The organism is uncultured Draconibacterium sp., assembly GCF_913060805.1.
Classification (GTDB): Bacteria; Bacteroidota; Bacteroidia; order Bacteroidales; family Prolixibacteraceae; genus Draconibacterium.
Genome location: NZ_CAJXTC010000012.1, coordinates 1 through 57671, shown reverse-complemented (window position 1 = coordinate 57671; position 57671 = coordinate 1). Strand labels below are relative to the sequence as shown.

59 protein-coding genes and 1 tRNA gene (1 of these 60 running past the window's edge) are annotated in these 57671 nt (G+C 38.9%); 33 read left to right on the top strand and 27 right to left on the bottom strand.

Annotation, left to right across the window (positions count from 1 at the left end):
• The 19 genes from QZ576_RS09325 to QZ576_RS09235 all read left to right on the top strand — a co-directional run.
• Positions 1-794, top strand: partial view of a DUF2586 family protein gene (locus QZ576_RS09325; RefSeq protein WP_297096381.1) — the 3' portion only. It extends 397 nt beyond the left edge of the window; 794 of the gene's 1191 nt are visible here — the last part of the coding sequence; its start codon lies off the left edge, out of view; the stop codon is at positions 792-794.
• 10 nt (positions 795-804) lie between these two features.
• Positions 805-1218, top strand: coding sequence for a hypothetical protein (locus QZ576_RS09320; protein WP_297096380.1), 414 nt, complete (start codon positions 805-807; stop codon positions 1216-1218).
• A gap of 151 nt (positions 1219-1369) precedes the next feature.
• Positions 1370-1783 (top strand): hypothetical protein, encoded by a 414-nt coding sequence (locus QZ576_RS09315; protein ID WP_297096378.1) that lies wholly within the window; start codon positions 1370-1372, stop codon positions 1781-1783.
• Between the two features lie 188 nt (positions 1784-1971).
• The gene (locus tag QZ576_RS09310; protein WP_297096376.1) at positions 1972-4725 is read left to right on the top strand and encodes a phage tail tape measure protein; all 2754 of its coding nucleotides are present in this window, start codon (positions 1972-1974) and stop codon (positions 4723-4725) included.
• Positions 4725-5309: a DUF6046 domain-containing protein gene (locus tag QZ576_RS09305; protein WP_297096374.1), complete on the top strand. Its 585-nt coding sequence runs from the start codon at positions 4725-4727 to the stop codon at positions 5307-5309. The genes QZ576_RS09310 and QZ576_RS09305 overlap by 1 nt, the downstream gene beginning before the upstream one ends.
• On the top strand, positions 5309-6280 hold the full coding sequence (locus QZ576_RS09300; RefSeq protein WP_297096372.1) for a hypothetical protein: 972 nt from the start codon (positions 5309-5311) through the stop codon (positions 6278-6280). The genes QZ576_RS09305 and QZ576_RS09300 overlap by 1 nt, the downstream gene beginning before the upstream one ends.
• A complete protein-coding gene (locus QZ576_RS09295) occupies positions 6277-6873 on the top strand; it encodes a hypothetical protein (RefSeq protein ID WP_297096370.1) in 597 nt (198 codons plus the stop codon). The genes QZ576_RS09300 and QZ576_RS09295 overlap by 4 nt, the downstream gene beginning before the upstream one ends.
• Position 6874: 1 nt before the next feature.
• Entirely contained in the window at positions 6875-7105 is a 231-nt protein-coding gene (locus tag QZ576_RS09290) for a hypothetical protein (RefSeq protein WP_297096368.1), read from the top strand.
• 1 nt (position 7106) lies between these two features.
• Complete coding sequence (locus QZ576_RS09285) at positions 7107-7427, top strand: hypothetical protein (protein WP_297096366.1); 321 nt, start codon at positions 7107-7109, stop codon at positions 7425-7427.
• Between the two features lie 3 nt (positions 7428-7430).
• Complete coding sequence (locus QZ576_RS09280; RefSeq protein ID WP_297096365.1) at positions 7431-7664, top strand: hypothetical protein; 234 nt, start codon at positions 7431-7433, stop codon at positions 7662-7664.
• Positions 7664-8458, top strand: a complete 795-nt coding sequence (locus QZ576_RS09275) for a hypothetical protein (RefSeq protein ID WP_297096363.1) — start codon at positions 7664-7666, stop codon at positions 8456-8458. The genes QZ576_RS09280 and QZ576_RS09275 overlap by 1 nt, the downstream gene beginning before the upstream one ends.
• Positions 8455-8949: a hypothetical protein gene (locus tag QZ576_RS09270; protein WP_297096361.1), complete on the top strand. Its 495-nt coding sequence runs from the start codon at positions 8455-8457 to the stop codon at positions 8947-8949. Before QZ576_RS09275 ends, QZ576_RS09270 begins: the two co-directional genes overlap by 4 nt.
• Positions 8946-10070, top strand: a complete 1125-nt coding sequence (locus QZ576_RS09265; protein ID WP_297096359.1) for a hypothetical protein — start codon at positions 8946-8948, stop codon at positions 10068-10070. Before QZ576_RS09270 ends, QZ576_RS09265 begins: the two co-directional genes overlap by 4 nt.
• The gene (locus tag QZ576_RS09260; RefSeq protein WP_297096357.1) at positions 10070-10891 is read left to right on the top strand and encodes a hypothetical protein; all 822 of its coding nucleotides are present in this window, start codon (positions 10070-10072) and stop codon (positions 10889-10891) included. The genes QZ576_RS09265 and QZ576_RS09260 overlap by 1 nt, the downstream gene beginning before the upstream one ends.
• Before the next feature lies 1 nt (position 10892).
• On the top strand, positions 10893-11411 hold the full coding sequence (locus tag QZ576_RS09255; RefSeq protein WP_297096354.1) for a hypothetical protein: 519 nt from the start codon (positions 10893-10895) through the stop codon (positions 11409-11411).
• Between the two features lie 5 nt (positions 11412-11416).
• Positions 11417-11773, top strand: coding sequence for a hypothetical protein (locus tag QZ576_RS09250; protein WP_297096352.1), 357 nt, complete (start codon positions 11417-11419; stop codon positions 11771-11773).
• A gap of 40 nt (positions 11774-11813) precedes the next feature.
• Positions 11814-12605 (top strand): DNA adenine methylase, encoded by a 792-nt coding sequence (locus tag QZ576_RS09245; protein WP_297096351.1) that lies wholly within the window; start codon positions 11814-11816, stop codon positions 12603-12605.
• A 571-nt stretch (positions 12606-13176) separates the two neighbouring features.
• Positions 13177-13518, top strand: coding sequence for a helix-turn-helix domain-containing protein (locus tag QZ576_RS09240; protein WP_297096349.1), 342 nt, complete (start codon positions 13177-13179; stop codon positions 13516-13518).
• Between the two features lie 19 nt (positions 13519-13537).
• Positions 13538-13825 carry a helix-turn-helix domain-containing protein gene (locus QZ576_RS09235; protein WP_297096347.1) on the top strand — a complete coding sequence of 96 codons (288 nt, stop codon included), beginning with the start codon at positions 13538-13540 and terminating at the stop codon, positions 13823-13825.
• Positions 13826-13848: 23 nt separating this feature from the next.
• Here the strand turns inward: QZ576_RS09235 and QZ576_RS09230 are convergent, their stop codons facing one another.
• The 8 genes from QZ576_RS09230 to QZ576_RS09195 form a co-directional block, all read right to left on the bottom strand.
• On the bottom strand, positions 13849-14703 hold the full coding sequence (locus tag QZ576_RS09230; RefSeq protein WP_297096345.1) for an RteC domain-containing protein: 855 nt from the start codon (positions 14701-14703) through the stop codon (positions 13849-13851).
• Positions 14704-14845: 142 nt separating this feature from the next.
• Entirely contained in the window at positions 14846-19993 is a 5148-nt protein-coding gene (locus QZ576_RS09225) for an N-6 DNA methylase (protein WP_297096343.1), read from the bottom strand.
• Positions 19983-20417: a DUF1896 family protein gene (locus QZ576_RS09220; RefSeq protein ID WP_045029378.1), complete on the bottom strand. Its 435-nt coding sequence runs from the start codon at positions 20415-20417 to the stop codon at positions 19983-19985. The genes QZ576_RS09225 and QZ576_RS09220 overlap by 11 nt, the downstream gene beginning before the upstream one ends.
• A 107-nt stretch (positions 20418-20524) precedes the next feature.
• Entirely contained in the window at positions 20525-21901 is a 1377-nt protein-coding gene (locus QZ576_RS09215; protein WP_297096338.1) for a DUF3945 domain-containing protein, read from the bottom strand.
• A 300-nt stretch (positions 21902-22201) separates the two neighbouring features.
• Positions 22202-22549 carry a hypothetical protein gene (locus QZ576_RS09210; protein ID WP_297096336.1) on the bottom strand — a complete coding sequence of 116 codons (348 nt, stop codon included), beginning with the start codon at positions 22547-22549 and terminating at the stop codon, positions 22202-22204.
• A gap of 173 nt (positions 22550-22722) precedes the next feature.
• Positions 22723-23814, bottom strand: a complete 1092-nt coding sequence (locus QZ576_RS09205) for a type I restriction enzyme HsdR N-terminal domain-containing protein (protein WP_297096335.1) — start codon at positions 23812-23814, stop codon at positions 22723-22725.
• Between the two features lie 157 nt (positions 23815-23971).
• On the bottom strand, positions 23972-25024 hold the full coding sequence (locus QZ576_RS09200; RefSeq protein ID WP_297096333.1) for a helix-turn-helix domain-containing protein: 1053 nt from the start codon (positions 25022-25024) through the stop codon (positions 23972-23974).
• A gap of 108 nt (positions 25025-25132) precedes the next feature.
• A complete protein-coding gene (locus tag QZ576_RS09195; protein WP_297096331.1) occupies positions 25133-26425 on the bottom strand; it encodes a hypothetical protein in 1293 nt (430 codons plus the stop codon).
• A gap of 1422 nt (positions 26426-27847) precedes the next feature.
• On the opposite strand from QZ576_RS09195, the gene QZ576_RS09190 reads away from it, so the two are divergent.
• From QZ576_RS09190 to QZ576_RS09160, 7 genes are all read left to right on the top strand, one after another.
• Positions 27848-28072 carry a hypothetical protein gene (locus QZ576_RS09190; RefSeq protein ID WP_297096329.1) on the top strand — a complete coding sequence of 75 codons (225 nt, stop codon included), beginning with the start codon at positions 27848-27850 and terminating at the stop codon, positions 28070-28072.
• A gap of 199 nt (positions 28073-28271) precedes the next feature.
• Positions 28272-28466, top strand: a complete 195-nt coding sequence (locus tag QZ576_RS09185) for a helix-turn-helix transcriptional regulator (RefSeq protein WP_297096328.1) — start codon at positions 28272-28274, stop codon at positions 28464-28466.
• Between the two features lie 2 nt (positions 28467-28468).
• Positions 28469-31261: a DEAD/DEAH box helicase family protein gene (locus QZ576_RS09180; protein WP_297096326.1), complete on the top strand. Its 2793-nt coding sequence runs from the start codon at positions 28469-28471 to the stop codon at positions 31259-31261.
• Positions 31261-32781 (top strand): Fic family protein, encoded by a 1521-nt coding sequence (locus QZ576_RS09175; RefSeq protein WP_297096324.1) that lies wholly within the window; start codon positions 31261-31263, stop codon positions 32779-32781. The genes QZ576_RS09180 and QZ576_RS09175 overlap by 1 nt, the downstream gene beginning before the upstream one ends.
• A 2-nt stretch (positions 32782-32783) precedes the next feature.
• Positions 32784-34355 carry a type I restriction-modification system subunit M gene (locus tag QZ576_RS09170; protein WP_297096322.1) on the top strand — a complete coding sequence of 524 codons (1572 nt, stop codon included), beginning with the start codon at positions 32784-32786 and terminating at the stop codon, positions 34353-34355.
• Positions 34355-36193 carry a restriction endonuclease subunit S gene (locus tag QZ576_RS09165; protein WP_297096320.1) on the top strand — a complete coding sequence of 613 codons (1839 nt, stop codon included), beginning with the start codon at positions 34355-34357 and terminating at the stop codon, positions 36191-36193. Before QZ576_RS09170 ends, QZ576_RS09165 begins: the two co-directional genes overlap by 1 nt.
• Before the next feature lie 324 nt (positions 36194-36517).
• Complete coding sequence (locus QZ576_RS09160) at positions 36518-36970, top strand: RadC family protein (RefSeq protein WP_297096318.1); 453 nt, start codon at positions 36518-36520, stop codon at positions 36968-36970.
• A 71-nt stretch (positions 36971-37041) separates the two neighbouring features.
• On the opposite strand, the gene traN is transcribed toward QZ576_RS09160, so the two are convergent.
• The 12 genes from traN to QZ576_RS09100 form a co-directional block, all read right to left on the bottom strand.
• A complete protein-coding gene (gene traN, locus QZ576_RS09155; RefSeq protein WP_297096317.1) occupies positions 37042-37923 on the bottom strand; it encodes a conjugative transposon protein TraN in 882 nt (293 codons plus the stop codon).
• Between the two features lie 31 nt (positions 37924-37954).
• A complete protein-coding gene (traM, locus tag QZ576_RS09150; protein ID WP_297096315.1) occupies positions 37955-39238 on the bottom strand; it encodes a conjugative transposon protein TraM in 1284 nt (427 codons plus the stop codon).
• Entirely contained in the window at positions 39222-39488 is a 267-nt protein-coding gene (locus tag QZ576_RS09145; protein ID WP_297096314.1) for a TraL conjugative transposon family protein, read from the bottom strand. The genes traM and QZ576_RS09145 overlap by 17 nt, the downstream gene beginning before the upstream one ends.
• A 4-nt stretch (positions 39489-39492) precedes the next feature.
• Entirely contained in the window at positions 39493-40116 is a 624-nt protein-coding gene (gene traK / locus QZ576_RS09140) for a conjugative transposon protein TraK (RefSeq protein ID WP_297096312.1), read from the bottom strand.
• Positions 40117-40129: 13 nt separating this feature from the next.
• Positions 40130-41128, bottom strand: a complete 999-nt coding sequence (traJ, locus tag QZ576_RS09135) for a conjugative transposon protein TraJ (RefSeq protein WP_297096310.1) — start codon at positions 41126-41128, stop codon at positions 40130-40132.
• Positions 41128-41757 (bottom strand): DUF4141 domain-containing protein, encoded by a 630-nt coding sequence (locus tag QZ576_RS09130; protein WP_297096308.1) that lies wholly within the window; start codon positions 41755-41757, stop codon positions 41128-41130. The genes traJ and QZ576_RS09130 overlap by 1 nt, the downstream gene beginning before the upstream one ends.
• 20 nt (positions 41758-41777) lie before the next feature.
• On the bottom strand, positions 41778-44276 hold the full coding sequence (locus QZ576_RS09125) for a TraG family conjugative transposon ATPase (RefSeq protein WP_297096306.1): 2499 nt from the start codon (positions 44274-44276) through the stop codon (positions 41778-41780).
• Positions 44273-44602 carry a DUF4133 domain-containing protein gene (locus QZ576_RS09120; protein WP_297096304.1) on the bottom strand — a complete coding sequence of 110 codons (330 nt, stop codon included), beginning with the start codon at positions 44600-44602 and terminating at the stop codon, positions 44273-44275. The genes QZ576_RS09125 and QZ576_RS09120 overlap by 4 nt, the downstream gene beginning before the upstream one ends.
• Positions 44603-44605: 3 nt before the next feature.
• Positions 44606-44914: a DUF4134 domain-containing protein gene (locus QZ576_RS09115; RefSeq protein WP_297096302.1), complete on the bottom strand. Its 309-nt coding sequence runs from the start codon at positions 44912-44914 to the stop codon at positions 44606-44608.
• A 287-nt stretch (positions 44915-45201) separates the two neighbouring features.
• Positions 45202-45996, bottom strand: a complete 795-nt coding sequence (locus QZ576_RS09110; RefSeq protein WP_297096300.1) for an ImmA/IrrE family metallo-endopeptidase — start codon at positions 45994-45996, stop codon at positions 45202-45204.
• Positions 45983-46318, bottom strand: a complete 336-nt coding sequence (locus tag QZ576_RS09105; RefSeq protein ID WP_297096297.1) for a hypothetical protein — start codon at positions 46316-46318, stop codon at positions 45983-45985. The genes QZ576_RS09110 and QZ576_RS09105 overlap by 14 nt, the downstream gene beginning before the upstream one ends.
• The gene (locus tag QZ576_RS09100) at positions 46308-46973 is read right to left on the bottom strand and encodes a hypothetical protein (protein ID WP_297096295.1); all 666 of its coding nucleotides are present in this window, start codon (positions 46971-46973) and stop codon (positions 46308-46310) included. The genes QZ576_RS09105 and QZ576_RS09100 overlap by 11 nt, the downstream gene beginning before the upstream one ends.
• A gap of 88 nt (positions 46974-47061) precedes the next feature.
• Here QZ576_RS09100 and QZ576_RS09095 point away from each other — a divergent pair, with 88 nt between their 5' ends.
• From QZ576_RS09095 to QZ576_RS09080, 4 genes are all read left to right on the top strand, one after another.
• Positions 47062-47235 carry a hypothetical protein gene (locus QZ576_RS09095; protein ID WP_297096294.1) on the top strand — a complete coding sequence of 58 codons (174 nt, stop codon included), beginning with the start codon at positions 47062-47064 and terminating at the stop codon, positions 47233-47235.
• The gene (locus QZ576_RS09090; RefSeq protein WP_297096292.1) at positions 47236-47739 is read left to right on the top strand and encodes a Pycsar system effector family protein; all 504 of its coding nucleotides are present in this window, start codon (positions 47236-47238) and stop codon (positions 47737-47739) included.
• 3 nt (positions 47740-47742) lie between these two features.
• Entirely contained in the window at positions 47743-48813 is a 1071-nt protein-coding gene (locus QZ576_RS09085) for an adenylate/guanylate cyclase domain-containing protein (RefSeq protein WP_297096290.1), read from the top strand.
• Positions 48814-49274: 461 nt separating this feature from the next.
• Positions 49275-49466, top strand: a complete 192-nt coding sequence (locus QZ576_RS09080) for a hypothetical protein (protein ID WP_297096288.1) — start codon at positions 49275-49277, stop codon at positions 49464-49466.
• 78 nt (positions 49467-49544) lie between these two features.
• Here the strand turns inward: QZ576_RS09080 and QZ576_RS09075 are convergent, their stop codons facing one another.
• The 4 genes from QZ576_RS09075 to QZ576_RS09060 form a co-directional block, all read right to left on the bottom strand.
• Positions 49545-50090, bottom strand: coding sequence for a hypothetical protein (locus QZ576_RS09075; RefSeq protein ID WP_297096286.1), 546 nt, complete (start codon positions 50088-50090; stop codon positions 49545-49547).
• Between the two features lie 15 nt (positions 50091-50105).
• Complete coding sequence (locus QZ576_RS09070; protein WP_163325526.1) at positions 50106-50471, bottom strand: DUF3408 domain-containing protein; 366 nt, start codon at positions 50469-50471, stop codon at positions 50106-50108.
• 5 nt (positions 50472-50476) lie between these two features.
• The gene (locus QZ576_RS09065) at positions 50477-51238 is read right to left on the bottom strand and encodes a ParA family protein (protein ID WP_297096281.1); all 762 of its coding nucleotides are present in this window, start codon (positions 51236-51238) and stop codon (positions 50477-50479) included.
• Positions 51239-51475: 237 nt separating this feature from the next.
• A complete protein-coding gene (locus QZ576_RS09060; protein ID WP_297096279.1) occupies positions 51476-51631 on the bottom strand; it encodes a hypothetical protein in 156 nt (51 codons plus the stop codon).
• 280 nt (positions 51632-51911) lie between these two features.
• Between QZ576_RS09060 and mobA the strand changes: the two genes are divergently transcribed.
• From mobA to mobC, 3 genes are read left to right on the top strand one after another with little or no spacing between them, the layout of a single operon-like run.
• The gene (gene mobA, locus QZ576_RS09055) at positions 51912-52343 is read left to right on the top strand and encodes a conjugal transfer protein MobA (RefSeq protein ID WP_297096277.1); all 432 of its coding nucleotides are present in this window, start codon (positions 51912-51914) and stop codon (positions 52341-52343) included.
• Positions 52328-53551 carry a conjugal transfer protein MobB gene (gene mobB / locus QZ576_RS09050; protein ID WP_297096275.1) on the top strand — a complete coding sequence of 408 codons (1224 nt, stop codon included), beginning with the start codon at positions 52328-52330 and terminating at the stop codon, positions 53549-53551. Before mobA ends, mobB begins: the two co-directional genes overlap by 16 nt.
• A 3-nt stretch (positions 53552-53554) precedes the next feature.
• A complete protein-coding gene (gene mobC, locus QZ576_RS09045; RefSeq protein ID WP_297096273.1) occupies positions 53555-55561 on the top strand; it encodes a conjugal transfer protein MobC in 2007 nt (668 codons plus the stop codon).
• A gap of 35 nt (positions 55562-55596) precedes the next feature.
• On the opposite strand, the gene QZ576_RS09040 is transcribed toward mobC, so the two are convergent.
• The 3 genes from QZ576_RS09040 to QZ576_RS09030 form a co-directional block, all read right to left on the bottom strand.
• Positions 55597-56103, bottom strand: coding sequence for an ORF6N domain-containing protein (locus tag QZ576_RS09040; RefSeq protein ID WP_297096271.1), 507 nt, complete (start codon positions 56101-56103; stop codon positions 55597-55599).
• Between the two features lie 11 nt (positions 56104-56114).
• Complete coding sequence (locus tag QZ576_RS09035) at positions 56115-57341, bottom strand: site-specific integrase (RefSeq protein ID WP_297096269.1); 1227 nt, start codon at positions 57339-57341, stop codon at positions 56115-56117.
• Positions 57342-57598: 257 nt separating this feature from the next.
• A tRNA-Asp gene (locus QZ576_RS09030) sits at positions 57599-57671 on the bottom strand.

Genomic DNA, 57671 nt, shown 5'->3' with positions numbered 1-57671 from the left:
CTGATGCTGCTTATGTTCCTTCATATGCGGCAGGCATCGATGATGATGTTGTTGCTGCTCTGGGTAAACTTAATGCTCTTGCAGTTGCTAAAGCAGGTGACATGGAGCCTTTTATTGGTATTGTTGACGGGCGCGATTATCAGGGAGACTCGGGAACGCTTGAAGACCTTACAGGATTAGGATTCAACCGTGTGGTTGGAGTAATTGCCGGGGATGTTGAAACCGGCTCTGCTGGTGTAGGTTTGTTGCTTGGCCGTTTGGCTGCTGATCCTGTTCAGCGTAAACCCGGACGTGTAAAAACCGGAGCTATCCCAATTGCAAACGCGTACTTTACAGACGGGACTAAAGTAACCCGTGCTCTGGCTGAAGTACTGGATGCTAAGGGTTGGGTGGTTATGACTCCTTACCCGCAACGCTCAGGCGTTTATTGGGGAGTTGATCACACTTGTTCATCGGCTGATGATGATTTTAGCACAATAGTTAACCGCCGGGTTATTGATAAAGCTGTACTTATTGCTTACAGCACTTACGTTACCGAAATAATGGACGAAGTGGAAGTTGATGATGACGGCAAACTTCAGCCGGGTGTTGTGAAATACTTTGAAGGCAAAATTCTGAATGCCATAAATAACGGAATGACTGCTAATAGCGAGATTAGTTCTGTTACAGCTTTTGTTGATCCGAAACAAAACATTTTAAGCACTGAAAAATTGGTTGTTGCCCTTGAAATTGTACCTGTTGGTTATACAAAAACCATTCAGGTGAACCTTGGATTTTCTAACCCTGCATTATAAATAAAGAAGCATGAACGTAATTAACAGCGAAGAATTTGCATGGAGTGATGCCCAGGTAGTATTACTGGGAAAGGTTATTGAAGGCATAACCGCCTTTAGTTATAAAAAGAGCCAAAGTAAAGAGTTACGTTATGGCCGTGGAAACGAGCCTATTGGTTACAAACGTGGCAACAAAAGTTACGAAGGCTCGATTACGATTCTAAAAAGCGAACTGGAAGCACTTAAAAATGCTTCTCCGGACGGTGATATTTTATCGTTAAAAGGTTTTGATATTGTTTTTAGCTATGTAGCTGAAGATGGAAGCCTTGTAACAGATGTTGCCAAGTTTGCCGAATTTAAAGAAAGCGAAGAGGCTTTGAAACAAGGCGATGGTAATGGAGAGTACGAGCTTCCATTTTTGGCCTTGCGAATTACACCGGCCTAGTTAATAATCTATTTGTCATAAATTTTTGAAGTTTTATTGGTTTGTTTGAACCCCCTGTTATCCATCGTTTGACGGATGGCAGGGGCGACAAACCGACCCGTTTAATCCCCGATAAACAAGTGTTGAATAACAATCAAATCAATAAAAAGAGATGAATAAAAAAGAAAATATTACAAACCCAACTCCAGAAGACATTAAAAAATGGGAAGGCTTGTACGGAAAGGTAAACAAGCTTGAAATTGACACGAAATTTAAAACGGCTGATGGCGAGGAGTTCGACAATGAGGAGGATGCCCGCGATCATGCAGAGGATCTGGTTGCAGACAAGCGCGGTATTACAACCGAAAGTGTTGTTGCTTATCTTAGAAATCCGAGTCGTAAAATTATATCGATGGCTACGTCGGTTGGTGGAAAAGACCCGATCAAATTCGGTGAACTGATTTTGCAAAACTGCTGGTTGGGTGGTGACGAACGCATTAAGACAGATGATGACCTGTTTTTAGCAGCCAACGCGGTTCTTGGTGATTTAATCAAGATCAGAAGTGCGCGCATAAAAAACTGCTAGAGGCTACCGACAGGCCTGATAAAGATTTTATTCGTCAGAATAATATGTTGATCCGGCATTATTGCCATGTAGAGCCGGATGATTTGTCGGATGAAGAGTGGTGTATGATGGCAAAAGATGTTGAATGGTTTTTTAAGAAAACAAATCCTGAAAAGTAGATGCCCGGTATTTACGAATATACTTTACTAATGAAGGACAGAGCTTCCGGTACGCTGAATAAGCTTACCGGAAGTTCGTTTGAAACCATGCAAAAGTTAACAGGTTTGCAGGAGAAGGTTAGCCAATTAAACCGAAATACAAAGGATTTTGGAGGCTCTATCTATACCCTGAAACAAAAGGTTGACATACTTCAGGAAGAAAGGGATTTGATTGACCCGAGCAACCTGACCAAAATACGCCAATACAACAAAGAGATTAAGGGCTTAACCACCACAATCAATAATCTTGAAAATACCACCGGAGGGAAATTTGGCAAATGGGCAAAAGATGCTGTTAACCAAATACCCGGAGCCGGATTACTAACGAACCCTATTGTAATGGCCGGTGCAGGCGTGGCGGCTGTTGGAAAATTAGGTGTTAGCTGGGAAGAAGGCATGGCAAAAATAAATGCTACGGCTCAGCTTCCACAACAGCAACTTGACACATTAAGCAAAAAAATTAAACGCCTGGCTCTTGATGCGGGTAAGGATTTACGCGGTGTGCCAGATGCTTATGAAAAGATATTGTCACAAACCGGTGATGTTGCCTTGAGTACCGATATTTTATCAAAAGCGTTGAAAGGAGCAAAAGCCGGATTTACTGAAGTTAATCTTGTTTCAGGGGCTACTGCTCAATCGCTTTCTGCAATTGGAAAGGAAAAAACCAACGCTCAGGAAGTACTTGATGTTTTATTTGGGGCAAAAAGAGTTGGAGCCGGTGAGTTTGCAGATTTTGCCCGTTATCTGCCAACGTTATTTGCAGCCGGTAACAATATTGGTGCTGTGTGGAAAGAAACAGCCGGGTTGTTTGCCTACATGACTGGTAAAGGTCAAGATGCGGCAACCAGTGCAATGTTAATCCAAAACGCTTACAATGCACTTGGTAAAAGTGATATTACCGATGGATTGAAAAAGGCCGGTGTAATGGTTTACGATGAAAACGGAAAACTCAGGAGCATGGTAGAAATATTCACTGACCTGAGCCGGATCACCAGCGCAATGACCGATCAGCAACGATCAGACTTTTTGGAAAGTATTGGATTGAGAGACCAACAGGCTAAAGCTGCATTCTCTATTTTAACAAACGAGACCAACAAATTAAAGGCTGCTGTTGATGCAACCTCAAATGCAAGTGGTGAGCTACAGGCGGCTTTAGACAATACCGACAACACCGGGAATAAACTACGGGAAGGCTGGGCGAAGATTCAGGGAATTGGATTATCGCTCGGGAACGTAGTTCTTACGGTTTTAAACCCGGTGCTTGATGTTCTTGGTAGCTTACTGGAAGGCATATCTTCTGTTATTGATGGAGTTGGTGCAGGTTGGAGTTGGTGGATGAATATGCTTCAACAGGGGAATCCTTGGATTGTTGGATTAACCGTTTTGATTGGAGGTTTGACAACCGCTTTGATCGTTCATAATATATGGCTAAAGCGCAATGCAATTTGGATGGGTATTGTTACTGCCGCTAAAGGTGTATGGGCAGCTGTAACAGGAGTTGCAACAGGGGCAATGTGGGGGCTAAATGCCGCATTATTGGCTAATCCGGTTACATGGATTGTAATTGGTATTATGGCTTTGGTAGCTGCTTTTATTGCAGCGTGGAAACACTCGGAGAAATTCAGAGGTGCTATAACTGGTATCTGGGAGGTAATAAGAGACTTTGGCTCGATGCTAAAAGAATTTGTTATTGATCGGATTAAAGGGATTCTGAGCGGGTTGACCGGCATTGCATCTGCTGTTAAGAAACTATTTAACAAAGACTGGAAAGGAGCAATGAGTGACGGCAAAAAAGCACTTGCAGACTTAGTTGGTGTTGATGCTTATAAAAATGCAATGTCGAATGGGAAACAGCTTGGAGAAAAATTCCGGTCGGGTTATCAAAAAGGCGTTGAAAGTTTCGCTAACGATAAATTAGATGCCGGTTACGTGAAAGACGAAAAAACAGGAAAGTGGGTAAAAGGAAATAAAACAAGTTCGTTGATCGACAAGGTTACTCCAACCAATCAATCTGAAAATAACGTCGATATTGAGGAGTTAATGAAGAAACTCAACAAAAACAAAGGATTTGGCAAAAATTCAGATGATAAGCTTAGTCTTGGTATTCCTCAGAACTACGGCAAAACAAACACCTATGCCGCAATTACTGCTAAGCTTGGTGTAGATGCCCCGGAAGCTGCAAAACAACAAAATACAACAGATAAGCCGGTAAAAACAATTGCAATGCGGGTTGATGATATTAGCAGTAGCTTGAAAAAGATGGCGGCGGTTGCTGCGGTGCCACTTGCGATGTCGATTGGAGCAGCCAATGCAAATGTTCAGAAATTGGTTCCAATAGATAACAAAAAGGTTATAACTACTGAAACAACTATTGCGCCAGTAGCTAATTCGTTAACCGAAGGAAATGTTTACAATGCCTTTGATAATCGATTGCTTGACAATAGCCAGCAATTCAATAATGTAAATTCAACTGTAAGTACTGAAGAAAACAAACTTTTTAAGACCATTTTTTCAACCGCTGATTTGTACAATGAAAGTACAAATATTGAAAATTCCGGAAATAATATTCAACAACGAAATTCAGAGGTAAATAAAACAGACAATCAACATAATCAAACTATACATATTGACCGGTTTACTGATAAGATTGAAATACATGTAACCGGCGGTGATGCGCCCCAAGAGGCAGCTGAACAGGTAAGAATTGAAGTTGAAAAAGCACTTGCAGAAATATTTAATGTTTAATGGCAAATCTCTTTAAAATAGCGACAACTGCATATGCAACCGCAACAGGTTACGTAGCTCCGCCATTTATCCCGGTTGAAATGATTAACCGCCCGAAGGCTAAGTCTTTTGATAAAGGTGAATTTGCCGAAAAAGAAACACAATCGGTTAACGGTGCCCCACTTCGTAAGTATCAAGGTGGTATTTACTATTTCATGCCGGTTGTTATTAATCATGATGGAACCAAATGGGAATTTAACAATGCGGTTGTATCGGTTGCAGGTAAAAAATCGATTGTTGAAACGCCACTGGTAGGCCGTCAGGGAACTGTTAAGGAGCTAATTAATATTCAGGACTATGAGATAAAGCTTGTTGCACTGCTATCGGGCGATGATTACCCTGAGCAGGAAGTTATGGATGCTGTGAAGTTATGGGAAATAAACGAAAACGTAAAAATGGAGTGTGCCATAACCGACTACTTCTTAAAAGATGAAGATCGGGTGGTGATTAAACATATTGATTTCCCGGCAATGGAAGGTGAGGAAGATTCTCAGGCTATTGTAATGACTTTAGTTAGTGATCAAAATTTTGAATTGGAACTATAATGTTTGTATTAACCTGTCATATCACCATAGGATCAGCCACATTTAAATCGGTTACAGATGTTGTTATCAAACGCAGTACCCATGCCAGTAATGCAACTGCTGTTATTAAGGTGCCGGTTACAGCTGTGCTAAGGCAGGAGGGTAAGGAGCCAACAAAAGTTGAAACTGCCCAGCAAATAAATGTAGGTGATGCTGTAAGCATTAAGTTGGGTTATGATGGAAAACTTAAAGAGGAGTTTAAAGGTTTTGTTAAACGGTTGAATTATACCGTGCCACTTGAAATAGAATGCGAAGACTGGTATTGGAAGCTTCGTTACACAACTATCAAGAAAAGCTACCCGGAAGCAACAGTTAAACAGTTATTAAACGATGTTTTATCCGGTTCGGGAGCGAGTGTTCACCCTGCAACAATTGACCTCGGATTAAAGAATACAGTTATAAATAACAAAACCGGTGCCTGGGTTTTGGAGAAATTGAAAAGTGACTATGGATTAACAGTTTTCTTCAGCATAGATGGGCAGTGTTTTGCCGGTAAGGCATACGAGGTACAAGGTGCAGCAGCAAAATATAAACTTCGGTGGAATGTGTTAAAGGATGATGATTTGAAGTATTACCGTGCTGAGGATTATAAACTAAAAGTTGAGGCAAAAACTTACGACCGTGACGGGGCAAAACTGGAAGCCACGGTAGGATCGGAAGGTGGAGAGGTTAAAACGCTATGGTTTTACAATGTAACTGACAAAGCCCAATTGAAAACACTTGCTGAACAGGAACTGCAACGATATAGCTTTGACGGCTACCGTGGAAAGATTGAAACCTTTCTTATTCCATTTGCTGAACCGGGAATGATTGCAGAGGTAGAAGATCCTCTCTACAAAGTGTATGGGGGTAGTTATTACATAGAGAGTACTGAAGTGCATTTTGGAACCGGAGGCGGAAGGCGCAAAGTTGAGTTAGGGATAAAATTATGAGTGAACGCACAGAGTCCATAAGAAAGAAGTTACAGGAAATGTTTACCGGCGAAGATCAGGTTTTTCAGGCAACTGTAAAAGAGGTGAATGAAGAGGAATTTACCTGTACTGTAATTTTTGATGATGAGTTGGAATATACCGATGTTCGTTTGCGCTCTGTTATCGATTCTGAAAAACAAGGCTTTTGTTTTATTCCGAAACAAGAAAGCTTGGTTCAGGTAGGAAGGATAGCAAATAGTGAACAGCTTTTTGTAGCATTATTTTCGGAAGTTGACAAAATTATTTTGACAACTGGCAACCTTGAACTGACCGTTGATGCCGATATGATTGAGCTAAAAAAAGGAGAAAAGCTAAGTGTTTTGGTAACCGAAGAGGAATTAACTATAAACGCAGACCAGAGCATGTTAAAACAAACAGCCGGGGGATTTACGATGGTTAGAAGTGGCGAGGGCTTAAAAAAAATTCTTCAGGACTTAATTACTGCCATTACGCAGTTAACGGTTCCTACCGGAGTCGGTCCTTCAGGTGTACCAATAAACACGGCTGCTTTTCAGGCAATTAATAACCGATTAAATAATTTTTTGGAGGGCTAAGATGGCACTAGTTAAGGCAGTAATAAAAGGTGATATAAAAACGGCGTTTACACAGGTAATGGATCAGGCAGATGATAAGCGTGATGATGCTTTGGATAATGTAGCAGACAAGCTAGCAGATGCGGTAATAAACGCTATTAAAAGTCAGACAATAACCGTTGCCGGTGTTGTTACAGTTGGAAGTGCAACTACACAAACCCAAACAGCACCGGTAACAGCAACGATAAGCTAATATGATTGATTTTAGACAAAATACTGAGGGAGACATTGACTTATCAAAAGGAGATATCGGATACGTTGAGAGCACCGTAGCACACCAGCGCGATTTGATTATTACCGGAATTGGTGAATTAAAGTTTGCTCCACTGGCCGGAGTTGGTATTCATGATTTTTTGAATGATGAAAACCCGGCTGACATGCTGAGAATGGTTCGTAAAAAGTTCATTCAGGACGGGCAAACAGTTAATAGTGTAAAACTGGATGCTTCTGGAGGTTTAGAGGTTGATGCTTATTACGACGTGTACCCTGTGGTACCCAATTTTGCAAAGGTTTAAACAATGACTTATACGGTTAAAGACAATCAAACAATAACAGACCTTGCTATACAGCTGTATGGCACGGTTGAGGCAGTTGAACGCTTGCTTACACTGAATCCGCAATTAACCGGACGTGATCCGGCTTGGAACATTACCGATTCGCTAACTCCGGGAAGTGTGATTTATTATGATGAGGAAGAGAGCAACAAGAATGTATTGAAAGAATTAGACGGTAAAACAATAATTAGCGAATAATGGCACGAACTACACAGGAAATATACGACGGGCTTGTAGCGAAGAAAAATGAACAGATACCGGAATTATCCGACAGTCAATCGGCTGAATGGCGTTTGTGGTTGTGGGTGTTTGCCTATGGTGTTTATTTGTTTGAGTTGGTTTTAGACCTCCTAAAATCTGACGTTGAGAATTTGCTATCAAATAAACAGGCTGGTTCTCTGATATGGTACATCGACAAGGCAAAAGAATTTCAGTTAAATGACTCGCTGGTGGTGAACAGCAAAGGTATTTTAAGCTACGCTGTTATTGATGAAGAAAAGCAGATTGTTAAGCATGCATCGGCCACAGAACAGGACGGGGAGCTTTTATTGAAAGTTGCGAAGTATGATGACAATGGTGATCTGGTTCCGTTAAGCTTAACCAACGGTGAGTTTCTCCACTTTCAGCGATACATTGAGAATGTAAAATTTGCGGGGACAAGTATCTCAATAACTACCCTTGATGCGGATATCATTAACTACGATATCACTGTATATTATGATCCGGCATACTTGCCTGAAGCAGTTGAACAGGCTGTAATTGCTAATCTTGATGCTTTCAGGTTGGAGTTGGATTATGAAGGTTATTTCTATCCGAGTGATTTTGTAAAAGCAATAACCAGTGTGCCGGGAGTGAAAACGGTTAAGGTAAATGCACTGACAGGAACTCAGGGAGTAGATACAGAGGCAATTGATGTTAGTTACCTTGTGAAAGCCGGGTACTATAATTTTGATGAAGCCGCAGTTATAACAATGCAAAATGCCCGGTTATGATTGATATAGATTTCAGTAAACATCTAACCCGGACATTGCCCTATCACAAAAGGCAAGTTAACCGGTTAAAGCTCTTTTACTGGCCGTTTATAGCATTGCAGGAGTTGTTTGATTCTTTTATTGAGTGGAGGCGCGATGTTTACTACCGGGCAAATATAACGGGTCAGGTTTTATCGCTTCAATCGTTGTTGAACTCGAAAGTTGCTGATGCTGATAATAGCATATTGGTAAAAAGTTACAACGATCAAGGTATATGGGTACAGTTAAGTAATGAGGCCGGTGAGGGAGATGCTTATAAGGTATCGGTTTCATTGATTGTTGAAGATAACTCTTATGCAGCAGCAGTAGCGTTGGAAGGCGAAGTGGTTGAAAACACGAACATAGACTTTTATGTGTACATCCCACAGCAGGTGAATATTTACGAGGTTGAGATGTGGGTAAACAGTTATAAAATAGCAGGTAAACGTTATCAAATATTACAAACAGCATGAAAAGACAAGTACAGAGTCCAGGTGTAAGGAAATGGTTTGGCGATGACTGGATTAATATACAGGATGAAATATTAGCGGTTCTTGAAGGTTTCTTCGGGGATTATGAACAACAATTTATATTAACCGGATGCGAGGTTAACGGCAGTGATATTGGAGCCGGAATTGTAGGCCTGATTGATGGCAATGGTTTTCACCTTTGTCGGTTTGCAGGTGCTCAGGGAGTAGCATGGCCTGTTTATTTTCATCCCGAAAAGGTGATTGAAAACAGGGAGTACTTAGACCTCGAAGCGAAACCGGTAACCGAAACTTGGCAAGTGGCAACAAACAATGCTGATGGTGGTGGTTATTTTCAGCTGAAACAGGATGGAACATCGGCACGGTTTGCTGATGCTATTCAAACCTCTACAAGGCAATTTGTTACCGATGCCGAGAAAGCAAGTTATGCGGGGCAGGCTTCAGCGGCTATTGCTACTTTGCGTGATGGAGTAGCAGAGCAATATAATACTTTGGCAAAGATAGCTGCTGCAATGTTGTTAGCTGATAGCCCTACGTTTACCGGAGTACCGACAGCCCCAACAGCAGCACAGGGGACTAATACAACTCAATTGGCAACAACAGCATTTGTTGCAGCAGCATTAGCTGCTTTGGTTGATAGTAGTCCGGCTACTTTAGACACACTAAATGAACTGGCAGCAGCTTTGGGTGATGATCCGAACTTTGCAACCACAATGACCAACGCTTTGGCCGGAAAGTGTGCTGCCGATGACCCCCGTTTGAGTAATGCCCGTACACCAATAGACAACTCGGTTAGCACTGATAAGTTGGCGAACAGGTATAAGTCAAGAATCGCTCCGGCAGGAAGTGATATTGATTTCAGTGTGGCGCAAGTTTTCCCAATTACACTTTTAACAAATACAACCTTAAGTTTTTCCAATATTTACATTGGAGCCGTAAAAGACATTGAGGTGACCGGTGACTATACTCTAGGACTACCAACTTGGTTGAAGATTATCTCCGGAGAGTATGATGGTACTGTCCCGAACTTATTGCAAGTAAAAATAACCAATGATCAAGCCGGTTCAGAATCTGGTTGGTGTACAATAAGTCAGGAGGTGGTGTAATGAATAATCGGTTATTAGGAGTAGGAGGTAAAAAAATATTCTCAGGATGGAATGAAGATTCTTCGCTAATAGATGGGCTTCCGTATTTGGGCACTTACAAGAAGCCGCACCCTACTGTGTTTTACTTGGGTGCAGAATTATACATGATTGCCGGGCGAAACTTAGGAACTTTTGACGGCTACAAATGGGATGGTTCCGCATGGCAATCCCATAGTGGTATAGTATCAGGACTTCCCGACCTTGGCAATAACTCAAAACCTGACGTGTTCGAACTGAATGGTAATACTTATCTGATTTCGGGTGAGGGTTCTGCTCAAATAAATGGTTTTAGATGGTCAGAAACAAACTGGGTTACTGATAGCTCTATAATTAGCGGTATTTCGGTCACTGCTGGTTACTTAGATGTTACTTGCTTTGAAATGGATTCAAGGAGGTTCTTGTTGCTTGGTTCTTCAGATATTGGATTCCAAGGGTATGAGTGGGATGGTTCTGTATGGGTATCATACTCGACTATTGTTAACGGATTATTAGGCGATTATGACATTTCTTATAGAATCGCTTCGTGCGTATTCTTCGCTAATAATAATGCTTACATGATAACAATTCACGACAACGATCATCTTAGTGGCTTTGTTTGGGATGAACAACGCTCGAAGTGGATTGCCGACAACTTACCAATCACAGGAATTTCCCTTATGGAGTGGGATTCAATTCCAGAAGTTTTCACAGTAGACGGCAACCTAAAATTAATGATTGGTTACGACGGTGACTATACATTGAGTATCTCTTACATTGGTTATAATGACGAATATACAGCATAATATGAAAGCAAAAGAAGAAAACGGACAAGTAAAATTTTATAAAAAATTACCAAGCAGGTACAGAAGTGAAACCCTAAATATTGCAGGAGGCTTTAATAAGTTACCCAAAGAAATACATGAAGCTGAGGGTTTTTTTGACGTTGTTAAGCCAGAGATCGTAGACCCGGCAGTAGAAACACTAGGTAAACCTTATATCGATCATGAGAAAAAGATTTGCACTTACTCGGTTGAAGCTATTGTGTTGAATATTGATGAGGTAAGAGCAAACAAGCGCAAATATTTCATCGACAAGTTCAACCGTGTTGCAACAGTAATTACTCAGGCAGGCTTAGCCATTGATCCCAACGATCCGGAAAGCGTAACCTTATATGATCAAAAAGTAGCCATAGCCAGACAATTTAAGATTGAAGCAATGAACTACATTGCAACAGAGAATGACCCTTCCAGACTTGTAAAATTCAGGGTACAAGAGGAGGATGTTAATTATGTTCTGAATTTGTTCGAACCATTTTTAATATAAAAAACATGAATTTCATCTTATTTATAGTTGCAGTTTTTTTGTTTGCCATTTTTGGCACATTTGGTTTTGTTATTGCCCTGCTTTCCCTTTGGACTGGCGGCTTTAAACGTTACGGGCGGTATTTCAGGAATATTGCATTGAGTATTGACCAGATGGGAAACGTGGTTTGTGCCCCCCTGTTTAATGTGATAATGATAAGACGGTGGGGTTATAAGTTTGGTAATATCGATGAAACCATTTCTTCGGTATTAGGAAAAAATAAAAAGCTTGGAACATTGTTTTTATTCGGTAGGTTGCTCGATAAGCTACTTAATGCACTGGATGAAAACCACAGTATAAATTCAATAGAAGTTGATCCATAACGATCAACTTTTTTCTTTTAAATTATTTAATTTCTTTTTTATGAGTGTGGCAACTTTAAAAACGCCCATCAGTTATTATGGTGGGAAGCAAACCCTTTTGCGGCATATTAGGCCGTTAGTACCAGAACACGTTACTTATACTGAAGCTTATGTTGGTGGTGGAGCTTTGTACTTTGCCAAAGAGCCCTCCGAAGTAGAGGTTATAAATGATGTAAACGGCGCGTTGGTGAACTTTTATCGGGTGTTGAAGTCGAATTACCCGGAGTTAAAACAGAAGATTGATGAAACCCTGCATTCGAGGAGAACACATGAGTTTGCTCAGCTTGTTTATGAGTTTGGCGAGTTCTTTGATCCGGTAAATCGTGCATGGGCTTTGTGGGTGCTCAGTAAAATGAGCTTCGCAGCAAAACTGGACGGCACGTTTGGTTATGATAAAAGCCGAAATACAACTTCAAAGAAAATTACAAACGCTAAAGATCAATTTACAGAAGCTTTGTCGAAACGTCTTGAACGAACGCAAATTGAGCAAACCGATGCGCTCAGGATCATTCGTTCGCGTGACAATGAAAAAGCATTTCATTTTATTGATCCACCGTATATAGGGACTGATTGTGGGCATTATTCAGGCATTTATAATCTTATGGACTTTCAGAACCTGTTAGAGCTATTAACGACCTTAAAAGGTAAATTCATGTTAACTATGTTCCCGCACCCAATGCTTGATGAGTATATGCAAAAGTATGGCTGGGTAAAGCACGAGGTTGAGAGAACGATATCTGCATCGAAAACCAACAGACGTAAGCAGGTTGAGTTAATGGTATGTAATTACTGATTAATTGGTATTTGAAGACAGTTTAAAAAAGGACGGGGTTTTAGGCGCCACACCTTATCTTGATGACAATGCCAAGAAGAAAACTCCCAACGGGAGACCCCGTCCAGTGTCTTGCACTTCTTGGCATTTGTTTGATAAATAGTGTGGCGCGACAAAATTAATTAAATTTGCACAATTCGTTTCCAAAATTTGTACAATTTGATTTTGGCCGATTAATACATTTTTAGACATACTAGTTTGGATAACTTTCATTCTATTCCTTTTGCTGATTTCGACCGCAATCAAGTTCTTCTAGTTTATATAGAATTTGTATTCGTACAATTTTACTTCATGATTTCTTTTCGTATATGCCAACATGTCAATCTATCAACTAATTATACTTTTATGTCATTATTTTACCGGGTTCGAGAAACTTTACCAACAACAAAAAACAAACTCATTCATGAAGCTGATTTAGAGCCCTTATACTTCATTTTAACAGCTGCTATTAAATAATTTTCTACCAACTTGGGAAAAGGTTGGGAAAGAGAATGCTTGAAACTTTTAACCTTTGTTTCAAACATTAATGCTCATGGAAGTAATAACGATTGAAAGCAAGGCATATCAGGAACTGATTAAAAGAATTGATAGTATCGCCCAGTATGTTACCAGCAAGAGTTCTACTTCAGAATCTATCCCTGAAGTTTGGCTTAACAGTAATGAGGTAGCTGATTTATTAAAAATAAGCACCCGGACGCTTCAGCGCCTCCGTAAAGAGAATTTGATTAGCTACACCATATTAAGAGGCAAATGTTTGTATAAACTTTCCGATATCGAAAATTCACTTCAGGAAAGGATAATCCCAACCGATCAGAAAACACTGGACGACCTGCGAAAAAGATATATTACGCAAGGCATTTCATTTGGTCAATAATCCCCTAAAACCTTAAGGCATGTATATCGACCAAAAATATTTTGATTCCTGGATGAATAAGTTAACAAGTCAAATTGAAAAACTTAACCGCAAAATTGACCGTCAGGATAACTCGATAACTCCTAAAATCGATGATGAAATTTTACTGGACAACCAAGACCTCTGCCTTTTATTAAAAGTAAGTACACGAACTTTGCAACGTTTTCGTACTTCCGGGAAATTACCCTATCGATTAATCGGAAGAAAAGTCTATTATCTCGAATCCGACGTGACGAATTTTATTCACAAAGGCTATAAAAATCTTTAGTATGAAAATCCAGTAACAAAAACTCAATTCAACTTATCCAGATCGTCAAGTCTTTTTCTTAATGCTTTTTGTAACTCTAGTAGGAATTTCGTTTTTTCATTTTGTCGTTCCTTAATATCGATAAAAGTCCGGTATGATTTATTCAGTTCGATGTCTAAAATCTGCTCAAAGAATCTTATTATTTCTATCACATCAATGTTCCCGTTATTGAAGCAATTGTGGCTATGTAATGCATAAATGAGTTCGATAAGTGCAACTTTGGGAGCAGTCCATTTAATGACGGACTTTCCTTTCAAATCTTTCGCCAATACCGGTTGTTTATTCTTTCTTAGCTTTATTATTTCACAGTCAAGATACCTTTCCAATCCCTCATGGGCAATGATGTAAGCAACAACTTCATCATGCGATGTACTAAATTCAGGATTAACAAAATGACTGTAATTACCGTTAGCAGAAGGTGCCCCATGCCCGTTTCTTTTAAAATACTTTTCATCGAGATGTGTTTGCCCACCCTTATAATATTGGCAAAACTCATAGTTCGATTTCATGTATTCCTGACTTTTGCTGAACTCGCCTTTAAGGTACTTAATCTGAAATTTCCGGTTCGAATGTGGACGATGTGTTTCAATACGCAAAATCTCGGTATAGTAAATCAGCTTACTAAAAAACTCCGGCTTAATCTTTTTGAAAAAGTACAGTTCCTCCAGCTCATTTTCAAAACTGTTACTGATAACCAACTCTTTTACGACAGAAAGGGTATCCCGGCAAACTCCGATTGCCATTGAGGCTTGTTTGATGGTGTCCAGTTCACGAATTTTCAGTAATGTTAACTCGTTATTCAATTCGAGAAGTAATCGTGTGCTCTTATTTTTTATCATGTTTAAAGATTTGTGTTTGACATGGTTAGAAAAACAAATTCCATACCATTCTACTAATCAATCAATTGACATCCATGTGCATATTCACAAAAATAATGACACAACCTCCTACTCAACATATTAATAATTAAGACGTTATAATCTAAATGGATACTTTTACATTTTGAGTCTCATTATCAACAAGATTATGATGTATTTTTCTTTCCAACTTTACTAACTCTATCCTTAATTCTTTTAATTCACCTTCTTTTCTCCAGGCACTATTCACAACTTCTTCCAAAACCGGAATATCTTTTCCCGCATTCTCCATATACTTTTTATGGTTATCAATTAAATACGGAATCCGTTCTATGGCCCTCATAAAACTACTGCTTGCCAACTTTGGATCTTTGGCAATATGACCGTTGTTGTGTGTATATCTTAATCCGCTCTTTCCCTCAACGAAAAACCGGTTTTCTTTGAAATCAAATCCATCTTTCATACTCGCTTCGGTTTTTACCAGGATCAAAAAGCCATACAAACTTCCTATTTTTCGGAACTCATTATCTGTTCTGATCGACTCGCTAATCTCATTAAGTCTGGCTCCTACAAGTTTAGGATTTGAACCATTCAATCCGTCAATTCTTATCGCATTAATAATATTTCCCGACTCATCCTTTTGAAGAGCACCATTAAATACCGTCCAATCAGTCTGCATTTTTGTAATTATTCCCTGATGCGATTCAATACTCTGATGAATATCTTCCAGTCGAAAACGCGCTGTTGACTTACTTCTATTAAAAGCTTGTCGTTCACTTTCCAATGCTGCGATACGTTTCTCCAATTTTGCCTTTTCCAATAAATCGGTATTTCCTGAAAGAATGGCCACATACTCTGAAAAGTTCATGCCTGACTTTTCATCAAGGCTTCCTTCATCAATGGTGCGTTTACCAAGGTTATTGGTTTTCAGCTGCTGAATAAAAAGTTGTTTATTATGGAGCAAATTAAACTTGTAAGAATCCAAACTCTTTTCAACGGCATAAATAATGACATCCACCTTATTATCGGCGACTAGCTTGGCAATTTCGTTTCCTTTGCGGATTGCCCTACCCTCCCGCTGTTCCAAATCCGATGGTCGCCATGGAGAATCCAGATGATGCAGTGCCACTGCCCTTTTCTGTGCATTTACACCTGTTCCCAACATATCGGTCGATCCAAATAGTACACGAATCCGCCCCTCGTTCATCGCTGCAATGAGCGTCTTCCTGGCTTTTTCTGTTTTTGCTTCCTGAATAAATCGTATTTCATGTGCCGGAATATGATAATCTTCAACCAGTTTTCTTTTTATTTCGCTGTAAGGAGTCCATTCTCCTGGTTTGTACGTTCCCAGATCGGAGAACACAAACTGCGTACCTTTATATTCATCGAACTTCTTGTAATAGGAATGTATCTGCGCTGCACAGTGAGATGCCTTATTGTCAATATGGTCATCGTAATGCGGGCTGATCATCCGCATATCCAGAGACATTTTCCGGGCATAGTTGGTCGCAATCAACATTTTTGCCTTTTCTTCTCTTTCCGATAAAGGTGGTCTGCCTAATAAAGTCGCATCTCCATTTTTTGCAAAAGCTACCAGTTTTTTAATAAAATCTTCCTGTTGCGGAGTTGGTGGTATATTGTATAGTATTTCATTCTTTACCGGCCGGTCAATGCCAATATCCTTAGCTGTTCGGTAATCGGTAATTTCATTATAAAACGCTGCCAGTTCTGGTACTTTTATAAAATACCTGAATCGTTCTTTCTGGACAATTTCATTGGTTACTGAAAATTCATAGTCAGTGGTTTTTTTTGCATAAACGGCAGCCCAGGCATCAAAGGTTTTTATCTGCTGGCGTTCCAATTCTTTTGGACGGAGGTATTTAAACAGCAAAAACAATTCTGTCAACGAATTTGAAATAGTTGTTCCCGACAAAAAAGTTGCACCCAGATCTTTCCCGGTTCGTTCCTGTATAGTTCGAATGGCAAACAACATGTTTAAAGCACGCTGACTTCCCTGAGGGTTTCCCATTCCTGCCACCCGGTCATGACGGGTATTAAACATCAGATTTTTAAAACGGTGGCTTTCATCAATAAAAAGATGATCAATGCCCATCATCTTAAAATCGATCACATTGTCTTTTCTGTTTTCAATGTCATGGGCAATTGTTTTCAGTTTGACCTCAAGGTTTTGTTGACGCTTCAATAATCCCTTTAACATTCCCCGAGAGACTTCGCCTCCTTGTCTTTTTACTACCTCAAGGTTTTCTTCAACACTATCCAACTCTGCCTGTAGGATTTGCTTTTGCACTTCAGGAGATTGAGGTATCATTCCAAATTGGTCGTGCGTAAGAATAATAGCATCCCATGAATTGTTTTTAATGTCGTTAAAAATCTTGACTCGTTTTGACGGCGTAAAATCCTGTTTGCCCGGATAAAGCAATTTTGCATAGGGATATGCCGTCCGAAAAGTTTGTGCGATTTCGTGGATATTGGCTTTTAATCCAACAATCATAGGTTTATTGGCTAGTTTCAGTCGTTTCATTTCATAAGCACCGCAACACATTATTAATGTTTTCCCGGCTCCAACTTCGTGATCACAAATACCGCCTCCGTTTTGTTTTAACATCCATACGGCATCTTTCTGACTGTTGTACAAACCTTCTATACCCAGTGCCTTTAAATCGAGATTCGGGAAAATTTGATGCGAACCATCGTAATTTGGTCGCACATAACAATTGAAAGTATTGTTATACAAATGGCTTAAATCCTGTTTAAATTCCGATTTCTGTTCGTTTAGCCAATCTGTAAATCCATTTCTTATCTCGTCAATCTTACTGTTGGCTAATTGGATGGCTTCGCTGTCTTTAACTTTTACTTCTTTGTCGCCAACCATTATTCGTTTGGTAATGTTGGGAGTAGTATTCACTAAAGCATGCTTTAACAGGGCTATTCCATCGTAGGTGCGACTCTGCGACCTTACGGCATACTTTTCGTAAATATTTGCATTTGTAAACTGGTTTTTCACTGAGAATTCATCTACCGATGGCGAATAATGAATATCAACCACTGTTTTAAACAAGTGACTGGCGTACTGTCCATAGATGTGTGCCGGTATCCAACGCTCACCAAAATTAAAATCAAGTTCATCAAAGGCAATAGGTTTTGGAATTGCATTTTGCAATGCTTTAAGCGACTCCTGTGAGGCTTCATCATTGGGATGAGTTTTCAGATAGGCTTCTATCTTTTGTGCTTTCTCAACAACATTCCCGGCAACAAAACGGTCTGCAACTTCATAGTTTTTTATAAGCGGGTTGTAATAAATCCGCCCGTGTAGCTCGTCAACCATTTCCTCTCTGCTCTTTCCATCCAGGAGGGATAACATGTAATCGGTTTGTACTTCTCCGAATTTATTTAATGATGCGGCCAGCGCTTCTTCCGGTGTGTCCACCTGATCCAGTTCATTGGCATTAAAAGCAACAGGCTGTGTAAAAATATCTGCTTTGACCAGTTCTCCATTCACCCCTCGTTCCAATGCCAAAACCTCGTTGGCGAACGGATCCATTTTTATTAACCCAAGATTTTTAGGATCGTTTAACTGACCGTAATTTCGTACAAACTCATCGTAATGTTTGTTAAGCAGTTGACGGCTGCCTTTATCTTCCTGTTGCGTATCGGCTTCAATTTGATAAAGCTTTTGATAGACATCTCGGAGATGTATAAATAAAAATGCTTTGGTTTCCTGCTGAGAACTTAAATGCAGACGTTTAAAAGTCCCCCCATTTTCATTCCATTCCTTTAGGTAACCTAACTGATTATTGTCTTTTACCAACGAACCTTTTTTATAATGTGCCGGTAACTCTCCGGAATAATTTCTTTCATTTGGCAGTGTGGGGATTTTGCTATTTTTTATCGTTCCATTTACTTTTCCGGGGGTAGCAAACAGGTTTAATTGTTTGCTTTTTGTTTTTTGCTGTTTGCGCCGTTTGATACTATTTGTCTGTATTCGTTCTTCCTGACTGAAACCAAAAAGATCGTATAGGTTTAAGGGAGTTTGTTCTTTCGATAATTCTCTGGATGGACTTTTCTTTGAAAAACCAACCGCCGTTTTGTTATTATTCACTTTCTGAAATAATTCAAGATTAAGTCTTGTCCTTAAGTCGGAATCCAACATCTTTTTCAGATCGGATGCAATTCCGGGAATTCCGCCTTCATGAATAAATATCTGCGCCGGTTTTCCATAGGGATCTGTATCGATATATCCTTTGGTATGAACTACTCGCTGGAGGTCGTTGAAATAAGTATTATTATAAACTCCACTGGAAAATTTTTCACTTTGTACAAAAGCCTGTTCCTGTTGAGTTTGTTTTCCTTTTTGATTGTCTTTTTGCAGGATTACAAGATCGCTTCCAACTTCTGTTCCTGCATAATCCTTAAAAAGGTTGTTGGGTAAACGGATAGCCGAAATCAGATGAGTATTCTCCATTAAGCGCCTGCGAATTGGTTCGTTTTTGGGTGAGTTCATTACTCCCTGTGAGGTAATAAAAGCCAGGACTCCTCCATCTTTTAATGCATCAACGCCTTTCAGAAAAAAGTAGTTATGAATACTTCTGCTCGCCTGTTGTTTAACCCTGTCAGGGCTTTTCAAATAGGAAATATCAAATGCGGCCACGTCGCCAAAGGGGATATTGGAGGAAACCACATTCAAATAATTATTGTAACTGCTTTCAATTTCCTCAAAACCATTGATTTGTATTTTATCGCCAGGATAGAGTTGGCTCAGAATTTTTCCTGTTAGCAAATCCTTTTCAAAGCCTATTGTTGTTTGAAACTCGTTTTGTTTTTTGAATGCGGAGATAAATTCGCCTAAACCGGCAGAAGGATCAAGGAATCGGGATACTTCAAGTTGGTTGTTTTTAAATGCTTCTGATATTGTATTGACAATTTCAGGAGGAGTATAAAAAGCGCTTAGGATGGAATTTTTCAGACTATTTGTGTATAGCTTGTATTGTTGCGCTGTTTTTGAATTTCTCTTTAAAACATCATGTAATTCCACAACGGCAGGAAACAATCCCACTTCGGAATCAGGCCACCGGTCAATATCCGACAGATTTTCAATCGGATTAAGAATACATTTTAAAGCCCCGAAACCGGAATATTGTTTCAGGGCTTTTGTTTCTTCTGCTGTCGGTTTCCGATTTTCTTTCTCCAATCGAAAGCAAACCTTAATGGCTTCAATATTTGCTCGCAGGTGCTGTTCTTTATTAAAGCTCATGTTCTTCCAGCCAGATTTCGATAGCTCCTGTCAGCTCGGTGTACAAATCGTTGAACTCAGAGCTAAAAGCAAACTCATCATTTAGCCTGTATTTTTCAAAAACCGGAACTACTTCCGGCAAAAACCGAACGGCAAACTCTTTGGCTTCTTCCAATGGGATTATTCCCGGAAACTCATTCCAGATAATGGTTACAAGCGTATCGTGTTTTGAAAAGTGAAGCCCTTTGTACAATTCTTTATGTGCCAGTTCTTCAGCTTCCTGGTGGTTGTGCCCGTTTTTAACGGCCTGCGAATAGCATTCTGCCGCAAGATCACTACGGGTATTAAGAAGATCGTTATCGTCTGTTAACTCAGGATGACTTTCGTATAAAAAGTGAAGTAATGACAATTTAAACCATGAGAGTTCTTTAGGTGTTGTTTTCATGACTTTGAAATTTGAATTTTAAAATGTTTTGAATTGAAGAGGGAAAAATAAGCGCCCGTAGTTTATCCGAACGCTTTGATAAAAAGGAAATTCTATTGATTTGAGTTTTACATGGAGTGCGATTTGGCCCGGCTTCGTTTTGTGGTTTGCTGACGTTCTGACGGATTCACCTGATCCTTTTTCAGCGGTTCTTTTACGTCTTTGGTCGCCTCATTGGTTTTTCCTTCAGAATTAACCGCTACCTGGGTTTTGCTCTTGTTATCCGGAATTACTTCTGCTCCTTTGGTTTGGGCTTTATCAGGATTCCATTTGTAAAAATCCAGCTTACCTTTTTCGTCGTTGACCTTTATGTAAGCATTAAACTCCTCGCCTTTTTTGTCTTTCATTCCGGCAACATAAATGGTTTCCCGCTTTTCCAGTTTCTGTTGCTGGTCCTCAGTTAGTTCCTTTCCCAGAAGAGAATTGGGAATACGCACTTGTTTTTGTTCGTTTTTGTTTTGCCCTTGCTGCTGCTGATTATCAAATCGGAAACCTATACCTCGTTTATCGGCATCGATTTGCAGGTGAGCATTAAACTCTTTTCCACTACGGGCAGTCATGCCTTCCACGTAAATTGAGCGTCCTTCGGCCAGCTCTTTCCTTTGGTTTTCATCGAGCTTCGCGCCTTTAATTTCATCGGGAATTTTTATTTTATCAGCTCGCGCGGCAACAAGTTCGTTGGTGAGTTTATCAATGGATAAAAATACCGGTGTGCTCTCTCCCTCTTTATACTGTGGATGCACAATTCTTCCGGCATTTCCGGTTTTCAGCAGGTTTTGTTTGTCCTCGTCAGTTAAGGTGACACCAAAATACGGACGGTCGAGTTCGGGATTGTTGCGAACGGCATGAACGGCCAGTTTAAAATCTCCATTTTCGTCCTGACGCAAGGCCAACCGTGCATCGGTTCGGATGTTCAGGTTATCGGTTTTAATGGTGATCGGAATCAAACCTGGCGACTTCTGGTAGTTTAACATGGGCTCAAGATTTTTTGTGTTTTTTAGAAAATCTTTTGAGACACCCAACATTTCCAATTGCGACCAGTCAACTTTGTTCTCATCAATCAGATTGGGCCGTTTCTCCTGAGATTGTTCTTTCGAAAAGTCACCGGGTTTTACCTCATGCTTCTCCAGCATCTCTTTGTTGGACGGGGTTTCCGGTTTCTTTAACATCTTTTCCAGAACGGTTGCTGTCTTCTCCACCAGGTTGGCCTGTACCTTGTAAAACTGAAAATCGGTAGGATTTTTATACTGTCGGTTAAAATTGGTAAAGAAATTCTCCAGCGGATTGCTGTGCCTGTCGATTTTTAAGAAACCACCTGCATTGGCTTGTTTGGGAGCCTCTGTTTTTAGTTGGCCTTTTGCATCAAAACCACTTACGGCTTTTAGTTTTGCTTCGTTTTTTTCTTTAACCAGTAATACTTCCTGGTCATTGTTTTTTTGTTCCATGATACATTTCTTTTAATGATTTAAAAGCGAATGTATCGTTGATTGGGCTGTTTATTATAAGGCTGGCAGCATTTGGCTTTGGTTGGGTGGAGGTGGCGTAATTCGTCAAATCTATTTTATCGAGAGAAGTGCAAATTATTTTGTTTGAACTAAATTGATACAAACCGGAAGCTTACAATTCCACATTACCGGATTATCAATATTAATTTGATTAAGTGGTAGTCGATTTTAGAATGGAAGCAAGTGGGAGTGTCGGGGAAACGTCGGGGAAAACGTCGGGGAAAATTCTGTATTAAGTGTTTAGAAACTATCCTCCAATCCATTGTCAGGAACAAAATAAGCGTAAATATCCTTTCGTTTTAGCAGCGACAACAACATATTTTTATCGCCTCCTATTACAAGTTTGCCAATTTTAACCCCGCAATAATACACATCTTCGCCATCGTGTTTAAAACTCTGTACACGTTCTACATTATCGTAATCCCTGGCAGTTGACTCACGATCTAACAGCTTTTCCAGTAAATCGAATACCAACATATTTTGGGCTTCTGCAAAACGGCTGGCTATATGCGCCATGGTAAAAGGTTTGATGTTTTTTAAAACTACTTCACGGCGTAGTTGTGGAATTTTGTTTTTGGGTTGATACATGTTGCTATTTTTTGTATTCCTGTATTAGCTTACATTTTTCTAATTCTTGTAAATCATATTTATAATGTTCGCAACAATATGTTGTTATTAGATAAGTATAACGATGTAATAATCCGTAGTCGGCGTACCTCCAAACCCCGCCCTGCAATTTGCACTGTGTTAACAACAGGCTTTTATTCGATTTCTTCAATCTTAAATCCTAATTTTCTTCCTAAATCCACGATGCTATCGATATTACCTTTTCCCCATTGTGTAGAAACAACGAATTTTACATTATCTGAACTTTTTAAAATTTCGTCTTTACCTGTGAAATGTCTTTTGTCGGATTTATTTGCATATTTTGTCTCAACGTAGTCAAGTCTGTTAATTACGCCAATTGAACCTTGAAAATCATCCCTAAAAATGTTTTTTAAGCTCATAAAATCCGTTGGTTTATTTCTTAAATACGCTCGAACCAATTCCAAAACAAACCTATTTTTCCCAAGTTTTTGTCCTGTTCCGTTAATTATGTATTTTGTTTTGTCCCTTGAACTATTAGTTACAGGTTTTTCAAAAATTCTGGATTGCAATTCTGGTCGTCCAATTATTTCCTGATTTTGATTTGAAATATTTATTGAAATTTCATTTAAAACAGTGTCAATTAGCTCGCTGTCGTATTGATTTAAAAAGTCTTGCTTAATCAATTTTTTCACTTCATTTTCGTAGTTCGTTGACAAGATTTTTTGCGCCAATATTTTTTTGTCAGCTCGGCGATTTATTTTTTTGAGCGAGTTTGTCGTGAATAACTTCAATGATTCAGTACTGAAACTTTCCTTGCTAAATAACTCAACGAATTTAACTCCTTTGGGATTATCTTTTTCAAATAAAATCGTTTCGAGTAAAACAGGGTCGTCGTGGTTTGCCAAATCACCGTCATAAAACATTTGAATTACTTGACCAATTAAAATTCCATACTCAAGTTTTAGTTGACGCATATATGAAAATAATTGTTGTTGAAAATTAGTATTTAAAGGAAGACTTGGTTGTTTAATCTCAATTACAAACACGTTTCTTTTTTCCGATGAATTAATTACAAAATCTGGTGTAATTCTGTTTGATGCTCCGATTTGAAATGACGGTCGGATTTGAATATCCCCCAAATATTCTTTCCAATCTAAAACTCTCAATGCTTGAATTACATTTTTCTCAAAATCACTTTCACTCATGTCAGACCGAATATTATCGGATAACAAAAAGCAGATTTCATTCCATTTCTCATTATTCATCTTTGTCGTCCTTTATTAAGTTTGTTGTTAACGTCCATTCTATATTCGAGAGGATTTTCGTGTGCGTCTCTGTCCGGGTACGGACGAGAGATGGAGCGGAAATCCGCTGCTGGCATACCAATGCCTACGAAATACCATATGCAATTTTTAAAGCCCGTTATTTTATGTCAAGCAAATTACGAATTAATTTTTGTCTTATTCGCTGATATATAGTCTTTAAGTTTTGCTTGGACACATAAAATTTAATTGTTCTACCTGCCAGCTTCGGATTGTCAAATAAAACATCTGCTGATTGTGTTAAGATAATTAAAGAATTGTCTTTGTCTGTAGGAAATCCATCGATGTATTCTTCAAGCTGTGTTATTGAATGAGGCAGAAATAACGGTTGTTCTGAAGCAGCTTTATCTATCTCCTTTATTTCATCAAGCAACTGTTGTGAAGTCAAAGAATGAAAAGAGTAAGGATTCACTTTAATTTCATTCGGTGTCATTACTACATCATTAATCCTATAGGATAAAACTCCTTCCACATCAATTTTCTCGGTGTCTGACCATCCAGATAGTTCTCCTAAGCAAAACCATTCAAGCTCTTTTAAATTATACTTTCTTGCTAATTTTAAAGATTCAGCTATCTGTTCGGATAGTGGAAGCAATTTTGTAGTCGTTCTTGCTATTATCTCAGCGATTTCGTCATTAATGTTTACATGAGATATCTGAGAAGGAATGCTGTCAAGCCATCTACTTATCTGTATTATTTCTCTACCTGTCGCCTCTGAATTTGACGAGTTTCTTCTGCAATAAACTTTGCCTGTTTCCAATCCTTTCATTTTTACTGTCGGAAAAATTGGTTCTTCATATTTTCGAATCGGTATCTCAATTATGCCGAACGTTTTATCATTAACTTTTTTAGTATAGTAACAAAAATGAGGAATTGGCGTAACCTTGTTTTTAATTTTTTCTTGCAATATAGCATCATCTACATGCATATTGATTCCAATTAAATCCTTTTCTCCGTTTTGATTTTCTCCAACACCCAAAATGATGTAAGCAGATTCTGTTCTAATCGTATTACAAAAGCTGATAATGTCTTTTATGAATTTTGAATGGTTAGCCTCATTTGATTTTCTCAAAATATCGTACTGTTCTCTCTTGAAATCCAAAATGTCTGATTCTGGTTTTAATAATATTTCATCAAATTCTTGGTCTGTCATTTTAGTAGTATGCTTGAAATTTCAGTTGGCTATAACGGTCACCGAAATCCGCGGTTCGAACACCACCAATAACGCCATGAAATTTCGACGTGGTTATGTCCTAGTTTTTTATTTATTTATTATCGAGTCAATATCATAAACTATTGGATTCTTTATTTTTGAAGGACTTTCATCGCCTAGATAGACAGTATAAAAATTAAAAATCAGTCCATCGTAATTTATTGATGTTTTTCCATTTTTGAATATGAAATACTTCGTCGTAAAAATGATTAAGTAAACAGTTTTTTGAAGATTTGGATAAGCATTAAGTCTTTTAGAATAAATGTTACTTTGAATAAATGCAGATTTCATTTTTTCTAATTCTAATTTCAAATCAATATTTGATTTTGTCCATCCAATCTGCTTGTATTCAATCAAAAATGCACTCGACTCATTTGTTATCAAAGTATCAATACGTGCGTTTTTCAATTGAACTTCTGAAAGAGGAAAATATCCCTTGTCAAATAAATACATTTCAAACTCTTTCTGTAACTGCTTTTCACCATTAGGATAATCGGAAGCTTTTCGGTAACTCTCCATAAATGCAATGAAATTTCGAATCGTTCTTTCGATTGAAAATCCCTCATCTAGTTTTTGCATTATGTGACTTTGAATTTTTTTACAATCACTTAAATACAATTCGTCTTTTTCTAAATCTGTACCGGAAACAATTAAGTTTTCAAAGATTCCTTCATTGGCGCTAGAGGGTTGATGTAAAGGATTGACTGCATTGAATAAGTGATTTAGTCTAATTGCACTATTTGCTCCGATATACTCTTTTTGAAATCCATTTAAGTGTTCCAAAACAAATAATTCTTGTCTGCAATTATTAAATTGAGTTGCAATTGTCATTAAATCGGATTCTGGAAAATGATTCTCCCAACGTTTAAAGATTGTGACAATAATCTCATAAGTTTCATTTACAAATGATAATTTCTTTGAGGAAATAAATTCAGGTATTTTTTCAATTCTTTCCAAAAGCTTAGTTGCATCAATAGTCATTGAATCGTTGAATGGATTTTTCCAACCATCATTACATTCAATTACAAATTTTTCAAAGTCTTGGTGATCACGAGTTAACTGGGAAATTTGTTTTAGAAGCTGGATGGTTTTTTTAATTGAATTGATATAGTCATTTGATAAATCTAGCGTATCGTTGTAATTAAGTAATTCTTCAAATAAAGTCCGAGACAAGTAATTGTTTTTTATAAAATGAATAAAAAAAGCAATTTCAGTTCTAAAATTTATGTTAGCCTTTTCTTTCCTTTTTTCGTCTTTTGCTCTAAGAACAATCTGATATGAATCAGATATATTTTCAATCCTAGAGTTTAAGTTCTGTATGAGAATTTTATGTGCTGTCATCTTTTATTCAAAATTTGGCATAACTAGGAAGCTTCGTCACCAGGTAATGTTATTTTCATTATCTCAAAGCTAAAGGTAATGTTATTCCTCCAAATCGGGGGGATAACATTACTTATTATGTTACTGTTTATTTTTATTGTTAGTTCCGGGCTTTAGCCCCAAGACCTTACCTTATACGTTTTTCCGAAAATCAAACATTGGTCACACCTCTATAACTCACTGATTATAGGCTCCCTGCAACCGTGCAACTGGCCAGTAAACTTTGTGAATGGCTTGCCGCAGCGCTGCAAATAACAAAAATTTTTTCTTAGCCCCCTCCTGCAACCGTGCAACAGGCCTCCAATTTATGTTAGACCCTCCATGCAGCTGTGTAAGTACGAATAATTTTTGTGGCACCTCTCTCGCAGTATTGCAACAGGCAAAAAATTATTCTGAAAACCCCTATGCAGTTTTGCAGCAGGGTAAAATTCTTGTGGGACCAGAGTAGGACAACTACAGTGAACAAACAAACCATGTGGCACATTGTCCGTATTTTTGTGGTGGGTTAAACTCGAAATAGAATTCGTAAGTGCTGGAATACTTTTGATAACAATATCCCATGCCCCGGCATTTCTCAAATCGCATTTTCAATTACACCGCTGCTCATGATTCGCATTTTCCCGGTGGATTGAAATTGCTCAATCGAAAAGCCTCTGGCATCGCACGGCAAAAGAATCCTTTGCATTTTATTCCAGAGATCCATTTGCCTTTTGCCCGCCTCGATAAAATTCAGATTAATGTTCCTGTGCCTACGGGAACTACATTCCGGGAGGTTTATCCGGCCTACCCGGAATACTCCCTGCATTCAGTAACCTCCGGCACCGCACACAAGAGAAAGGCTTTCATTTCCTTTCATTCACCCTGTTCTCACAGACCTCATTTCAGTACATTCAATCCTTACACTTGTCTTTACCTTCCCCTAATTTAGAGTTTTAGCTTACTGACTTTTGAAAAAGTACTTTTATCATTTTACTCAATTTATCGATTCTTCTTTACCGCATTCCAATTTAAGAATGTGCTTTCCGTCCGGCGTTGTTGTTCTGTTGGCAAAATAAAGACCGTGTTTTTGGAGCCTGCAAGTTCAGGCCTGCTGTTTTGCAGAAAATCTCCAACCTCCACTGTCGAATAGTATTTCCTGCAAAAAACTTGCAGGTCCAACACTCCTTTTTTAACCGGGCCACAAAACAACAACGACCGACCCGATGGAAAGACGCATAATCTTAAACGAATGAAATATGGAAAAGAAGAATAGAATTAGATATTTTGAAAACGTAAGTAACGAAAAACAAAACTCCCTCTCCTCCGGAATCCGCATAGGTGAGTTTGGAATTGTTTTTGTGTGGCTCATAACATCACAATTATCAACCTTTTAAAACTACTCAAATGAGAGAGAAAGTTAACAAATTACCGCTCCGATGGATTTTCAGATTCATTGTTATCGTATTGGCTTCCTATATTACCGGATTAAGTTTCTGGTATTGTTTACTGGCCTATATTGCAATTCTGTTCTTGATTGAATTTGCCAAAAATATGATAGTTGTTATTCTTGGCATTGCCATAGTTGTTGCCGTAACTCTTGCCATGTTTTTTGGGTTGATAGCGCTTTAATTGTTCAGAAGAATAGTTTTTACACCTCATAATGCAGGGCCTTATCGCCCTGCTTCTTTTTTCATGAGCCTGTGCGGTTAAAAAGAAGCAAAAAACCGTGAAGAGGTAAAAGTGGAGATAAGGAAACAGCATTAAGATTGATTTTATATCTTATTTTTTGAGATATAATTGTATTTTAGACAACAAAAATTTTATTGTTGTGAATCGCATTAAGGTAGTGCTTGAAGAGAAAGGTATTAAACAAACCTGGCTGGCTGGGAAACTTGGAAAGAGCTACAATATGGTTAACTCCTATGTACAAAACAGACAACAACCACGACTCGAAGTGTTAATGCAAATTGCAGAAATATTAGATGTTGATGTTAAAGACCTGATTGTCTCAAACAAAAGTTAAATATGAATGAGGCAAAAACACGAAAAGAAATTATTGACAACCGTTTAAAACAGGCGGGCTGGATTGTTAGTGACCGGTCTCAGGTGATAGAAGAATTTGACATCATCGTTGATAAGGACCTGGCAAAGGAATCTTCGACTCCTTATAACGGGCATCAATTCAGCGATTATGTTTTACTTGGTAGAGACGGCCAACCATTGGCGGTTGTAGAAGCTAAAAAAACATCGGTTGATGCAGCAACCGGCCGGGAACAGGCTAAACAATATTGCTACAATATAGTAAATGCACAGGGAGGTGAACTTCCTTTTTGTTTTTATACCAACGGACTTGATATTTTCTTTTGGGATTTGGAAAACTATCCGCCAAAGAAGGTATATGGATTTCCTTCCCGCGATGATTTGGAGCGATTCTTATATGTTCGCAAATCAAGAAAGGCATTGGCAGGAGAGCTAATCAATACAAAAATTGCCGGACGTGATTACCAGATCCGATCTATCCGCGCCGTGATGGAAGCCATTGAAAAACGGAGACGAAAGTTTTTGTTGGTTATGGCAACAGGTACCGGAAAAACAAGAACATGTATTGCTTTAACCGATACTTTAATGCGCGCCGGATGGGCAGAAAGGGTTTTATTCCTGGTTGACAGGATTGCACTTCGCGACCAGGCTTTGGAAGCTTTCAAAGAACATTTACCCAACGAGCCCCGTTGGCCAAAACAGGGAGAAAAGGAAATTGCAACCGACAGGCGGATTTATGTTTCAACTTATCCGACCATGCTGAACATTATAAGGGATGAGAAAAAAACACTTTCGCCGCATTTTTTCGACTTGGTTGTAATTGACGAAAGCCACCGAAGCATTTACAATACCTATCAGGAAATATTGGATTATTTCAATACAATAACGCTTGGATTAACAGCCACTCCAACCGATGTTATCGATCACAATACGTTTGAAATATTTGAGTGTGAGGATGGCGTTCCAACATTCGCCTATTCTTATGAAGAGGCAGTAAATCATATACCGCCATATTTGTGCAATTTTCAGGTAATGAAAATTAAAACCAAATTTCAGGACGAAGGAATAAACAAACGTACGATCTCATTAGAAGACCAGCAAAAACTAATTATAGAGGGCAAGGAAATTGAAGAAATAAATTATGAAGGTACCGACCTTGAAAAAAAGGTAATCAACAGGGGAACAAATGCCCTGATTGTTCGTGAATTTATGGAAGAATGTATCAAAGATGCCAATGGAGTTTTGCCCGGAAAAACGATATTCTTTTGTATCAGTAAAGCGCATGCCCGGCGGATTGAAGAGATATTTGATTCACTTTATCCGGAATACAAGGGGGAGTTGGCTAAGGTTCTGGTCAGTGAAGACCCGAGAGTTTACGGCAAGGGCGGATTGCTGGACCAATTTAAACACAATGATATGCCTCGTGTAGCCATTAGTGTGGATATGCTGGACACTGGAATTGATGTTCAGGAACTGGTCAATCTTGTATTTACGAAACCCGTCTATAGTTATACAAAATTCTGGCAAATGATAGGCCGGGGAACGCGCTTGCTTGAGCCCGGTAAACTGAAACAATGGTGTGTGGAAAAGGATGATTTTCTTATTCTTGACTGTTGGGATAATTTCGAATATTTTAAATTAAATCCGAAAGGGAAAGAACCCAAACAGCAAATTCCGTTACCAGTTCGGTTGTTTGGTACCAGGTTGAGTAAAATAGAGGAAGCTCAAAACCAAAACGAAAAAGAAATTGCGGGAAAAGAGATTGTAAAGCTAAGAATGCAGGTTGAAACACTTCCTAAAAACTCGGTTGTTATAATTGACGCACAGAACGATTTGCAACGTTTGACAGATGAAAATTTCTGGAATAACCTTACTGTTGATAAAGTTGAATTTCTGGATTCAGTTGTAAAACCATTGTTCCGTACTGTTTCCGATTCCGATTTTAAAGCCATGCGGTTCGAAAAAGACATTGTTGAAGTTTCCCTTGCTCGTTTGCAAAAGGATGAAGAAAAATACGAAACCATCAGGGAAAGTATCGTTGAAGAAATTGGCGAATTGCCTTTGAGTGTGAACATTGTAGCCAAACAACAGGAATTGATTCAAAAAGCACAATCCAATCATTTTTGGGCAACGATTAACGAGGATAAGTTTGATGAGTTGATTGAAAAAATTGCTCCTTTAATGAAATATCGCGAATCGGTTATTACATTGCCGCCGGCCAAATTTAACCTGAAGGACATTGTTTCAGAAAAGGAGAAAGTTGAGTTTGGCCCTCAACATGAAGCTTTAAGCGTAGCAAAATACCGCGAACTGGTAGAGCAAAAAATAAATGAGTTGGTTTCGTTCAACCCGCTATTGCAAAAACTGAAACAGGGGGTGGAAATTACCCCCGAAGAAGCCGAACAATTGGCCGAAGATTTACACAACGAGCATCCGCACATTACAATTGAATTGCTACGGAAAGTGTATGACCACCGTAAAGCCCAGCTGGTACAGTTTGTCAAACATATTTTAGGAATCGAACTGCTTGAAACATTTTCGGAGACGGTCACAAAGGCTTTCGATGATTTTATAAACCACCACACGTATTTAACCAGCCGTCAATTACAGTTTTTGGATTTATTAAAGAACTTTGTCCTGGAGAAAGGGGAAATTACCAAACGAAACCTTATCGAATCACCGTTTACAATGATCCATCCCGAAGGAGTACGGGGTATTTTTACCGCAAAAGAAATTGACGAAATAATTGAATTAACGAATAAAGTACTGGCTGCATAATGGCAAAGAAAAAAATATTCATAAGTAGTGTTCAACGGGAATTTGAAGCTGAGCGAAAAGTTCTGTACGATTATATTTATGCCGATCCTTTATTAGGTAGATTTTTCGAACCATTTATATTTGAAGCTCTTCCCGCTATTGACCAAAGGGTGGATAATGTGTATTTACGTGAAGTGGAAAACAGTACCATTTACCTGGGATTATTCGGGAAAGAATACGGCTTTGAAAATCATGATGGCATATCTCCAACAGAACTGGAATTTAATCATGCAACCCGGCATCATCTCACCCGCCTGATATTTATATCATCCCACCCGAACAACGAACGGCATCCTAAAGAATTGGCTTTAATCGAAAAAGCCCAGGGAGTTGTTGTGCGAAAGAAAATTGCGGGAACAGACGACCTTAAAGCATCGGTTTATGCGGCGTTGGTACGTTATCTTGTTGAAAAGGAAATTATTCGCTCCGGTCCCTTTGATGCATCAGTAAATGAAAAGGCCGATTTGAATGATATCGATACTGAAAAAATCAAATGGTTCGTCAGGCTTGCCCGTGAAAAAAGAGGCTTTGCCTTGCAGGAAACTGATTCAGTTGAAAAAATACTGACCCATTTAAATCTTTTCGAAAATAACAAACCTGTAAATGCGGCTTTATTGTTGTTTGGAAAACAACCTCAGCGTTTTTTTATCAGTTCCGAAGTAAGATGTGTTGTTTTTCGCGGGACAACAATGGAAAAGCCAATTCCATCGTATAAAGTGTATAAAGGAACTGCTTTTGAACTCGTTGATCAAACGGTAGAATTTATTCTGTCGAAACTGGATTATAGTGTGGGAACCCGCCAAACAGATGTTCAGGCTCCCGGCGCCTATGAAATTCCCAAGGATGTAATTGCCGAGGCTGTTGTAAATGCCATTGCACACCGCGATTATACAAATAACGGTAGTGTTCAGGTTATGCTGTTTCGCGACAGGCTCGAAATCTGGAATCCCGGTTCTTTACCCATGGGATGGACGGTGGAAAAACTTAAACAGTTGCATAGTTCGGTACCTGCAAATCCGTTAATGGCTGAACCGTTGTATTTAACCGCTTATATCGAACGATTGGGGACCGGTACTTCCGATATGGTCAGCCAATCAAAAACGGCAGGATTAAAGGAACCGCAATTCATACAAGCTGAAGAATTCAGGACTGTATTATACCGCCCTTCGTATTTGCAGACTACCGAACAAGTACCGGATAAGCACCGGACAAGTAACGAGGAACTACCGCAGGAGTACCGCAGGACCTCCGTAGAAGTTCGGAATTTAATTGCGGTACTGGAAAATGAAATGAACCGCCAGGAGTTACAGGACAAGTTGGAACTTAAACACGAAGGGAATTTCAGGAATATTTATCTGGTACCTGCTTTACATGAAGGTTGGGTAGAAATGAAGTACCCGCAAAAAAACCATCCAAAACAAAAATACCGCCTTACCGAAAAAGGTTTGGCGTTGCAAAAATTACTTCGAAACGAAAAATAATCATGCTTCAGAATAACAGCACATTAAAATCATTAATCGACCGTCTTTGGCAAAACTTCTGGGAAGGTGGTATTGCCAATCCGCTTACTGCAATCGAGCAGATTACCTATTTGCTTTTTATGAAACGCCTCGACGATTTGGAGGCCAAACGCGAGCGCGATGCCGATTTTACCGGCGAAGCATACAACTCCCGCTTTAAAGGCGAATTTACCATTCCCGGAACAACCGAAACCATTGATAAAAACGAATTACGCTGGAGCGTGTTTAAACACAAACCGGCCGATGAAATGCTGTTGCATGTACAAACCAAAGTCTTTCCTTTTATGAAAGGCTTGAACGGCGAAACATCCGCTTTTACAAAGCACATGGAAAACGCCGTTTTTATTATGCCCAAAGCCAGTTTGTTGGTTTCGGCCATTCATGTTATTGAAGATATTTTCAAAGAGATTGAACGCGATGCCACCGAAGGCGGACAAGCGTTTCAGGATATACAGGGCGATGTTTATGAAATGCTCTTAAACGAAATTGCCACTGCCGGAAAGAACGGGCAATTTCGCACTCCCCGGCACATTATTAAATTAATGGCCGAACTGCTTGCGCCACAATTAGGGCAGCGCATTGCCGACCCGGCATGTGGTACCGGAGGTTTCCTTTTAGGCGCTTACCAGTACATATTGAGCGACCTGGTTCGTAAAAAAGAACCATCAAAACTGGTAACAGACGAAGATGGTTTTGAACGTGCCGCCATTAGCGCCGTTTTAACCCGTGAAGTGAAGGAAATTCTCGACCAGAGTTTTTCGGGTTACGACATTGATACCACCATGGTTCGCCTGGGAATGATGAACCTGATGATGCACGGCATTGACGAACCCTTGATTGATTACAAAGACACGCTAAGCAAAAGCTACAACGAAACCGGCATGTACGACATAATCATGGCCAATCCGCCATTTACAGGTAATATCGATAAGGGCGACATTAATGAAAGCCTGCAACTACCCACCACCAAAACCGAGCTGCTTTTTGTGGAGCGTATTTTTCACATGCTGAAAATGGGAGGAACAGCCGCCGTAATTGTTCCACAGGGCGTTTTGTTTGGTAGCGGAAAAGCTTTTAAAGCTTTGCGCCAATCGTTAATTGAAAAAGCGGAACTAAAAGCTGTTATCGCCATGCCAAGCGGAGTATTTAAACCTTACGCCGGAGTAGCAACTGCCATTTTGTTGTTTACCAAAGGAGGTGAAACAGATAAAGTATGGTTTTATGGAATGGGAAACGATGGTTACAGCCTCGACGACAAACGCAACAAAATTACCGACAGCGATTTGCAGGATATTGTAGACCAATTTAAAAAACGTGTCAGCCTGAGCGAAGTCGAAGGCGACAGGAAAGGGAAGCACTTTTTTGTTCCCAAAGCCGAAATTGAAGACAATGGCTACGACCTGAGTTTTAGCAAGTACAAAGAAGAAGTGTACGAAGAAGTAGTTTACGAAAAACCCGATGTAATTATTGGGAAACTCGAAAACATAGAGAGTGAGATTGGAAAAGGATTAGCGGAATTGAAAGGTTTGATGTAATGAAGTTTGAACAATTAGGAAATATTGCTGAAGTAATTGCGGGTCAGTCTCCACCCTCTTCAACATACAATAAAGATGGTAACGGAATTCCGTTTTTTCAAGGCAAAGCAGATTATGGCAAGATTCATCCGGTCGTAAGAACTTGGTGCTCAAATCCAACAAAAATTTCGTTGCCAAATGATATTTTAATTTCAGTGAGGGCTCCCGTTGGTCCTGTAAACATAAACAATACAGAAGCATGTATTGGTCGCGGCCTAAGTGCAATTAGGGTGAAAGAAAACTTTTGTATGCAATATGTTTTTAGCTTTTTAAAAGCTAATGAAATTAAAATTGCAAATCTTGGTGTGGGATCAACTTTTAAAGCCATTACACAAAAAGATTTAAGAAATTTGATTATTCCAACACCAGATTATCAAACCCAACTCAACATCGCCAATATCCTTTCCAAAGCCGAAAGCCTCATCGCCAAACGCAAAGAAAGCATCCGCCTGTTGGATGAATATTTAAAATCGGTGTTTTTGGAGATGTTTGGAGACCCAGGGATTAATAATAGGAAATGGGAAACAAGAAAAGTAAAGGAACTTTCGTTGAGGTTTTCTGATGGTCCATTTGGATCAAACCTTAAAACAGAGCATTATTCGGATAAAGGAATTCAAGTAATTCGTTTACAAAATATTGGGATTAACAACTTTATTGAAGATGATGTAAAGTATGTCGATGAATTTCACTACGAAAATGTATTGTTTAAATATTCATGTTATCCGAATGATGTGGTTATAGCAACAATGGGAGCACCGAATATTAGGGCTTGTATTATTCCAAAACATATTAAAATATCAGTGAATAAAGCTGATTGTGTAGTTTTTAGACCCAATCATAAATTTGTAAATCAGTTTTATATATCGTATTTATTTAACCAAGAAGGCTTTTTACATTTAGCATCGTCATTTATACATGGACAAACAAGAGCAAGGATTTCATCCGGTCAAATTGCGAAAATTGAGGTTCCTGTACCTCCTCTCAAACTCCAAACCAAATTTGCCCAAATCGTAGAAAAAACCGAAGCGCTTAAAGCCCACTACCAACAAAGCTTACAGGAGCTGGAAAATTTGTATGGAAGTTTAAGTCAAAAAGCTTTTAAGGGCGAGCTGAGTATAAAAGATGAGAGTTTGCCAAGTCATGCTGAGCGTAGTCGAAGTGTGGCTGCAGAGCCTGAAATGGGATACACGTTAAAACCCAATCTGAAAGAAAAAGAATGCTCTAAGCCTGAAAGGGCAATATTGGCAGCCTACATTCTTAACTTTTATGCAAAACAAAATATTGGGCGCGTTCACCTAATGAAACTATTGCATTTAACCGAATACCATTGCCAAATTAATATTCACTCTAATTTCGTACAAAAGGCAGCAGGGCCGTACGATTCCGGGTTAATCAAAGACATCGAACAATATTTTATCAAATACAAACTATATAGTGTTACTCAGGATAACACAGAAAAACGAAAAGTCCACTATACTCCGATTTCGCCCGACAGTGCAATTTCAGAATTGTTCTGCGAGAATTTTCAGGACGAAACATTACGGATAAATCAATTATTGGAGAAATTTAGAAATTGGAGTATGGTTGATTGCGAAGTAGCTTCAACGCTTTATGCTGTATGGAACAACCGGATTTTAAGCCATCAAGCTGTTGATTATTCTGCAATAAAACAGGATTTTCTGAAATGGAGTCCACGTAAAAAATCAATCATCAACAAGTTTGACAGCGTTTATAACTGGATGTGCGAAAATAAAGTTATCCCTGTTGGATATGGAGGAATAATTCTGAAAGTGGCTTAATGGTTCTACTTTTAACATCAACACCATTGAGTTAACCACAAAACATTCAACACATTGCAGAAAGCAAAGGTGGCAACTTCAAATGTTTGTAAAACATCTTTAACAAATTCTTACGATAATGATTGATCCCTTAATTTTAATCGCAAAAATACAGGAGTAGCATGGACAAACAACAAGGTTAAATCCGCTGGATTTGATTCAGAATCTTCCTTTTAGTTCCTAAAACGAAAAGCGTATTCCGAATCAAAACCTTGCCTGAAGTCCCTGCTATCCTGTGAATGGTAAGCAATAAAATTATTGTTTAACAATTTAAAGCTTACTGTTATGAAAATTGATTATTTCAAAGTTTCCGAGATTAAAGTGTCTTATACTGACAAAGTAAAAGCATCAGAAAGACCTCAAATTGGCGCATCAAAAGATGCGGCTCAAATTTTCAAACACGTTTTTAAAGACTGTATTCAGCACCATGAAGAGTTTTATGTAATGCTGTTGAATCGTGGCAACAAAGTTCTTGGTGTATCCTGTATTTCAAAAGGTGGAATCTCCGGGACCGTTGTCGATGTAAAAATAATTTTGCAGCTGGCATTAAAAGCAAATGCATCTTCATTGATTGTTTCTCATAATCATCCGAGTGGTAACCTTACAGCAAGTGCGGCTGATGTAAAAATTACCGAAAAACTTAAAAACGCATGTCAGTTGATTGATTTAAGTCTTTTGGATCATCTGATTGTTACAGATGAAAGCTATCTGAGTTTTGCGGATGATGGATTGTTATAAATCCATTTCATGAAATGAAAACAAGGGCTACCCGATGTGGGTAGCCCTTGTTTTTTATGCTGATTTCTGACTTATATTTTCCCAACATTTCTGGCTTTTACCAAATCCTTGTTCTTTACAATAAAACGCTGGTGCCTCCCACCATTCTTCTCAAACAGCTCAACCACCAACTCCTTTTTGTCCGGGATCGTAAATGATTCGAAAACAAAAACAGTTGCTTCAGTAGAATTTCCATCAAGAGTCGTCAGGTTATTAAAGGCACGAACCGGTTTTATAACCGTCTCCTGAATGGCTGTTCTTTTGGCCACTTTCTTGTCTATTATCTTGAACGTGAGAAAATCAATTTCAAAAGGGATATCGGAAGTGTTTTCAAGCTCTGTACGAAAGTAGATCAAACCGTTCTGGCTGTACAGGCCGGTTAATGCAAAACCAATTCCAAATTGTTTGCTAGAGATATTTTTGATTTGCTTCTTCCTGGTCCCGTAAATTTTCTTCATAGCCAATTGGATGTTCTGTGGCGTATTGTTTCCAAGTTCAGCAAGTTGTATCTCCAGCGAGTTGTCTGGCTGGTTTCCCAGTTTGGACTCATGCAGGAAGTCCTTCATTTCAATGTTCAACTTCGCAGGATTTTCGGCATAGTTGACAATAAACGAATAAAAACTGCCCTCGTCGGTTATCACCGAAAAGTTGGTTTCATCTGTAAAATTCTTTACTGAAGCTTTTACCCGGACCACATTTCCTGCACCATCGGCTTTGCCCGCGATGATACTCGATGAACCAAGATCGATATAGCTTATGGCTGCCGGGAATAGAATATGGACCGTTTTATTGTAGGTTACTTCAATGTTGTAGGATGAAATGACCCTGTCTTTAGAGATGACTTTGCTAAATTGGTTCTGAGCAAAAAGTGAAAAATTGCTAAGTAGTATTATCGCGAATAGTATTTGTTTCATGACGAATGATTTAAAATGAATGAATTGTAATTTATTTGACGGGCATCAGCAATATTCGGTGCCCTGCTTTTAGGGTAACTTTTGTGGTTCGAAGTTTTTTGGAAACATACTGCGATGTCCCTTGTATAAAACTTCGCCCCACATCAGCAGCCAGTTGTTCGCCTGCAGTTGTACCCTGGTTTATACTAATGCTTGTCCCGGCATCGCGTCCCATGGTGGCGGTAATTTCCTTTAAAGCACTAACCTCAACCGAACCGGGAATAAACAAACCAGGCTGTCCGTCGGTGTCGTAAGCGGTGAGTTGTACCGGAATGATATTTCCGTTTTTTTCCAGCGAATTGATAAAAATATATAAGCGCTCTCCCTGTATCCGGGCAATACCTGTAATCAAGGCATTCTTTTGAAAATGGAGTCCTCCGGTTTCAATGGCTTCAAGTAATCGTAGCTGAACATTTTGTCCGTTAACCAGTTTTTGTGTGCTGTTTACACAGGCATTAATGGTATTACGTTCTGTAGTTTCCTGCTTGTCTCCTGCCGATATGAAAGAATAGTTTCGGGGCTTTGAGACTTGCTTTAGAAATACAGAATCAGAAACCGTTTGTTGTAATGCAGTTGTTGTGCCTTTTGTTGAGACCTGAACTGGCCTGACTATCTTCTCATCTGTTTGCAGGTTGGCCGGTTGGTCAGTTGTAGGAACAGTTGTTCCTGGTTGTGCTGGCGCATTGTTCGGCATATATTTGGCTGCCATCTGGTATGATTTTTCCATCAACAGTAATTGTTCATCTATGCTGTTGTCTTCCTGTTTTTCTGCCAGTTGTTGCTTCAATGCTTCAAGCTCTGCTTTTAGTTTTTCAGTTTCAGGATTCGCCTTTGGTTTTTCGTAAAAGCTGCCCAAAGTATTGTTAATATTGTTGTAAGCAGAAGCGGAATGCAGAATTGCCCGTTTTGGTTGCTCACTTCCCGAATATTTTTCTGACAAGCTTGTTTCAGCTTTAGCGGAGGAAAGCAAATCGAATTTGGCTGGCTCATCCTTTTGAATCATTGACGAGAAATCATCCAGCGAGCGCACCGGCTTTTGCTGAAAAAGTGCAGCCTGCTCGAAAGCGTTGATTTTATCCATCAACAGATTTTCGTCCTGCGGAAGTGGGATCTCTGTATTCAAACCAATTACTGTTTTGTTTTCCTCTTTGTCCGATGGCTTAAATATCAGCCACAGACTTGCCCCAAAAACAAGGAACATCAAAGTAAATACCGCATATTTCTTAAGCATCTGCTTTTGCACCGGTTTCAGGAGTGTTTTATTGTTTTTGTCCATCTGCTAAATCTTTTAAATGATTAATGATACTGTCTTGTGATAAGTCAAGTGGGGTGATGGGTTCAATCTGAAACAGGTCTTTTACTTTCGGATCCCGGAACGAATCCCAAAGAGCAAAAGCGAACAGAAGTGTAAACAAAACGCACATCCCTAAAACCACCATTCTTCGTTTTTTCTCAGGAATTCTGTCACAACTCCCTTTTAGTTTTTCACTGCTAAGCCGTTTGAACTCCGAAAATCTGTTCTGCATGGAACTACCTTGTGATCGTTTGAATATTGTTGTTCTGTATTACCTCGAAGTTCTCCACCGTAAAACCATGTGGGTTATTATCGCTGCGAACCGAGTTGATAAGACTGCACTTTGTCACCAGGTATCGTTCCGTGATATTGCTTTCGCGAATAATTACCTGTCGGGCATAGGTAGATGCCGTATAAGGATAGTTCATAAAATCAACAAGCACACTATCTACTTGTACCGTTTGATTGATATTCCCCGAAATAATCCGGTTGAAATAACCTTTTTCAAGCAGATCTTTGTAATAGGTATACACGCTTTTATCTGCCAGAAACATGGCCCGGTTGATGTTTGACTCAATGGCATTCTTATCTGGAGAAAGCGTAAAAAACAGCTCATGAAAACGCCGTATATGTTCCCGCGCCTCTACCGGCCGATTTTGTGCCAAATCCTGGGACAAAGCAAGGATCAAGGATTTTCCCTTGTCAAGAACATAGATCTTTTGCCGTTGTTGTTCTGCAAAGCTGTAGGCGCTAAACACCGAATATCCGGTAATGCCAGCGCAGAGCAGTATAAACACCATCCCGAAAAAACGGATCTGCCTGAAACTTGTTTCTATATTTTTTAATGATTTAAATTCCATAATTCTTTTGTGATTAATTTTTCATTAGTTTTCCTGTCATATTTCCGGCTGATGCACCGGCAACGCCTGCAGCCATTGACGCAGTTTTTCCTGCCGACGATGTTACATTCTTACCGTAATTTCCCATACCACCAGCCATAATGATCCATCCGGCAACAGTTGGAATAGTAAAATACCCGATGATGCCAATAATCATAAATACAATGTAAACGCCGTTTGAAGCTTCGACCGAATACGTAGCATCGGCCTGTAGTTTATCAATATCGGCTTGTAACATCAGCACCTGGATACGGGCAAGGATGGAGCTAAACAAATCGGAAACCGGTAACCAGAGGTACACCGAAATATACCGAGAGAACCATTGCGTCATGGTGGACTGAAAGCCATCATAAATACTGATAGCAAAGGCAATCGGACCAAGTATCGAGAGTACAATCAGAAAAAAGGTGCGGATGGTATCAATAACCAATGCCGCTGCCTGAAACAACAATTCCAGAATTTCCCGAAAGAAATCGCGGATATTCTTTTTCATGTTGTACAAGCTACGCTCGATGTACATTCCGGACATAGTTGCCAGATCCGACGGACTCCAGCCCAGTTCTTCCAGTTGCTTGTCAAATTCCTCATTACTGACCAGGTAAGCGGTTTCCGGATTTCGTTTCATGGCTTCTACCTCCAGTTCCTCTTTTAAATCGCGGTACTTTTCCATATCAAAGGTCTGTGCTTCCAGCATCTGGTTGGTGCCGACAACAATGGGGCTAAGCACCACGTTGATCGTCCCCAACACAAAACCGGGGAAAAACATGATACAGAGACCAATGGCAAAGGGACGCAAGAGCGGGTAAACATCAATGGGCTCGGTGCGCGACAGCGACTGCCACACACGCGAAGCCACGTAGAACAATGCCCCCAATCCGGCAATACCTTTTGCCACACCTGCCATGGTGCTGCACAAGGGTGTCATCTCTAGGTAGAGGCTGCGTAAGATCTGATGTAGGTTATCAAAATCCATTACCAGTATCTTTCGCTTGAATCACCATACAGTGCCAGCATCCTTTCGGTATCGCCTTTCTTTTGCGCCCTCAGGTACGAAACGGCAATGTTCTTATTGGTATAATAGCTTACCAAATTCCGGTAATGTTTTACTGAATCGTAAACACTGTCTATCACATCCATTCGCTCTTTGTCGGTCAGCGATAGTGTACTGGCATTTACAATGCCTTTCAGATCATTCAGCAGGTAGGCGCTTTCTTCCAGAAGTTTGGTATAGCCAAAAGCAATTGCCCCCAGCTCTTCCAGCGAATAGTTTTCATCCTGCAACATCCGCTGATAGGCGTTTATATAGATGTCGGTAATTTCTCCAACCATTAAAATGGTTTGTTGGACTTTTCGGGCATCTTTTACCAGGTTGTTTACGGCCTTTAGTGCATCGTAATAGGCTTTGCCCTGTTCATAGACCTTTTTTACTTCCTGGAAGTTTTTGATCACATTGGAAACGGTACTGGAGGTTTGGATAATCTCCTTGGCCGAATTAGCAATACTTGTTGCTGTATTAATCGGATCGTTTACCACCCACTGGGCTTTCAGGTTTAACGAACCAAATATGATCAACAGCCAGGCTATAATTAATTTTGTTTTCATGTTCTTGTTGTTTTGAAGATTTAAGAATTGCGTTTGCTTGCCGCCAGTTGTTTAATGGCAAGTTCAATATTCCCGTCTAATTGCTCGGTTAAACGGGTTAGTTCCAGTTTCTCGGTTTCTTCGGTGGTGTAAGTGTAGTATTCCTCCAAAGAAACTTCGGTGGCATAGACCGCAGATTGTACACCTCCCATGCCAATCCAGACTTCCTTATAGTGACGTTGCGGGTGGTTGGCCAGATTGATGGATAGAATCTGTGATTTTTCTTTTTCACTTAGACCAAGTAGCTCCTGAATGGAAGCAAACTTGTTCATGTACTTGCGCTGGTCGAGCAGGATCTTGCAATCGGAGTTATTGATGATACTTTCCTTTACGATTTCCGAAGCGATAATATCATCTACTTCCTGTGTTACAACTATTGCCTCGCCAAAGAATTTGCGTACGGTTTTAAATAAATATTTGATGTACTCGGCCATTCCTTCTTTGGCAATGGCCTTCCATGCCTCCTCCACTAGGATCATCTTTCGGATGCCTTTTAATCGCCTCATTTTGTTGATAAAAGCTTCCATGATAATGATTGTCACAATGGGGAAAAGCACTTTATGATCCTTGATATTATCCAGTTCGAAAACGATAAAACGTTTGTTCAGCAAATCCATTTGTTTGTCTGAATTCAGCAGATAATCGTATTCTCCGCCCCGGTAATACGGTTCCAGTACATTCAGGAAATTGGCTACATCAAAGTCCTTTTCGCGCACCTTTTTCGATTGGAGCAACTCCGTGTACTCATCGCGCACAAACTCAAAAAAGGTATTAAAAGACGGAGCCACCTTACCGTCCGACTTTAACATCTCGATATACAGGTTAACCGCATTTGACAGTGCCACCTCTTCGGAACGTGTGGGTGCCTCATCCTCGCTTTTCCAGAGGGTAAGGATCAGCGTTTTAATGCTTTCCCTTTTTTCTATTTCAAACACACCATCGTCGGTGTAAAACGGATTAAATGCAATCGGGTTATCCTCGGTATAGGTAAAGTAAACCCCGTCTTCGCCCCTGGTTTTATAATGTATTAAATCGCACAAACCTTTGTAACTATTTCCGGTATCGACAAGAAGGACATGTGTACCCTGCTCGTAATATTGCCGTACCATGTGGTTGGTAAAAAAGGATTTTCCACTTCCCGAGGGGCCAAGAATAAACTTGTTCCGGTTGGTGATTATTCCTTTTTTCATTGGCAGATCGGAAATGTCCAGATGCAAGGGTTTACCAGTCAACCGGTCGACCATTTTTATGCCCACCGGCGATAGTGAACTTCGGTAGTTGGTTTCGCTGGTAAAAAAGCACAAAGCCTGCTCTGTAAACGTGTAAAACGATTCTTCCGCAGGAAAATCAGCTGCATTGCCGGGAATACCCGCCCAATACAGGGTGGGAACATCAACGGTATTGTACCGTGGTTTACATTCCATCAGGGCAATTTGTGAGCCCACATCATTTTTTATCTGTCGTAGCTCTTCGGATCTGTCACTCCATGCCAGTACATTGCAATGCATGCGTACCGAAACCAATCCTTTGCTGTGTGCTTCATTCAGGTATTCGTCCAACCATTGTTTGTTAATCTGGTTGGCACGGCTGTACCTGGAAAGCGAGAGCATATTACGCGCCATTTTCTCGAAACGGGCAAGGTTGGCGGTATGGTCGTCGATAAAAATGTACTGGTTATAGATATGGTTACATGACAACAGCAAACCTATCGGAGCTGCAAATGAAAGCAAGCAGGAACTCCGGTCAGTCGAAAGTTTTTCGTAACGGCTTTCGGTTGATACTTTAGCGGGCAGATCATCTAAATCAGAAAGCATGTGAAGTATCAATGAATTGTCGCCGATTTTCAGTTCTCCCGGATTTAAGGTAAGATCTTTCAACGCATTATTATGCCCGTGGGAAAGTGAAAAATACTTTTCCACTATTCCCTCATGGGCATCAGTCCCGGTAATCTCGTCGGCTGTTAAACGCCTGAGTTTTATAAAATCGCTGTCGTTAACAATTTGCTCAAACTGGTTAACTGCCTCCACAAAACGCAGAACTGTTTCCTTATTTTTTATCTCTTTGGGCACGATAAATCCCCTGCCCAGTGTACTGAAAGTGCTTTGTTGTTTGCTGCGCTCCTTGGTTGTTTTGGTAAGAAACAAATAACAGGTGTGGTTTAAAAACGGACGCTCGTTGAAGTGCCGTTCGAACGATGAACTTAAAAAACTTAAATCCTGCTGTGGCTTTTCGGTATTGTAGTTCTCTTTGATGTACCAATCCTGTTTATGCACTATGGAATAATCGGGCAAAACCTTTATTGCCTTATTCCATACCGAATGCATGGCTTCGTATTCTTCCGTTGTTACCGTAAATAGTTCCGGGAACTTTACCTCAAAAGCAATGGTTATATCGGCATCTTTGCTGATAATACATCCCTGCTCCACTGCAAGTAACGGAAACCGGCTCTCCAAAGTGGCAGCTTTTAATGTGTTTCTCATACTGCCTCCTTTCTGTTGATTTCGAACAAACCGGGCATACTCCTTCGGTTGATTATCCGACGTGGAAAATTATGTGTTGCCTGTAATTTCATTAACCCGTAACGCCCGAATTTTCTGTTTAAAGAGAAGGTGAGCCAGACAACCATAAATGCCAGAATAAGACCTGTAAAAATACAGGCCCATTGGTTGATACCGGCCAGGTACATTACGATGAAAACCACAAATGTTCCCAGCAGGCCACCGGCAAAAAGAAACAGGTACTGGCTTTGCAGACCTTTAAACTCGGCGGGTTTATTTACCCCTTTGTTGATGGAATACACTGCCATAGCTTACAGGAAGAAGGAACGTAAAATAGTGGCGGCAACAATCAGAAAAATACAGGCTCCAAACCAGGCGGCTGCAGTTTTTCCGGTGTCGGGATCGCCACTTGAAAATTTACTATACACTTTTACACCACCGATCAATCCCACAATGGCACCGATGGCATAAATCAGTTTTGTTGCCGGATCGAAATAAGAGGTAACCATATTGGTGGCTTCGGTGATTCCGGCAGAGCCATCGCCCTGGGCATAAATAGCAGTTGCCAGAATGGTGAAGAATAAGGTGATGGATATTTTATATGAATTGATTTGTTTCATAGCATTTTGTTTTTGCACCCCGGTCCCCAGACCAGAGACTGTTTTACTTTGATTTTTTGAATGATGTGTGGTGAATACCACTCTGGGAAGGATCAAATATTACCCGTAGTCTTTTTCTTTCATGAGCATACTTTTAGTTCGTTTTCAGACAGCAGTTTTGCTGCCTTTGAACCAAATGTATGGGCTTAAAAGATGGGGGAAATAAAATTGGAAGTAAGTGGTTGTTTGTGGCGGTGTTTGGCGTCCGCGGGAGGAAGAAATGCTATTGAGAAGATATTTGTTTTACTTTATGCCCTCCATACAATACTTAATACTTTGTTCTTATAAGGAATGACTTGTTCAAATATCTTGCAGTTAAGATGATTATCATTTTTATCCTCAAACCAATCTATGTACCATAATTCTTCTGTTCTTTTTTGACCTGTACCAGTTTTAAAATATTGACTAGCTAAACTATCGAGGGGGACACAGTTCTTTCCATCTGCTAAACTCAAAAATTGCAGTTCCTTGCTTGACCATTTCCATTCTATTTTATTATCCTCCATATATACAACCATTATGGGATGTGTACCAACATCCGCAAAACGTATTGCACAAGCAGTGATGCTTACATGGTATTTTTTAGATAAATCATCAATGACACTGAAATCAAATCGTCTGAATCTTTCACAATCAAGTCTAAATCGTTTTTCAGGCATTAATAAACAAGAGGCAAAAAAGTCCGCTTCACGTTCAATTATTTGATGCTTATTTTTATTGTATCTCGATGGATGCGGTTCTAAGAATCCTTTCTTTAGAGCAATTCTATGATTATCAATGAAGTAATGGCCAAACTCATGGGCTAATGTAAATCTCCCCCTTTCTTTTTCGGAAGTATTGCCAAGTGCCGTATTCATGTGGATGTAGAATCCATTATCATAAACTAAAGTACCATCAAATGCATTTCCGTAATCATCGTAAAAAACTGGGAGTTCCTCTAATTTAGCTATTTTATCCAGAGGAGTTATCGTTTCGTCATACTCAAGAGCAAGAAACTCGGCTAGATCTTTAATTTGATTTTTTCTTCGGTTATTTATTTCCATCGTTGTGCTTTCGCTTCATCTTATCAAGTATTGATTTGGGAATTTGTTCAGTCCCTTTTCTTGCAGCAATTCTTAGTTCATTTATATCTTGTTGCTCCTCTTCATCCATTAATTTCAATACTTTTCCTTGCTTTTTGAACGATTGGCTGATAATTTCTTCTGGTTTAATTCTTACATTCTTTAATTTGAAGTCATAATCCGTATATAATAACTCAAACTGTTCTAATTCGTTATCATTCCTTGCATAAGTATATCCTGCTATTGCTAGTAATTCATCGAATCTATCAGCATGTATGCTGTTATTCTTCTTTTTAGTTGCCATTGTTCTGATTTAAAAAGTTTCCGACTTGCTTATTAGCTTGTTCTTTATACTTTCTGATAGAGCCGGGGACTAAGTCAAGTTCTTCCTGCAATTTTTTGCTGACAGGCCTTGGGATATTATTCCCTGCATGAGTATATAGCTTATAGGTTAGATAAATAATTCTGTGTTTGTCACCCAAACTGTTAATAACTTCATCAAGAACACTCAGTTGTTTTCTCAATTCTGTTCGGGTCATTTCATCAGGTGTTGACTTTTCTGCAAATTCGTCAAGATCATGTATTAGGGATAAATCGGTATCTTGATCAGCTTCATGACACGTACCATTGTTACTATAGTTTGCAAGTTGAGTGAAAACTATTTTACTTAGCCATCTTTTTATCCCATTATCAATATTTTTTGTTTTTGATTTCTCATGATCATATGTTGGGTATTTCCAAACCCTAGCAAAAGTGCAATTCACAAGGTCTAAAGCAATCGTTTCAGTTAGTCCCCATTTACTGCAATTTATTTCCGCAGCTTTTAAAACAGCTTGGTCATAACGAAGGCAAAAAACACTAAAAGCAATTTCGGCTTCTTTAGGGTATTCCTCCTTCCATCCGATATAGGTAAGTAAATCCAAGCTACAAGCTGATTTTATTTCTTCAATTACTTCCAAATTAGTCTTGTTTATTAACTACCAAAAGCGTGAGTCACGCATTTAGTATAAGGGTAAAGAATAGTTAAATATAGAAAAAATCGAAATTATGGCAACAAATCCACCAAAAGACGGAAGTCGAAAAGGAGCTGTAAGACAGCGTTCTCAAGTGAAAAATCCCAAAACAGGTCTTTGGGTTAAGCGTGATGCAGAATCAGGGAAATTTATGGATGTAAAAACATCAAGTGACAAACCTTTTAAAGGAGTTAGAAAGGAAAAGTGAATGAATCAATTATCTGAAGAAATTAAGTTTATCATTGGTCGATATGATCATTATTACGAAAGTATAAATAGTAAGAGTAATTTATATCTCGCTCTTAATACGTTTGTAATCGGTGGAGTTATTACTGGATACTTTTCATTGCGAGCGAATGAGGATCTATGTCATATTCTGAACTTATTATTTTTTGTTGAGCTTGTCATTTGTCTTGGTTCAACTCTTTTCACTTTGTCAGCAGTTAAACCATTTCTTTGGAAAGGGAAAATTCGGAATGCATCTTCGATTTATTTTTTTGATGATGTTGCAAATCTGAATCCAGATGATTATAAATCCAGATGTTTAAATCAAGGGCCTGATGAATTTATAGATGACCTAATAGAACAAGCCCATCAGCTTGCCAATGGATTAAAGCAAAAATTTTTTAGAATCAAGATAGCATCACGTCTTATTGCTATACAAGCACTTATCATAGTTATTTTCACAGTTATTTACACACTTAATTATTAGAAAATGAGGTTATATCAAAATTATATCGATGAAATCAAAGGTGCATTGTCCGGTAATCTAAATGTATATGCAGATGGATCACGGTCAATCAAAAAAGGATTAGAGAGTGTCGATGGAATCTATAATAAAGATGAAGGAATTACGATAAATGTTCAACCAAACCAGAGTTTATTACCACTAATGAGAGCAGTAGGCAAAACTGAAATCAAGAATCAAAAGCTGGGAGAACATCCTGATTTTGCTCATTTAAAAAATACAAATCGGATCGAGTATCATTATATTACTTCAGTTTTTATTGACATTAAGAATTCTACTGGACTATTTAGAAAATATCCTGTTACGGTTATAAAGAATATTACCAATGTAATTCAAAGAGCTGCAATACATACATGTGCAATACTTGGGGGATACATCCACCGTCTGCAAGGTGATGGCGTTTTTGTTTACTTTGGTGGGAAAGATGTAGATAAAAAACAAGCTGTCCTCAATGCTCTAACTGCCACAAGTTTTTTTACATACTTCGTAAAAAATGACTTGAAAAAATTATTTGAAGAAGAAGGAATTGAAGATATTCACACTCGTATCGGAATTGATTTTGGTGATGACCAGAAAGTTCTTTGGGCTGTTGCTGGAATTGGTGTATGCAGTGAGATAACCACTTACAGCTTGCACACGAGTCTCGCTTCCAAAATGCAAGCAATTGCCAATGCAAATAGCATTGCTGTTGGAGAAAATGTCAAAACCATATCACAACTTAGTGACAATCTATATGATTGGGTGAAGGATTACAATGGTGACATAAAGAAAAGATACATATTTCAAGATCCTGCAAAAAGTTTTTATTATAAAGTGTTGGACTTTAACTGGTATAGCTTCTTAAAAAGTCTTCCATATATTTCGCAGGATGAAGATGGAAATTTATTTTACGAATCAGAGTCTGATAGAAGAAATAAGCTTCGCCAAACTGCATCATTAATTACATCAGGCAATGCATTTACAAACCAGCATGGGAACATATCCGAAGTTAGTGATGGGGTGAAAAATCAAAATCATAGGTTCCATTATGAAGAATAAGGTGCGAATCCCCGGTCTAAAGTATAATAAATATGCTTTGTTATTAAAGCAAAAAAAATTATTAGAATCGCACTTTACATTTCTCAATTGCAGAATACATAAGAAGGTTTTGGTATGTACTGGTTTCGTTAGTCCAAATGGTTGTAAAGTTAGGTATAGGGTAAAAATTGAATATGTTGCTGGTTGTGAACCCAAAACTTCTATACTTGAGCCATACGTTGAACCATGTAAAGAAATTCACATGTATCAGGATCATAGTTTGTGTTTGCACTATCCGCCTGACTTACCTTGGAATGAAAAGATCTTGATTCATGAATATACTATACCATGGCTAATTGAATGGATTGTATATTACGAATTGTATTTGATAAATGGGAATGTTTGGGAAGGATCTGAATCACCCACTCATTTTACAGAGAGTGAAAGAAATGTAAACAAAAACATAGATTAAATTTTATAGTATGAATAAGGATTTTTTAAACAAAGTGATTGATAAGGTCAAAGTTGAAAAATGTCGTAAACATGATAAAGTTGCCTCATTTCAAGTTGCTGATGGAGTTGTGATAATCGGGGATTATTGTTGTTCGGATTTTTATAAATCTCTTACTGAAAGAATCCAAGAAGAAATTGATAAACAAACATTTCTTTTTTAGCGAATATACACTTGTATTTCGTAAGGGGTAAGCTATCATTAGCTACTAAAAATTCTCTTAGTTTTTCTTTTTTATCGGCTATTCCACATACTGACTAATATCAAACTCTTCCAAATCGTTACTCGACACATGGGTACCCTCATTTTGTCCTAAACTCCCCAAATGCAAATCAATTAAACCGGAAATACGTTTTTGAAAGTTTTCGGAGGTTGAAGCCAGTTGCTCTACCCAATCGGTATTTTCATTTTCGTAAAGTAACTTCCCGGTTTGGGATGGCTTTTCCGGGTGCTCATTTTCAACCTCGGTAACTACCTCCATCATATCTTCAAAAGTTAGATCAACCGAAGTTCCGTTGGCCATACCAAGCACCTCCAATTCTTCATCGAGCTCAACTTCCTCATAATCCAGAGCGACTTCAATATCCAGCTTACCGGTGGAATTTGAAGCGGATTGACGCTCTCTTTCCGTATTCAAAACAAAGGTGCTTTTTCCGATAATTCCGCTATCATCTGATAAATAGCTTTTCCTTTTTTCATTGGCAACAGTTGCCGAAGAACGACTCCAATCCTTAAAAAAAATACGTAGCAGAATGATTATCCCAACTATTACAACAAATTCAATCATTTTTTCCGGTTTGGGTTAAAAAATACCTTCATTATTTTCGTTATACCGTTTGACTATTTCTTCCTGAAATTCGTCAAAATGATGTGTCAGTACATTATCGATATAATTATAAATTGAAATCTCATCCTTACCGATTACTCGGATAATTTGCTGAATTCGTTTATGATATTCCTGCCGGATGGGAACATTCTTTCCAAAGCGTGCCTTCGTTTTGGAATCTGAAAGGAAAAGCTCATCATAAGCCTGATTTGTCTGTTTCTTTTTTGCAACAGTTGTTGGCTTTTTCTCCTTCGCCTTTCCTGCCTCCGGTTTTTCATTATGAATAGTGGAGATGATAAATTCTTCATCGATCTCGTCGGGATTATATTTTTTTCGTGCCATGTCTATTATTGTTTAATGGTTTTTAGGATTTCATCAGCCAGTGCAATCAGGTTACTTCCTTTTAAAAGGCTATTGTGAGCAGGGAAAAGTGTTGAGCGGAATACAGGTTTGTGGCCGGAAGTCAGTTCCCTGCGAAAACGTTTTGAATCGGGAACAAATGTTTTCAGAATATTCAAGCCCAACTCACCGATTACATTTTCATACACATCGTAGAGTTCGTTTTTCTCTCTACCATCAACCATATTCCAAATCAGGTATAAACCTTTGATATCGCTCTTCCCGACGCTAATCAGATTTTCATTCAACATAGTGGCAAATTTCAGCGTGCTTTCCATTACCACACGGTCGGCACTAACCGGAGAAAAGATATAATCCATTCCGCCCAGTGTTTTTACCACACCTCGGCTGTTTAAAGTTCCCGGGAGATCGAAAAATATTATATCGGGCTGAATTGTTGCACCGTCGATCAGATTTTCTGCTACATCAATGGCATCTTCAGGCATACTTTTTTCTACCTGGTATGCTTTTCGTTTTAGTGCAGTAAATTGTTTATAGGCTAATTGCTTATAATAGTTATCCTTCATCACCTGTTCCATATCGCGCTGGCGCATTTCTGCAATACTGTGCTGCGGATAATCACAATCCACCACTGCAATTTCAAGGCCTTTTACATAGTGCAGGTAACTCGACATTAAAACGGTAAAAGCTGTTTTCCCAACACCTCCTTTTTGTGTGCTGAACGCAATAAATAATGTTTCTTTTTCCATGACCTTTGTTTTTTTGATTAGTAAATTATTTCTGTAGTTATTCAATCGAATAGCATAATGTCTGAGTCAATAATCGATTAATGAGCTGTGTAAATGAGTTTGTGTTGCAATGTTTGATTAATGAACTGTTGCAACGTTTAAACATTGAAATATTGGACCCCTTAAGCTCTTCGTTGGTGCATTATTTAACTATTATATTCTTTGCCAAGATCAGTTTTTAAATATTTCGTTTGCGACTTATTTCATTATCATTTTATCTATTTCGCCTAACATATCTCTGCTTACACCAACCATTAAATAATCCATCATTTTTCCCATCAAATGAACAAATAAAAAGCTGTTAGAACCGTGCTTTTTAAAGAGCTGGAAGTACTTGCCCTTCTCTGGCAGCATTTGGCTTATTTGCGGATAATTAGAATTCAAAACGCCCATTCTACCTTTGTTTCCAACAATTTTTAAGAGTAAAAACATGATCGGTAAAACGGCTCTGCCCAATAACTTTTATGGTAACGCTACAAGGTGTGCACTGGCACACGGCAAGTTGTGTTTTGAGTTACTCAAAACGTTTCGGGTAACCCGAAACCACTTGCCCCGTTGGGGAAAATCATCACTCCGAAGTCGTGTGATTTTTGATAAGAATTCTGGTAATGATTAATGCTCTAGATACAATTAAATGGAAACAGAAAGAAGAAAGAACAAACACAAAGGAGGCCGGAAACCAAAAAAAGATCCATGCCGTCATCGTTATGCGATTAGCTTAAATGATGTTGACAATGCTCGATTTCTTGCCCTTTTCGAAGCCTCTGGAATGGAGGTTAAGGCACATTTTATTACTGCCTGCATTTTTGACAAGCCTGTTAAAGTGGTAAAAATCGATAAGGGATCGATGGATTATTATATGCGCCTGACTTCATTTTATTCGCAATTCAGGGCGATTGGCGTGAATTACAATCAGGTTACCAAAGCAATAAAAAACAACTTTTCGGAGAAAAAAGCACTGGCTTTTCTTGCCCAACTACAGAAAGCAACATTTCAATTGGTTGCGATAAACCAGAAGATACTGGAATTAACCAAAGAATTTGAAGAGAGATGGTTGCAAAAATAAGCTCAGGGAGTTCAATTTATAGTGCATTGGCGTACAATCACGATAAGCTAAAAAAGGATGCTGCTTCTGTATTAATGGTCAACAAAATGATTGAACCTTTTGATGGAAAGTATTCCATTGGCTTATGCACGAGTTCTTTTGAATCGTATTTAAGTGCCAATAAACGAACTGAAAATCCGGTTATTCATATTTCGTTAAATCCTGATCCAAAGGATAAGCTAAACGATGAACAGTTCTCACAGTTAGCAGAACAATACATGGAAAAACTGGGCTACCGGAATCAACCCTACATAGTGTACAAGCATGAAGACATTGACCGCCATCATTTGCATATTGTTTCAGTAAAAATTGACGAGACAGGGAAAATGATTCGGGACAATTTTCAACACCGGTTATCCATGCGTATTTGTCGGGAACTGGAGCAGAATTTTGGATTAACACCTGCCGATGAAAAACAAAAGAAAGGAGTTTACAGTTTAAAGCCGGTTGAATTCGAAAAGGGAAATCTAAAACAGCAAATTGCCAATGTAGTTCGTCCTGTATCGAGAACGTGGAACTTTCAATCGTTTAATGAATACAAGGCCTTGCTTTCATTCTATAATGTTCAAGCTACTGAAGTAAGAGGAGAAAAGAACGGAAAACCTTTTCACGGGATTGTTTACGCGGCAATAGACAATAATGGAGAAGTAGTTGGCAATCCAATCAAGTCATCAAAATTTGGCAAATCTACGGGTCATGAAGCTCTACTTGCTCAAATTGAAAAGTCAAAAGAACAGACCAGAAATAAAAAGCTAAAAGAGCGGCCACGGGAAATTATTTCCAAAGTATTTAATAATAGTGAGAATAGAAAAGACTTCGAGGATCTATTGCTCAAACAAGGTATTTCGGTGCTGTTTCGGGAGAATGATTCAGGGCGCATTTACGGAGCAACTTTTATCGATCACAAGCAAAAGTTTGTATTCAACGGATCACGCTTGGGTAAAGAGTTTTCTGCCAATGTTTTTAATGAACAATTTGGCATAGAAAACAAAACGGATGAACAAATCAATTCACCAGACCAGGGCCATTCAGAATTTCCTGATAAAAGAGATTCAAGCATTGAAAATCTGGCCGGATTGTTCGGTATTGAGACTCTTGGCGAGAACTACCAGGAGGAAGCCTTCATTAGAAGAATGAAACGAAAGAAAAGAAAAAAACGAAAAAGCTAAGCTATGCAAAACGAAGATGATGTTAGAGCCCTAGCAAAAATTATAGAGCTTATCAGGGCAGTAAGTATCCTAATTCTAATATTTCATATTTACTGGTTTTGTTACGAAATCCTTGTTGAGTTCCATGCAACAGCTGGCATTATCGATAAAATTCTGCTGAATTTTCAAAAATATACCGGAATTTTCTCTTTGCCGTTTTGGTCAAAGCTGGCAAGTTTTGTTTTGCTGGCGATTTCCTGCTTGGGAATACGAGGTGTAAAAACAGAGAAAGTGACCTGGACCAAGATTACGATAGTTCTCGTATTCGGATTAGGTTTCTATTTCGTTAATGGTTTTATACTGAAGCTTCAAACCTCGTCTATAGCAAAAAGTGTTCTTTACATTTTATCGTTGTCAATTGGATATATCCTGCTTTTGAAATCGGGATTATGGATGAGTCGCTTGTTAAAAAATAACCTGATGCAGGATGTTTTTAACGACGAAAACGAATCATTCATGCAGGAAATGCAATTAATGGAGAATGAATACTCTGTAAACCTCCCTACGCGGTTTAAACATAAGGGAACGAACTACGATGGCTGGATCAATGTGGTGAATCCTTTCCGAGCAAGTATTGTTTTGGGTACTCCGGGAAGCGGAAAATCTTATGCTATTGTAAATAACTACATCAGGCAGCAAATTCAGAAGGGTTTTAGCATGTACATTTACGATTTTAAGTTTGACGATCTGAGCGTAATTGCTTACAATACCCTTTTGAAAAACATACATAGATACGACGTACCTCCGAAATTTTATGTAATAAATTTTGATGATCCGGAACGCAGTCATCGCTGTAATCCCATTGCCCCGGAATTTATGACAGATATTGCCGATGCCTATGAGTCGGCTTATACGATCATGCTAAACCTGAATAAAACCTGGATTCAGAAACAAGGAGATTTCTTTGTTGAATCGCCTATTATCCTTTTGGCTGCTATAATCTGGTACTTGAAGATCTATAAAAACGGAAAATATTGCACTTTTCCCCATGCAGTGGAATTCCTGAATAAAAAGTATGCAGATATTTTTACGATTCTCACTTCTTATCCAGAACTGGAAAATTACCTCTCGCCTTTTATGGATGCCTGGGAAGGTGGTGCCCAAGATCAGCTGCAAGGGCAGATTGCCAGTGCTAAAATCCCATTATCGAGGATGATTTCTCCACAACTTTATTGGGTGATGTCCGGTAACGATTTTACTTTAGATATTAATAATCCAAAAGAACCGAAGATACTTTGTGTTGGCAATAATCCCGACCGTCAGAACATTTACTCTGCAGCACTGGGATTATATAATTCCCGGATTGTAAAACTCATCAACAAAAAAGGGCAGCTAAAAAGTTCGGTGATTATTGATGAGTTACCCACTATTTATTTCCGTGGATTGGATAACCTGATTGCAACTGCACGAAGTAATAAGGTTGCCGTTTGTTTGGGATTTCAGGATTTTTCGCAGCTAAACCGGGATTATGGCGACAAGGAAGCTAAAGTGGTGATGAACACCGTTGGAAATATATTTAGTGGCCAGGTGGTTGGTGAGACTGCCAAAACCTTGTCGGAACGATTTGGGAAGGTCTTGCAAAAACGTCAGTCGATGACCATTAACCGGCAGGATAAATCCACTTCCATTAACACTCAAATGGATACCTTAATTCCTGCTTCGAAAATAAGTAACCTTACACAAGGGACTTTTGTGGGTGCCGTTTCCGACAACTTTGACGAACGCATTGAGCAAAAGATTTTCCATGCAGAAATTGTAGTTGACAACGAGAAAGTGGCCAGAGAAACAAAAAATTATAAACCAATCCCGGTTATTACAAACTTTACCGATAAGGACGGCAATAACCAGCTTCAGCAGGAAATTAATTTCAATTATTCACGCATCAAAAGCGAAACGGCGCAGATTGTAGTGGAAGAATTGGAGCGGATTAAAAACGATCCGGGATTGGGGCATTTGATAAAAGGAAGCTAACCAAGAATTATCCTTTATCAAATGCCTCTCGCTGTTTACTTTCGAACAGATTTGTACCCAATCGGATTTCGTTCAACCTTTTCAGGATTTTTCATAAGTTCTGTTAATGCATGGTAAATTTCTGAAAATTGAGCATTAGTACTTATTTCCAACTGTTCAATTCTTTTTAACAGCTCATCATAACCAAGTGCCATTTCTCGCATCAATACGAAAGCTCGCATAATTGAAATATTAATTTCGATAGCTATTGGCGAACGCAGCACACTCGACAACATTGCTACTCCCTGCTCGGTAAATGCCATTGGCAAAGCCGGACTATACTTCACCGATTCTGGGAGCTTATCACAAATTGTGATAAGCTCTGTCCATTCGTCCTTTTTAAGCTGAAACATAAAGTCATTCGGAAACCTAGACAAATTCCTTCTGACCGCTTGTTTTAATGTTCTTGTCTCAACATCATATAGACTAGCAAGATCAAAGTCTAGCATTACCCGGCAACCTCTGATATCGTATATCTTTTGTTGTATTATTTGTAGTTCCATTAGTCATTCATTTAGATTGCCATTCTGTTTCCCATTTCTGCCAATTTATGAGAAAGCATTGTCATATCATTACCGATTTTTTCATCCGTTATCCGGGCATATATTTGTGTGGTTTTAATATTTGTGTGGCCCAACATTTTGCTAACTGTTTCAATTGGGACTCCTTTAGCAAGAGTAATCGTGGTAGCAAAAGTATGTCTGGCAACATGAAAAGTTAAATTCTTTTTAATACCACATAAATCTGCAATCTCCTTTAAATATGCGTTCATCTTCTGATTCGAAAGTGTTGGCAACACTCTCCTTTTCTCCAATTTCCCTTTATATTTATCCAAAATCATTTTAGGAACATCAAGTAACAGAATACGTGATTCAATATTGGTTTTCTGTCGCTTCTTCATAATCCATAATTTCTGATCGAAAGAAGTCGTTATATGACGTTCTCTTAATTTATAAACATCTACAAATGCGAGTCCGGTAAAACAGGCAAAAACAAAAACATCCCTAACTTGCTCCAGACGTTTTATCGAGAATTTCTTTTCCATAATCCTTTCAAGCTCCTCCTTCAATAAGAACCCGCGGTCCACTTTTTCTAAACGGATTTTATAATTTGCAAATGGATTTGTATATACCCATCCATTGTTTTTGGCCATTATCATTATGTGCTTAAACATCTGCATCATCTTTGCAGCAGAATTTACACCTAACGAGCATTCAGCACGCAAAAAATTATCATAGCCAACTATGAAATTGTAATTAATATCGACGAGAGGAATATCTTCTAATTTGTATTGAAGATCAAGATATGCTTTTAAACGCCTGTAAGTTCTCCCATACTTTTGAACCGTATCCTTGCTTTTACTGATACCAATAAGTTTCTCTATTTGCTTATTGTGTTCCTCAAATACCGCGAGGAGTCTTTGATTGTCTCCAGTAAGTCCTAAAAAGGCATTTTTAATTTTTTCGACTGTTACTACTGACTCCTTTTTCTCCAGTTCACGATAATGAGTGTTAATCGATGTCCGGATTCCATCCAGGGTATCATTAATTAGTCTGGCCTGATGAGACTTCCCTGATACCCGGTTAGCGGCTGTATCCCACAAATCAAGGGGTACTAGTAATTTCGTACTAAACTGCGTTCTTTGACCATTTAATGAAATGCGAACCATAATTCCAACATGCCCGTCTTTGGTTACGTAATTTTTACGGGCATAAAACAAAATCTTAAATGTACTCTTCATAATGCTTAATTTTAAGATGAAAACTATACTAATTAAGCTAGTTGCGCGAAGTCAAAATGCGACATATCAGAGACTTATAGCAGAAATGGTTACAGAAAACACTTCGCAAAAATGTGTAACCTTTTGGTAACCTTTCTTTGTCGTTTTTTGGAATTTATTTGTCCTTTTGATGGCATTACATGAAATAAAAAAGGAGTGTAACCTTCTGTGTTACACTCCTTTTCATCATTTGTCTATCTTTTGTCTGATTGACTAAGCGGTGACGACGAGACTCGAACTCGCGACCTCCGGCGTGACAGGCCGGCATTCTAACCAACTGAACTACGCCAC

What these genes read in the sequence shown, in the direction of transcription:
- traN (WP_297096317.1), bottom strand. Translation starts at nt 37,923, where the DNA reads ATGAAACAAATACTATTCGCGATAATACTACTTAGCAATTTTTCACTT.
- QZ576_RS09090 (WP_297096292.1), top strand. Translation starts at nt 47,236, where the DNA reads ATGAATCAATTATCTGAAGAAATTAAGTTTATCATTGGTCGATATGAT.
- QZ576_RS09085 (WP_297096290.1), top strand. Translation starts at nt 47,743, where the DNA reads ATGAGGTTATATCAAAATTATATCGATGAAATCAAAGGTGCATTGTCC.
- QZ576_RS09220 (WP_045029378.1), bottom strand. Translation starts at nt 20,417, where the DNA reads ATGAAAACAACACCTAAAGAACTCTCATGGTTTAAATTGTCATTACTT.
- QZ576_RS09095 (WP_297096294.1), top strand. Translation starts at nt 47,062, where the DNA reads ATGGCAACAAATCCACCAAAAGACGGAAGTCGAAAAGGAGCTGTAAGA.
- QZ576_RS09165 (WP_297096320.1), top strand. Translation starts at nt 34,355, where the DNA reads ATGAAGTTTGAACAATTAGGAAATATTGCTGAAGTAATTGCGGGTCAG.
- QZ576_RS09250 (WP_297096352.1), top strand. Translation starts at nt 11,417, where the DNA reads ATGAATTTCATCTTATTTATAGTTGCAGTTTTTTTGTTTGCCATTTTT.
- QZ576_RS09305 (WP_297096374.1), top strand. Translation starts at nt 4,725, where the DNA reads ATGGCAAATCTCTTTAAAATAGCGACAACTGCATATGCAACCGCAACA.
- QZ576_RS09265 (WP_297096359.1), top strand. Translation starts at nt 8,946, where the DNA reads ATGAAAAGACAAGTACAGAGTCCAGGTGTAAGGAAATGGTTTGGCGAT.
- QZ576_RS09320 (WP_297096380.1), top strand. Translation starts at nt 805, where the DNA reads ATGAACGTAATTAACAGCGAAGAATTTGCATGGAGTGATGCCCAGGTA.
- QZ576_RS09295 (WP_297096370.1), top strand. Translation starts at nt 6,277, where the DNA reads ATGAGTGAACGCACAGAGTCCATAAGAAAGAAGTTACAGGAAATGTTT.
- QZ576_RS09115 (WP_297096302.1), bottom strand. Translation starts at nt 44,914, where the DNA reads ATGAAACAAATCAATTCATATAAAATATCCATCACCTTATTCTTCACC.
- QZ576_RS09195 (WP_297096331.1), bottom strand. Translation starts at nt 26,425, where the DNA reads ATGACAGCACATAAAATTCTCATACAGAACTTAAACTCTAGGATTGAA.
- QZ576_RS09120 (WP_297096304.1), bottom strand. Translation starts at nt 44,602, where the DNA reads ATGGCAGTGTATTCCATCAACAAAGGGGTAAATAAACCCGCCGAGTTT.
- QZ576_RS09065 (WP_297096281.1), bottom strand. Translation starts at nt 51,238, where the DNA reads ATGGAAAAAGAAACATTATTTATTGCGTTCAGCACACAAAAAGGAGGT.
- QZ576_RS09230 (WP_297096345.1), bottom strand. Translation starts at nt 14,703, where the DNA reads ATGATAAAAAATAAGAGCACACGATTACTTCTCGAATTGAATAACGAG.
- QZ576_RS09225 (WP_297096343.1), bottom strand. Translation starts at nt 19,993, where the DNA reads ATGAGCTTTAATAAAGAACAGCACCTGCGAGCAAATATTGAAGCCATT.
- QZ576_RS09130 (WP_297096308.1), bottom strand. Translation starts at nt 41,757, where the DNA reads ATGAAAACAAAATTAATTATAGCCTGGCTGTTGATCATATTTGGTTCG.
- QZ576_RS09110 (WP_297096300.1), bottom strand. Translation starts at nt 45,996, where the DNA reads ATGGAAATAAATAACCGAAGAAAAAATCAAATTAAAGATCTAGCCGAG.
- QZ576_RS09275 (WP_297096363.1), top strand. Translation starts at nt 7,664, where the DNA reads ATGGCACGAACTACACAGGAAATATACGACGGGCTTGTAGCGAAGAAA.
- QZ576_RS09040 (WP_297096271.1), bottom strand. Translation starts at nt 56,103, where the DNA reads ATGGAACTACAAATAATACAACAAAAGATATACGATATCAGAGGTTGC.
- QZ576_RS09210 (WP_297096336.1), bottom strand. Translation starts at nt 22,549, where the DNA reads ATGTATCAACCCAAAAACAAAATTCCACAACTACGCCGTGAAGTAGTT.
- QZ576_RS09125 (WP_297096306.1), bottom strand. Translation starts at nt 44,276, where the DNA reads ATGAGAAACACATTAAAAGCTGCCACTTTGGAGAGCCGGTTTCCGTTA.
- QZ576_RS09270 (WP_297096361.1), top strand. Translation starts at nt 8,455, where the DNA reads ATGATTGATATAGATTTCAGTAAACATCTAACCCGGACATTGCCCTAT.
- QZ576_RS09060 (WP_297096279.1), bottom strand. Translation starts at nt 51,631, where the DNA reads ATGCTGCCAGAGAAGGGCAAGTACTTCCAGCTCTTTAAAAAGCACGGT.
- QZ576_RS09300 (WP_297096372.1), top strand. Translation starts at nt 5,309, where the DNA reads ATGTTTGTATTAACCTGTCATATCACCATAGGATCAGCCACATTTAAA.
- traM (WP_297096315.1), bottom strand. Translation starts at nt 39,238, where the DNA reads ATGGACAAAAACAATAAAACACTCCTGAAACCGGTGCAAAAGCAGATG.
- QZ576_RS09200 (WP_297096333.1), bottom strand. Translation starts at nt 25,024, where the DNA reads ATGACAGACCAAGAATTTGATGAAATATTATTAAAACCAGAATCAGAC.
- QZ576_RS09180 (WP_297096326.1), top strand. Translation starts at nt 28,469, where the DNA reads ATGAATGAGGCAAAAACACGAAAAGAAATTATTGACAACCGTTTAAAA.
- QZ576_RS09160 (WP_297096318.1), top strand. Translation starts at nt 36,518, where the DNA reads ATGAAAATTGATTATTTCAAAGTTTCCGAGATTAAAGTGTCTTATACT.
- QZ576_RS09215 (WP_297096338.1), bottom strand. Translation starts at nt 21,901, where the DNA reads ATGGAACAAAAAAACAATGACCAGGAAGTATTACTGGTTAAAGAAAAA.
- mobB (WP_297096275.1), top strand. Translation starts at nt 52,328, where the DNA reads ATGGTTGCAAAAATAAGCTCAGGGAGTTCAATTTATAGTGCATTGGCG.
- QZ576_RS09105 (WP_297096297.1), bottom strand. Translation starts at nt 46,318, where the DNA reads ATGGCAACTAAAAAGAAGAATAACAGCATACATGCTGATAGATTCGAT.
- QZ576_RS09280 (WP_297096365.1), top strand. Translation starts at nt 7,431, where the DNA reads ATGACTTATACGGTTAAAGACAATCAAACAATAACAGACCTTGCTATA.
- QZ576_RS09285 (WP_297096366.1), top strand. Translation starts at nt 7,107, where the DNA reads ATGATTGATTTTAGACAAAATACTGAGGGAGACATTGACTTATCAAAA.
- QZ576_RS09310 (WP_297096376.1), top strand. Translation starts at nt 1,972, where the DNA reads ATGAAGGACAGAGCTTCCGGTACGCTGAATAAGCTTACCGGAAGTTCG.
- traK (WP_297096312.1), bottom strand. Translation starts at nt 40,116, where the DNA reads ATGGAATTTAAATCATTAAAAAATATAGAAACAAGTTTCAGGCAGATC.
- traJ (WP_297096310.1), bottom strand. Translation starts at nt 41,128, where the DNA reads ATGGATTTTGATAACCTACATCAGATCTTACGCAGCCTCTACCTAGAG.
- QZ576_RS09190 (WP_297096329.1), top strand. Translation starts at nt 27,848, where the DNA reads ATGAGAGAGAAAGTTAACAAATTACCGCTCCGATGGATTTTCAGATTC.
- QZ576_RS09080 (WP_297096288.1), top strand. Translation starts at nt 49,275, where the DNA reads ATGAATAAGGATTTTTTAAACAAAGTGATTGATAAGGTCAAAGTTGAA.
- QZ576_RS09170 (WP_297096322.1), top strand. Translation starts at nt 32,784, where the DNA reads ATGCTTCAGAATAACAGCACATTAAAATCATTAATCGACCGTCTTTGG.
- QZ576_RS09315 (WP_297096378.1), top strand. Translation starts at nt 1,370, where the DNA reads ATGAATAAAAAAGAAAATATTACAAACCCAACTCCAGAAGACATTAAA.
- QZ576_RS09075 (WP_297096286.1), bottom strand. Translation starts at nt 50,090, where the DNA reads ATGATTGAATTTGTTGTAATAGTTGGGATAATCATTCTGCTACGTATT.
- QZ576_RS09145 (WP_297096314.1), bottom strand. Translation starts at nt 39,488, where the DNA reads ATGCAGAACAGATTTTCGGAGTTCAAACGGCTTAGCAGTGAAAAACTA.
- QZ576_RS09175 (WP_297096324.1), top strand. Translation starts at nt 31,261, where the DNA reads ATGGCAAAGAAAAAAATATTCATAAGTAGTGTTCAACGGGAATTTGAA.
- QZ576_RS09255 (WP_297096354.1), top strand. Translation starts at nt 10,893, where the DNA reads ATGAAAGCAAAAGAAGAAAACGGACAAGTAAAATTTTATAAAAAATTA.
- QZ576_RS09070 (WP_163325526.1), bottom strand. Translation starts at nt 50,471, where the DNA reads ATGGCACGAAAAAAATATAATCCCGACGAGATCGATGAAGAATTTATC.
- QZ576_RS09240 (WP_297096349.1), top strand. Translation starts at nt 13,177, where the DNA reads ATGGAAGTAATAACGATTGAAAGCAAGGCATATCAGGAACTGATTAAA.
- QZ576_RS09260 (WP_297096357.1), top strand. Translation starts at nt 10,070, where the DNA reads ATGAATAATCGGTTATTAGGAGTAGGAGGTAAAAAAATATTCTCAGGA.
- QZ576_RS09205 (WP_297096335.1), bottom strand. Translation starts at nt 23,814, where the DNA reads ATGAATAATGAGAAATGGAATGAAATCTGCTTTTTGTTATCCGATAAT.
- mobC (WP_297096273.1), top strand. Translation starts at nt 53,555, where the DNA reads ATGCAAAACGAAGATGATGTTAGAGCCCTAGCAAAAATTATAGAGCTT.
- QZ576_RS09235 (WP_297096347.1), top strand. Translation starts at nt 13,538, where the DNA reads ATGTATATCGACCAAAAATATTTTGATTCCTGGATGAATAAGTTAACA.
- QZ576_RS09290 (WP_297096368.1), top strand. Translation starts at nt 6,875, where the DNA reads ATGGCACTAGTTAAGGCAGTAATAAAAGGTGATATAAAAACGGCGTTT.
- mobA (WP_297096277.1), top strand. Translation starts at nt 51,912, where the DNA reads ATGGAAACAGAAAGAAGAAAGAACAAACACAAAGGAGGCCGGAAACCA.
- QZ576_RS09245 (WP_297096351.1), top strand. Translation starts at nt 11,814, where the DNA reads ATGAGTGTGGCAACTTTAAAAACGCCCATCAGTTATTATGGTGGGAAG.
- QZ576_RS09035 (WP_297096269.1), bottom strand. Translation starts at nt 57,341, where the DNA reads ATGAAGAGTACATTTAAGATTTTGTTTTATGCCCGTAAAAATTACGTA.